General features: G+C 63.8%; 59 protein-coding genes and 2 tRNA genes (2 of these 61 running past the window's edge). 33 read left to right on the top strand and 28 right to left on the bottom strand.

What is annotated here, in order from left to right; translation table 11 throughout:
* The 3 genes in view from B6V76_RS07100 to B6V76_RS07090 are tightly spaced (at most 17 nt apart) and all read left to right on the top strand, a layout consistent with a single transcriptional unit that may run on beyond the window.
* Positions 1-279, top strand: partial view of a DUF2314 domain-containing protein gene (locus B6V76_RS07100; RefSeq protein ID WP_166504561.1) — the 3' portion only. 213 nt of this gene lie to the left of the window's left edge; the window shows 279 of its 492 coding nt (coding positions 214-492); its start codon lies off the left edge, out of view; the stop codon is at positions 277-279.
* Between the two features lie 17 nt (positions 280-296).
* Positions 297-1577, top strand: coding sequence for an ABC transporter permease (locus B6V76_RS07095; RefSeq protein WP_088719110.1), 1281 nt, complete (start codon positions 297-299; stop codon positions 1575-1577).
* 12 nt (positions 1578-1589) lie between these two features.
* Positions 1590-2501 carry an ABC transporter permease gene (locus B6V76_RS07090; RefSeq protein ID WP_075776248.1) on the top strand — a complete coding sequence of 304 codons (912 nt, stop codon included), beginning with the start codon at positions 1590-1592 and terminating at the stop codon, positions 2499-2501.
* Here B6V76_RS07090 and B6V76_RS07085 read toward each other — a convergent pair.
* The 3 genes from B6V76_RS07085 to thyX form a co-directional block, all read right to left on the bottom strand.
* Positions 2490-2903 carry a DUF1810 domain-containing protein gene (locus B6V76_RS07085; RefSeq protein WP_088727040.1) on the bottom strand — a complete coding sequence of 138 codons (414 nt, stop codon included), beginning with the start codon at positions 2901-2903 and terminating at the stop codon, positions 2490-2492. The two genes, B6V76_RS07090 and B6V76_RS07085, sit on opposite strands and share 12 nt — an antisense overlap.
* A gap of 122 nt (positions 2904-3025) precedes the next feature.
* Positions 3026-4132, bottom strand: coding sequence for a hypothetical protein (locus tag B6V76_RS19650; protein WP_141104891.1), 1107 nt, complete (start codon positions 4130-4132; stop codon positions 3026-3028).
* Positions 4129-5043 (bottom strand): FAD-dependent thymidylate synthase, encoded by a 915-nt coding sequence (gene thyX / locus B6V76_RS07080; RefSeq protein ID WP_075776246.1) that lies wholly within the window; start codon positions 5041-5043, stop codon positions 4129-4131. The genes B6V76_RS19650 and thyX overlap by 4 nt, the downstream gene beginning before the upstream one ends.
* 154 nt (positions 5044-5197) lie before the next feature.
* On the opposite strand from thyX, the gene B6V76_RS07075 reads away from it, so the two are divergent.
* Positions 5198-5632 carry a VOC family protein gene (locus B6V76_RS07075; protein WP_088727039.1) on the top strand — a complete coding sequence of 145 codons (435 nt, stop codon included), beginning with the start codon at positions 5198-5200 and terminating at the stop codon, positions 5630-5632.
* Here the strand turns inward: B6V76_RS07075 and pth are convergent, their stop codons facing one another.
* From pth to B6V76_RS07060, 3 genes are all read right to left on the bottom strand, one after another.
* Positions 5633-6331 carry an aminoacyl-tRNA hydrolase gene (gene pth / locus B6V76_RS07070; RefSeq protein ID WP_088727038.1) on the bottom strand — a complete coding sequence of 233 codons (699 nt, stop codon included), beginning with the start codon at positions 6329-6331 and terminating at the stop codon, positions 5633-5635.
* An 87-nt stretch (positions 6332-6418) separates the two neighbouring features.
* Positions 6419-6709 carry a hypothetical protein gene (locus tag B6V76_RS07065; RefSeq protein ID WP_088719106.1) on the bottom strand — a complete coding sequence of 97 codons (291 nt, stop codon included), beginning with the start codon at positions 6707-6709 and terminating at the stop codon, positions 6419-6421.
* 189 nt (positions 6710-6898) lie between these two features.
* Positions 6899-7534: a 50S ribosomal protein L25/general stress protein Ctc gene (locus tag B6V76_RS07060; protein WP_078539807.1), complete on the bottom strand. Its 636-nt coding sequence runs from the start codon at positions 7532-7534 to the stop codon at positions 6899-6901.
* Positions 7535-7737: 203 nt separating this feature from the next.
* Between B6V76_RS07060 and B6V76_RS07055 the strand changes: the two genes are divergently transcribed.
* Positions 7738-8616: a helix-turn-helix domain-containing GNAT family N-acetyltransferase gene (locus B6V76_RS07055; RefSeq protein WP_088727037.1), complete on the top strand. Its 879-nt coding sequence runs from the start codon at positions 7738-7740 to the stop codon at positions 8614-8616.
* On the opposite strand, the gene B6V76_RS07050 is transcribed toward B6V76_RS07055, so the two are convergent.
* Positions 8607-9770, bottom strand: a complete 1164-nt coding sequence (locus B6V76_RS07050) for an alpha-hydroxy acid oxidase (protein ID WP_088719104.1) — start codon at positions 9768-9770, stop codon at positions 8607-8609. The two genes, B6V76_RS07055 and B6V76_RS07050, sit on opposite strands and share 10 nt — an antisense overlap.
* Positions 9771-9924: 154 nt before the next feature.
* Between B6V76_RS07050 and B6V76_RS07045 the strand changes: the two genes are divergently transcribed.
* From B6V76_RS07045 to argF, 3 genes are all read left to right on the top strand, one after another.
* Positions 9925-10671 (top strand): ZIP family metal transporter, encoded by a 747-nt coding sequence (locus tag B6V76_RS07045; RefSeq protein ID WP_088719409.1) that lies wholly within the window; start codon positions 9925-9927, stop codon positions 10669-10671.
* Positions 10672-10893: 222 nt separating this feature from the next.
* The gene (locus tag B6V76_RS07040) at positions 10894-12072 is read left to right on the top strand and encodes an aspartate aminotransferase family protein (protein WP_088727036.1); all 1179 of its coding nucleotides are present in this window, start codon (positions 10894-10896) and stop codon (positions 12070-12072) included.
* Positions 12073-12160: 88 nt separating this feature from the next.
* Positions 12161-13087: an ornithine carbamoyltransferase gene (gene argF, locus B6V76_RS07035; protein ID WP_075776238.1), complete on the top strand. Its 927-nt coding sequence runs from the start codon at positions 12161-12163 to the stop codon at positions 13085-13087.
* 21 nt (positions 13088-13108) lie between these two features.
* On the opposite strand, the gene yihA is transcribed toward argF, so the two are convergent.
* The 8 genes from yihA to rpmH form a co-directional block, all read right to left on the bottom strand.
* Positions 13109-13759, bottom strand: coding sequence for a ribosome biogenesis GTP-binding protein YihA/YsxC (gene yihA / locus B6V76_RS07030; protein WP_088727035.1), 651 nt, complete (start codon positions 13757-13759; stop codon positions 13109-13111).
* Positions 13759-14526: an MOSC domain-containing protein gene (locus tag B6V76_RS07025; protein ID WP_088727034.1), complete on the bottom strand. Its 768-nt coding sequence runs from the start codon at positions 14524-14526 to the stop codon at positions 13759-13761. Before B6V76_RS07025 ends, yihA begins: the two co-directional genes overlap by 1 nt.
* Entirely contained in the window at positions 14523-16370 is a 1848-nt protein-coding gene (gene yidC, locus B6V76_RS07020) for a membrane protein insertase YidC (protein WP_088719100.1), read from the bottom strand. Before yidC ends, B6V76_RS07025 begins: the two co-directional genes overlap by 4 nt.
* Positions 16371-16537: 167 nt before the next feature.
* A complete protein-coding gene (locus B6V76_RS07015) occupies positions 16538-18157 on the bottom strand; it encodes a GGDEF domain-containing protein (protein WP_088727033.1) in 1620 nt (539 codons plus the stop codon).
* Positions 18158-18238: 81 nt separating this feature from the next.
* Positions 18239-19120, bottom strand: coding sequence for a tRNA 2-thiocytidine(32) synthetase TtcA (ttcA, locus tag B6V76_RS07010; protein ID WP_088719098.1), 882 nt, complete (start codon positions 19118-19120; stop codon positions 18239-18241).
* The gene (gene yidD / locus B6V76_RS07005) at positions 19113-19403 is read right to left on the bottom strand and encodes a membrane protein insertion efficiency factor YidD (protein WP_088727032.1); all 291 of its coding nucleotides are present in this window, start codon (positions 19401-19403) and stop codon (positions 19113-19115) included. Before yidD ends, ttcA begins: the two co-directional genes overlap by 8 nt.
* Entirely contained in the window at positions 19400-19828 is a 429-nt protein-coding gene (rnpA, locus tag B6V76_RS07000; protein WP_077701152.1) for a ribonuclease P protein component, read from the bottom strand. Before rnpA ends, yidD begins: the two co-directional genes overlap by 4 nt.
* A gap of 130 nt (positions 19829-19958) precedes the next feature.
* Positions 19959-20093, bottom strand: coding sequence for a 50S ribosomal protein L34 (rpmH, locus tag B6V76_RS06995; protein ID WP_075776231.1), 135 nt, complete (start codon positions 20091-20093; stop codon positions 19959-19961).
* Positions 20094-20398: 305 nt separating this feature from the next.
* Between rpmH and B6V76_RS06990 the strand changes: the two genes are divergently transcribed.
* From B6V76_RS06990 to B6V76_RS06975, 4 genes are all read left to right on the top strand, one after another.
* The gene (locus B6V76_RS06990; protein WP_075776230.1) at positions 20399-21823 is read left to right on the top strand and encodes a HAMP domain-containing sensor histidine kinase; all 1425 of its coding nucleotides are present in this window, start codon (positions 20399-20401) and stop codon (positions 21821-21823) included.
* Positions 21824-21969: 146 nt separating this feature from the next.
* Positions 21970-22046 (top strand) — tRNA-Arg (locus tag B6V76_RS06985).
* 127 nt (positions 22047-22173) lie between these two features.
* Positions 22174-22437: an RpiB/LacA/LacB family sugar-phosphate isomerase gene (locus B6V76_RS20125; RefSeq protein WP_240497816.1), complete on the top strand. Its 264-nt coding sequence runs from the start codon at positions 22174-22176 to the stop codon at positions 22435-22437.
* Positions 22438-22498: 61 nt separating this feature from the next.
* Positions 22499-23467 carry a class 1 fructose-bisphosphatase gene (locus tag B6V76_RS06975; protein WP_088727031.1) on the top strand — a complete coding sequence of 323 codons (969 nt, stop codon included), beginning with the start codon at positions 22499-22501 and terminating at the stop codon, positions 23465-23467.
* Positions 23468-23977: 510 nt separating this feature from the next.
* Here the strand turns inward: B6V76_RS06975 and B6V76_RS06970 are convergent.
* Positions 23978-24053, bottom strand: a tRNA-Ala gene (locus tag B6V76_RS06970).
* A gap of 261 nt (positions 24054-24314) precedes the next feature.
* On the bottom strand, positions 24315-24641 hold the full coding sequence (locus B6V76_RS06965; protein WP_075776207.1) for an FYDLN acid domain-containing protein: 327 nt from the start codon (positions 24639-24641) through the stop codon (positions 24315-24317).
* Between the two features lie 137 nt (positions 24642-24778).
* Between B6V76_RS06965 and B6V76_RS06960 the strand changes: the two genes are divergently transcribed.
* From B6V76_RS06960 to B6V76_RS06940, 5 genes are all read left to right on the top strand, one after another.
* The gene (locus tag B6V76_RS06960; RefSeq protein WP_088719095.1) at positions 24779-25480 is read left to right on the top strand and encodes a SprT family zinc-dependent metalloprotease; all 702 of its coding nucleotides are present in this window, start codon (positions 24779-24781) and stop codon (positions 25478-25480) included.
* A gap of 31 nt (positions 25481-25511) precedes the next feature.
* The gene (locus B6V76_RS06955; protein WP_075776205.1) at positions 25512-26168 is read left to right on the top strand and encodes a GntR family transcriptional regulator; all 657 of its coding nucleotides are present in this window, start codon (positions 25512-25514) and stop codon (positions 26166-26168) included.
* Positions 26169-26350: 182 nt separating this feature from the next.
* On the top strand, positions 26351-26638 hold the full coding sequence (gene rpmB, locus B6V76_RS06950) for a 50S ribosomal protein L28 (RefSeq protein WP_075776204.1): 288 nt from the start codon (positions 26351-26353) through the stop codon (positions 26636-26638).
* Positions 26639-26751: 113 nt separating this feature from the next.
* Positions 26752-27105, top strand: a complete 354-nt coding sequence (locus B6V76_RS06945) for a hypothetical protein (RefSeq protein ID WP_088719094.1) — start codon at positions 26752-26754, stop codon at positions 27103-27105.
* A gap of 39 nt (positions 27106-27144) precedes the next feature.
* Complete coding sequence (locus B6V76_RS06940) at positions 27145-27705, top strand: copper chaperone PCu(A)C (RefSeq protein ID WP_075776202.1); 561 nt, start codon at positions 27145-27147, stop codon at positions 27703-27705.
* Positions 27706-27722: 17 nt separating this feature from the next.
* Here B6V76_RS06940 and meaB read toward each other — a convergent pair whose 3' ends face one another.
* Positions 27723-28709, bottom strand: coding sequence for a methylmalonyl Co-A mutase-associated GTPase MeaB (gene meaB, locus B6V76_RS06935; protein ID WP_088727030.1), 987 nt, complete (start codon positions 28707-28709; stop codon positions 27723-27725).
* A gap of 130 nt (positions 28710-28839) precedes the next feature.
* Between meaB and B6V76_RS06930 the strand changes: the two genes are divergently transcribed.
* The 3 genes from B6V76_RS06930 to B6V76_RS06920 all read left to right on the top strand — a co-directional run bounded on the left by B6V76_RS06930 (position 28840) and on the right by B6V76_RS06920 (position 32626).
* Complete coding sequence (locus B6V76_RS06930) at positions 28840-29592, top strand: DUF3108 domain-containing protein (RefSeq protein WP_088719092.1); 753 nt, start codon at positions 28840-28842, stop codon at positions 29590-29592.
* A gap of 7 nt (positions 29593-29599) precedes the next feature.
* Positions 29600-32050 carry an ATP-dependent helicase HrpB gene (hrpB, locus tag B6V76_RS06925; RefSeq protein ID WP_240497815.1) on the top strand — a complete coding sequence of 817 codons (2451 nt, stop codon included), beginning with the start codon at positions 29600-29602 and terminating at the stop codon, positions 32048-32050.
* A gap of 72 nt (positions 32051-32122) precedes the next feature.
* Complete coding sequence (locus B6V76_RS06920) at positions 32123-32626, top strand: acyl-CoA thioesterase (RefSeq protein WP_075776198.1); 504 nt, start codon at positions 32123-32125, stop codon at positions 32624-32626.
* Between the two features lie 93 nt (positions 32627-32719).
* On the opposite strand, the gene lpdA is transcribed toward B6V76_RS06920, so the two are convergent.
* The 6 genes from lpdA to sucC all read right to left on the bottom strand — a co-directional run bounded on the left by lpdA (position 32720) and on the right by sucC (position 41812).
* Positions 32720-34108 (bottom strand): dihydrolipoyl dehydrogenase, encoded by a 1389-nt coding sequence (lpdA, locus tag B6V76_RS06915; RefSeq protein WP_075776197.1) that lies wholly within the window; start codon positions 34106-34108, stop codon positions 32720-32722.
* A 48-nt stretch (positions 34109-34156) separates the two neighbouring features.
* Positions 34157-34549, bottom strand: a complete 393-nt coding sequence (locus tag B6V76_RS06910) for an MAPEG family protein (protein WP_088727028.1) — start codon at positions 34547-34549, stop codon at positions 34157-34159.
* 107 nt (positions 34550-34656) lie between these two features.
* Positions 34657-36189: a 2-oxoglutarate dehydrogenase complex dihydrolipoyllysine-residue succinyltransferase gene (gene odhB, locus B6V76_RS06905; protein ID WP_088719089.1), complete on the bottom strand. Its 1533-nt coding sequence runs from the start codon at positions 36187-36189 to the stop codon at positions 34657-34659.
* 4 nt (positions 36190-36193) lie between these two features.
* On the bottom strand, positions 36194-39148 hold the full coding sequence (locus tag B6V76_RS06900; RefSeq protein ID WP_088727027.1) for a 2-oxoglutarate dehydrogenase E1 component: 2955 nt from the start codon (positions 39146-39148) through the stop codon (positions 36194-36196).
* A 577-nt stretch (positions 39149-39725) separates the two neighbouring features.
* Positions 39726-40613, bottom strand: a complete 888-nt coding sequence (sucD, locus tag B6V76_RS06895) for a succinate--CoA ligase subunit alpha (protein WP_075776193.1) — start codon at positions 40611-40613, stop codon at positions 39726-39728.
* A gap of 5 nt (positions 40614-40618) precedes the next feature.
* On the bottom strand, positions 40619-41812 hold the full coding sequence (sucC, locus tag B6V76_RS06890) for an ADP-forming succinate--CoA ligase subunit beta (RefSeq protein ID WP_075776192.1): 1194 nt from the start codon (positions 41810-41812) through the stop codon (positions 40619-40621).
* A 235-nt stretch (positions 41813-42047) separates the two neighbouring features.
* Between sucC and B6V76_RS06885 the strand changes: the two genes are divergently transcribed.
* Positions 42048-43112, top strand: coding sequence for a glycosyltransferase family 2 protein (locus tag B6V76_RS06885; RefSeq protein ID WP_088727026.1), 1065 nt, complete (start codon positions 42048-42050; stop codon positions 43110-43112).
* Here B6V76_RS06885 and B6V76_RS06880 read toward each other — a convergent pair.
* Positions 43099-44358, bottom strand: a complete 1260-nt coding sequence (locus tag B6V76_RS06880; RefSeq protein ID WP_088727025.1) for a hypothetical protein — start codon at positions 44356-44358, stop codon at positions 43099-43101. The two genes, B6V76_RS06885 and B6V76_RS06880, sit on opposite strands and share 14 nt — an antisense overlap.
* A 69-nt stretch (positions 44359-44427) precedes the next feature.
* A complete protein-coding gene (gene mdh / locus B6V76_RS06875) occupies positions 44428-45390 on the bottom strand; it encodes a malate dehydrogenase (protein WP_075776189.1) in 963 nt (320 codons plus the stop codon).
* A gap of 237 nt (positions 45391-45627) precedes the next feature.
* On the opposite strand from mdh, the gene B6V76_RS06870 reads away from it, so the two are divergent.
* A complete protein-coding gene (locus tag B6V76_RS06870; protein ID WP_240497814.1) occupies positions 45628-46374 on the top strand; it encodes a sulfite exporter TauE/SafE family protein in 747 nt (248 codons plus the stop codon).
* Between the two features lie 11 nt (positions 46375-46385).
* Here the strand turns inward: B6V76_RS06870 and B6V76_RS06865 are convergent, their stop codons facing one another.
* Positions 46386-46718, bottom strand: coding sequence for a hypothetical protein (locus tag B6V76_RS06865; RefSeq protein ID WP_075776188.1), 333 nt, complete (start codon positions 46716-46718; stop codon positions 46386-46388).
* 164 nt (positions 46719-46882) lie between these two features.
* Here B6V76_RS06865 and B6V76_RS06860 point away from each other — a divergent pair, with 164 nt between their 5' ends.
* The 11 genes from B6V76_RS06860 (at position 46883) to B6V76_RS06815 (ending at position 54850) form a co-directional block, all read left to right on the top strand.
* A complete protein-coding gene (locus B6V76_RS06860; RefSeq protein ID WP_088722180.1) occupies positions 46883-47755 on the top strand; it encodes a CoA ester lyase in 873 nt (290 codons plus the stop codon).
* Positions 47756-47767: 12 nt separating this feature from the next.
* Positions 47768-48319, top strand: a complete 552-nt coding sequence (locus B6V76_RS06855; protein ID WP_088727024.1) for an NnrU family protein — start codon at positions 47768-47770, stop codon at positions 48317-48319.
* 1 nt (position 48320) lies between these two features.
* Positions 48321-48524 carry a DUF1737 domain-containing protein gene (locus B6V76_RS06850; protein ID WP_075776186.1) on the top strand — a complete coding sequence of 68 codons (204 nt, stop codon included), beginning with the start codon at positions 48321-48323 and terminating at the stop codon, positions 48522-48524.
* On the top strand, positions 48524-49558 hold the full coding sequence (locus B6V76_RS06845) for a MaoC family dehydratase (protein WP_088727023.1): 1035 nt from the start codon (positions 48524-48526) through the stop codon (positions 49556-49558). Before B6V76_RS06850 ends, B6V76_RS06845 begins: the two co-directional genes overlap by 1 nt.
* Before the next feature lie 256 nt (positions 49559-49814).
* Entirely contained in the window at positions 49815-50204 is a 390-nt protein-coding gene (sdhC, locus tag B6V76_RS06840) for a succinate dehydrogenase, cytochrome b556 subunit (protein ID WP_075776227.1), read from the top strand.
* Between the two features lie 11 nt (positions 50205-50215).
* Positions 50216-50608, top strand: coding sequence for a succinate dehydrogenase, hydrophobic membrane anchor protein (locus B6V76_RS06835; protein ID WP_075776184.1), 393 nt, complete (start codon positions 50216-50218; stop codon positions 50606-50608).
* A 15-nt stretch (positions 50609-50623) separates the two neighbouring features.
* Positions 50624-52429: a succinate dehydrogenase flavoprotein subunit gene (gene sdhA, locus B6V76_RS06830; protein WP_088719084.1), complete on the top strand. Its 1806-nt coding sequence runs from the start codon at positions 50624-50626 to the stop codon at positions 52427-52429.
* Positions 52429-52716, top strand: coding sequence for a hypothetical protein (locus tag B6V76_RS06825; protein WP_075776182.1), 288 nt, complete (start codon positions 52429-52431; stop codon positions 52714-52716). Before sdhA ends, B6V76_RS06825 begins: the two co-directional genes overlap by 1 nt.
* A 17-nt stretch (positions 52717-52733) precedes the next feature.
* A complete protein-coding gene (locus B6V76_RS06820; protein ID WP_075776181.1) occupies positions 52734-53510 on the top strand; it encodes a succinate dehydrogenase iron-sulfur subunit in 777 nt (258 codons plus the stop codon).
* Between the two features lie 190 nt (positions 53511-53700).
* Positions 53701-53874, top strand: a complete 174-nt coding sequence (locus B6V76_RS19885; RefSeq protein ID WP_166504560.1) for a hypothetical protein — start codon at positions 53701-53703, stop codon at positions 53872-53874.
* 118 nt (positions 53875-53992) lie between these two features.
* On the top strand, positions 53993-54850 hold the full coding sequence (locus B6V76_RS06815) for a DUF1989 domain-containing protein (RefSeq protein WP_088727022.1): 858 nt from the start codon (positions 53993-53995) through the stop codon (positions 54848-54850).
* Here the strand turns inward: B6V76_RS06815 and B6V76_RS06810 are convergent.
* Positions 54847-55348, bottom strand: the 3' portion of a protein-coding gene (locus B6V76_RS06810; protein WP_075776179.1) for an ABC transporter ATP-binding protein. Its footprint extends 431 nt past the window's final position; 502 of the gene's 933 nt are visible here — the last part of the coding sequence; the start codon falls outside the window, past its right edge; the stop codon is at positions 54847-54849. The genes B6V76_RS06815 and B6V76_RS06810 overlap by 4 nt on opposite strands.

Genomic DNA, 55348 nt, shown 5'->3' with positions numbered 1-55348 from the left:
AAGGCAGGGATCGATACCCCCGCCAATGGCCTCGAACATATCTGGATCGCGCCGATTTCGATCTCCGCGCAGAAAATCACCGGCACGTTGATGAACGAGCCCGTGCATTTCAAGGCGCATGCAGGAGACGAGATTACCTTCGCGCCGAACCAGATTTCCGACTGGAGCTTCCGACGCGAAGGCAAGCTCCACGGTAACTATACGACGCGGGTGATGCTGCCCGATATTCCCGCCGAGCAAGCCGCGAAACTGCGCGCGCAGCTCGCCCCGCTGCCCTGAGGGGCCAAGGAGACACGATGAGCGACGCAACGATGGATGCGAGCCTAAACGGCCCTGAACCAACACAGTTGAAGACCGCCGACGGGCTGCCGCTGAAGGTCGCCCTCGCGAAATCGCAGGCCCGCGCGAAACGCCGCGCCTTCCTGCTGGTCGCGCCTCTGTTCCTTTTTGTCCTGATCACCTTCGTGGTCCCGATCGGGCAGATGCTGCTGCAATCGGTCTATAACGACGGCTTCTCGAAGAATGCGCCGGCGCTTGGGCAATGGTTCGACGCGCATCCGCTGGGCTCGCCCATCGACGAGAGCGCCTATGCGGCGCTCGCCTCGGACCTCAAGCAGATGAAGGAAAACCGGACGCAGGGCGAGGCGGGGACGCGGATCAACTATGACGTCGCGGGCACGCGCTCGCTCTTCACCTCGACCGCGCGCAAGATCGAACGTCTCGAGCCGCCATGGAAAGAGGCCATCCTCGGCGTGGACGAGGGGTGGAGCGATCCGAACCTGTGGCGGGCGATGCGCTCTGCCTCGAGCCCCTATACGGTGGATTTCTACCTCGCCGCGATGGATCACAGCCGCGACAAGGACAACAATATCGTGCCGGTCGATCCGCAGCGCGCGATCTACGGCAAGCTGTTCACCCGCACCGCGATCCTGTCTCTGGTGATCACCGTGCTGTGCATGATCCTCGCCTTCCCGATCGCGCATCTTCTGGCCTCGCTGCCGCTGGCGAAATCCAATCTTCTGATGATCTTCGTGCTGCTGCCCTTCTGGACCTCGCTGCTGGTGCGGACGACCTCGTGGATGGTGCTCCTGCAGCAGCAGGGCGTGATCAACGATCTGCTCGTCTGGTCGGGCCTGATCGGCAACGATAACCGGCTGGAGATGATGTATAACCAGACCGGCACGATCGTTGCGATGACCCACATCCTGCTGCCCTTCATGGTGCTGCCGCTCTACTCGGTCATGCGGACCATCCCGCCGAGCTATGTCCGCGCGGCCCGCAGCCTTGGGGCCACCTCGTGGACCGCTTTCCGCCGCATCTACCTGCCGCAGACGCTGCCGGGGATCGGGGCAGGGGCGCTTCTCGTGTTCATCCTCTCGGTCGGCTACTACATCACCCCCGCCCTTGTCGGTGGTGCAGACGGTCAGCTGATCTCGAACATGATCGCCTTCCACATGCAGAAATCGCTCAACTGGTCGCTCGCGGCAGCACTCGCCTCGATGCTGCTGGGCGGCGTCATCATCCTCTACTGGCTCTATGACCGGCTGGTGGGCATCGACAACATGAAGCTGGGCTGAGGAGAAACACAGATGGCCGTTCCCGCATATGCAAGCCCGCTCGAGAGAACCTGGCACTACGCCTATCTCGTGATCTGTGGCCTGATCTTCTTCTTCCTGATCGCGCCGATCGTGGTGATCATTCCGCTGTCCTTCAACGCGGAGCCTTACTTCACCTTCACCGAGAAGATGCTGAGCTTCGACCCCTCCGGCTATTCGATGCGCTGGTATGACATGCTGCTGACCTTCGGGATGCAGGAGCCGCAGGTCGAGCGCAGCTGGTCGTGGTGGATGGATGCCTGGCAGCATTCGACCTGGATCGACGTGGCGAAGAACTCGATCATCATCGGCTTCTTCTCGACGATCCTCGCGACGGTGCTGGGCACGCTGGCCGCCCTCGGCCTGTCGCGCCCCGAGATGCCGTTCCGCCGTGCCATCATGGCGGTGCTGATCTCGCCGATGATCGTGCCGATCATCATCACCGCGACGGGGCTGTTCTTCTTCTACTCGAAGACCGGGCTCGCGCATTCCTATCCGGGCATCATCATGGCCCACGCGACCTTGGGCATTCCCTTCGTGATCATCACCGTGACCGCGACGCTGGTGGGCTTCGATCACTCGCTGACCCGTGCGGCGCAGAACCTCGGTGCCGACCCGCGCACGACCTTCTTCAAGATCGTGATGCCGCTGATCCTGCCGGGCGTGGTCTCGGGCGCGTTGTTCGCCTTCGTCACCTCCTTCGACGAAGTCGTCGTGGTGCTCTTCGTGGCAGGTTACGACCAGCAGACGATCCCGCGCCAGATGTGGAACGGTATCCGCGAGCAGATCAGCCCCGCGATCCTTGCGGTGGCCACGATCCTCGTCTTCGTGTCGATCGCGCTTCTGACCACGGTCGAGCTGCTGCGCCGCCGCTCCGAGCGCCTGCGCGGGATGTCACCCGGCTAAAGCGTCAAGCGTCAGCGGGCAGCGCTCGCCCTCATAAAACGTCTCAAGGAGCCGGGTGAACACCGGCTCCTTTTTCTTTGAGGCGGCCTCGAACAGCGTCGCGCAGGAGCGCAGCTTCAGTGCATCGACCGGCCCCATGATCTCCTCGATGGGTGTGCCTGCATGGGCGAGCACCGCCTCGGAGGCCTCTACCAGCCGCGTCCGCAGCACCGGATCGGCGAGATAGGCCCGCGCCTCGGCGAGATCCGCGATCCCGTATTCCACCGCTCGGGGCGACCGCCCGAGCGAGGCCAATTGCGGGAAGATCCACCAGATCCAATGGCTGCTCTTGCGACCTTGGCGAAGTTCGCGCAGGGCGGTCGGATAGTCGCGGGTTTGGGGGGCGTGGAAGCGTTGGGTCATGGGATGAGCCTAACACGCTCTGGACATCGCGAGGAGGGCCGCGACCGATCCGAGGGTGGGCGCAATCGCGCCCGCCCTGGGGGTGGGTCGGGCGCGGCCCGGCCTAGGGGCCGGGCGAAGGGTTAAACCTTGAAGCGCCTGCGTACTGCAAAGCCAAAGAGGAAGACCAATCCAATGCTAAAATAGCTGACGAAGAACTGGATGAAGGCAACCCACGGTTGGCACGGGACAACTAATCTGCGTGCGGAGAAAAGGGAAAAAGGTGAGAAAATTCCCTCGATAGAACCGACAAGCGCACGAATTGACTGCGCAGCTAGAGAATTTCCGACCATGCTTCCCTGCCATCCAGCATAGCTATTGATGTCACTTCGGAAAAGCGTTGTCCCAGTGGCGAAAAGGAGAGTGGAAAGCAGAAGCAAAGTTAGAAATAGTATGATTAAAGGCCTCCAGAAGCTCAGGCCATAGTCAGACAGTGAAGACCATAAGACGAAGAAAAATTTTTCGGCTCGTTCCGCATCTTCTTTTTCTATGGAAAGCTCATGCCCGCGGGCGAAATGTGCGAGCTTTGAGTTTCCTTTTTTCTCGGCCCAATTGTTCAGCTGGGCGTAGCTTTCTCGGTCTAACCTTAGGCTTTGGAGACGCTCAGGAACTCTTAAGCGTTTGTATCTCTTGGCTGCTTTGGTAGCTATAAGGGTAATGGAACGAAAAGATTCAAGCTGAGCGTCCCAAGAAAGAAGTGTGGTTCTTTCGATCCGCAAGTTGGCCTTTGACGCTGGGTCGGTTGTAGACGTGTGTAATTTTGCAACCTTACTGCCCATTATTAATATATCGCCACTGGCTCTGATGTTGAGTTCAAAAAAGTTCGAGTCGGTGGCGGTAATATTTCTTCCTGTGAAGCTCAACGTACCAATATTTCTCTGCAAAACTTCACACTCGTTTCCAGCGATGTCGATTCTTGCAAAGCTACGATTTGGAAATTCTTCCCATAAAGAATTGATCGCTTGCTGAAGGTTATTGTAGTTGTTCTGGGCGATCGAATAATATGTTGTTTCAGGTTCTGATTTTTCGACTTCTGCTAAAAATTCTTGAAGTTTTGTTGTTGCGAAGTCCCCTTCAGACAAGCTTCCAGCCTCGTGTGTATTTTTAACGAGGCGAATTTTTCGCTTAATGGAAAAGCCAGTGATTTCATTAGGAAAGCAATTAGAAAACTCTGGAGCTCTGGTTTTCACCCCCACACCTCCGTAAACTCCCGCCACTCCCCTTTGCTCATGCCGGACGTCTCCTGTGTGATCTCCTCGCCCGCCAGACGGCGCTTCAGCAGCTCCACCGCCTTGCCCGACAGGTTCACCCCGCCCAGACGGTAATCCTCGAAGGCCGAATAGGCGGCGGGGACCCAGTCACGCACGATGTCGCACATGGTCTCGGCATAGACGCGGATCTCGTATTGCGCGTGGCTGTCGGCGCGCAGGCGCAGGAAGTGGAAGAGGTTGTGCAGGTCCACCTTCCAATACCATTGCGTGTAGATATTGGTCGGCAGGTTCATCCGCGCCAGTTCCCGGGCGAGGCCCTGTTTGCCCGCATCCTCGTCGGGCGTCAGCATGTCCTCGTAATGGTCATAGGCGCGCATCGCGTCGTCGCGCAGGATGTCGAGCACGCGGGCGGCCTCGGCGCCTTCGAGCACCTGACCGCGGCCCTGATGGTTCTGGCTCGATTGCGCGGCGAGCTGGCTGGCCTCGGGGATGTAGAACTCGCGGTCGAGGATCGAGTAGCGCGCGGAGTATTCGTTGACGTTTGCGGTGCGGTGGCGGATCCACTGACGCGCGACGAAGACCGGAAGCTTGACGTGGAACTTGACCTCGCACATCTCGAACGGGGTCGAATGCCAGTGCCGCATCAGGTAGCGGATCAGGCCCGCGTCGCTGTTCACCGTCTTGGTGCCACGGCCATAGGAGACGCGCGCCGCCTGCACGATCGCGTTGTCGTCGCCCATGTAGTCGATGACCCGGACCACCCCGTGATCGAGCACTTCATGGGCGGTATAGAGCCGCTTCTCCATCCCCGGCGAAACCGCCCGCGCGGTCATTTGCGTCTCGGCGCGCTGTGCGTCGATCTCGGCTTGTTGTTCGGGGGTGAGCGCCATGATGTCCTCCGGATGTCTCGAATCGACCTCCACTATATCTGCGATGGGCGGCTCTAGGAACCGCCATATCCTGTGGATAAGCCGGGGTGCTTGCCGCGGCCGCGTCAGGAGCTATCCTCCGGTTAACCGCAATCAGTTCCAAGGAAGCCTGTTCATGAAAATCGAATATCTGCACACGATGGTCCGCGTGCTCGACCTCGAGAAATCGAAAGCCTTCTACGAGCTTCTGGGGCTCAAGGAACGCAACCGCATCGAAAACGAGAAGGGCCGCTTCACGCTGGTCTTCATGTGCCCGCCCGATCAGGACGACGGCACGGCGGATGTCGAGCTGACCTGGAACTGGGACGGCGATAGCGGGCTGCCCTCGGACAGCCGCCATTTCGGCCACCTCGCCTACCGCGTCGAGAACATCTACGAGATGTGCCAGCACCTGATGGACAACGGCGTGACGATCAACCGTCCGCCGCGCGACGGTCACATGGCCTTCGTGCGCTCGCCCGACAATATCTCGGTCGAGCTGCTGCAGATGGGCGAGCCACTGCCGATCCAGGAACCCTGGGCCAGCATGGAGAACACCGGCAGCTGGTGATTACTTGCGAAAGTGATCCTTGAGCTTGTCGAAGGGGCTGCGGGTTTCCGTGGCCTCTTTCTTTTGCGGGGCGTTTTGTGGGGCAGGGGTGTCGGCTTTCGTGGGTGCCTTGGTGCCGGTCGAAGAGCGCGGCGGCGCAACCCGCAGGCTCACCGCATTGAGGAATTTCGAGCCGTCGCCCGCCGCCAGCGCAGGCGCGCCGTCCGAAATCCCGCGTAGCAGATCGTCGAGCATCTCCTGCTCCGCCTTCGGGAAGTCGTTGAGCACATAGCCCGCCACACGGTCCTTATGTCCCGGGTGGCCGATCCCCAGCCGAACCCGCGCGTAGTCGGGCCCCATATGCTGATGGATCGAGCGCAGCCCGTTATGCCCCGCATGGCCGCCGCCCTGCTTTAGGCGGCACTTGCCGGGGGCGAGGTCCAGCTCGTCATGGAAGACGGTGATGTCGGAGACATCGACCTTGTAAAAATCGGCGGCCGCGCGCACGGACTGGCCGGAAAGGTTCATGAAGGTCTCGGGCTTCAGCAGCACGACGCGGGTTGAGCCGAAACGGCCCTCGCTCACCTGACCCTGAAACTTGCCGCGCCACGGGGCGAAGCCGTGATCCTCGGCGATCCGGTCGAGCGCCATGAAGCCGATATTGTGACGGTTGTTCGCGTATTTCGCGCCCGGATTTCCCAGGCCCACCCAGAGTTGCATGCGTCTCCCCTTTCGAACGACGGTGTCGAGGCTCTGCTCACTCCGGGATAAGTGAGCGCGCGCGAAGGGGAAAGGGGGTCGTCGCGTTCAGGCCGCGCGGTGTTCGACGTAGGCCGGGCGTCCCGATGAGCCGACGACGATCGGGCGCTCTTGAGTGTCGGGAAGGGCAAACTCATCGAAGAGGCGTTCGCTGGTCTCTTCGATATTGCACTTCGCGATTTCCTCATACCCGTTGCGCGGGAGTCGTCGGGCCGTAAAGATGCGGAACGGTCGCAGGACCGGACCCAGCACCGTATAGAGGGCGCGGCTAATTGCGTTGAGCATTCTAGGCGGTAGCACCACGAATGCTGCAAGAACGAGTGCGAATAGCTCCAGCATGTGACTAGCCTTTAGGTTGTATTAACTTTGAGGCTATAGCGTTTCGCGCAAAAGGCGAGGAAATTCGAGATCACATAGATGTGAACTTGAGTGGTTGGCGGTTTGCCGCGCATCCGGGGAATCAAGCGCCGCGCAAAGAAAAACGGGGCCCCGAAAGGCCCCGTCTCGAAAATCTCATCGGAAGAAGAATTACTCTTCGGTCGCTTCTTCGCTGGCTTCTTCGCCCTCGTCCTCGTCGGAGGAACCGCCACCGAAGCCTTTCGGCGGGGCGACGTTCGCGATCACGAAGTCACGCTCGATGGTGGGCTTGGCGCCTTTCGGCAGGTCCACGTCGGAGATGTGGATGGTGTCGCCGATCTGCTTGCCTTCGAGGTCGACCACGATCTGCTCGGGGATATCGCCGGCGAGAACGTTGAGTTCGACTTCCGGGCGCACCGCGACGAGGGTGCCGCCGCGCTTCAGGCCGGGCGCCTTCTCGTGGTTGATGAACTCGACATGCACGAAAAGCGAGATGCGCGAGTTGCGGTGGGTGCGCATGAAGTCGACATGGGTCGGCAGGTCCTTCACGACGTCTTTCTGAACGCCGCGGCAGATCACGCGGACGTCTTCCTGGCCTTCCATCTTCAGGTTGAAGAGGGTGGACATGAAGCGGCCTTTGCGCAGGCGGGTGATCAGGCGGTTGTAGTCGAGGTTGATTGCAACCGGGTCCTTGCCGTCGCCATAGACGATACCGGGCACGAGGCCCTCACGACGCGCTTGCCGAGCGGCCCCCTTGCCCGTCCCCGTACGCGCCACGGCTTCGATCGTTTCGATCTCTTTTGCCATAACTGGTCTCCAATTTGTCAAAGTGATGGGCCGCCTCCAAGGGTGTCGGGCCCATGAAGCCGCGCGAATACTCGGGATTGGCCGGGATGGCAAGTGGAAACCGACGACGTTACGGAAACCGGGAGGGGACGGAAACCGGGGTTGCCACAGCCTGGTACCTGACTAAAGTCAGAAAATATTCCGGACTTCAGTCAGGTATTTCCATGGATTCTATCGCACGTATACGCCGGTTCAACCGGGCCGTCACCCGACAGCTCGGGGCGCTCAACTCGTCTTTCCTGGGGCGTGGCCGCCCGCTTGGTTCTGCGCGGGTGCTCAACCTGATCGGGCGCGGGCAGGGGGATGTCGCGAAACTGCGCGAGGTATTGGCCCTCGATTCCGGGCAGATGAGCCGGCTGTTGCGGGGGCTGGAGGGCGAGGGATTGATCGTGATGGAGGACGATCCCGAGGACGGGCGGCGACGCATCGCGCGGCTCACCGACGCGGGTCAGGCGGAATTCGCGGAATATGAACGGCTCTCCGATGCGCAGGCGGCGGATATCCTGTCTCGCCATCCCGATCACGCCGCGTTGCTGGGGGCGATGGACCTGATCGCGACGTCGTTGACGCGCAGCGAGATCGAGATTGTGCCCTGCGACCCACTCGATCCGCGCGCGCAGTCCTGTCTGGCCAAATATTATGCGGAACTCTCTGCCCGGTTCGACGGGGGCTTCGACGTGAGCCTGTCGAAAGACCCCGAGGCCGCCGAGATGCGTCCGCCCCATGGCACGTTCCTGATCGCCTTGTCCGACGGATTGCCGCTGGGCTGCGCAGCCCTGAAGGGCGGGGCGGACTATGCCGAGGTGAAACGCGTCTGGATTGCCCCCGCCGCACGCGGCTTGGGGTTAGCGCGGCAGCTAATGACCGCGCTCGAAGCCTCGGCCCGCGAACTGGGCCACCTGCGCCTGCGGCTCGACACTAATTCAGCGCTGCCCGAAGCGATCGCAATGTACCAGCGCTTCGGCTGGCACGAGATCCCGCGTTACAACAACGATCCCTACCCGGACCGGTTCTTCGAGAAACGCCTGCTCGCTCAGGAATAAGTGTCGAAGAACCCGTTCGGGATCAGCAGATCGTCCCGGCCCAGATCCGCGATCCGGCGCTTGCCACACAGAGCCATCGATGTGTCCAGCTCTTTTTGGATGACCTCGAGCGCCTTGGTTACGCCCGGCTCGCCCATCGCGCCCAGACCGTAGACGTAGGCGCGCCCGATCATCACGCCCTTCGCGCCAAGCGCCAGCGCCTTGAGCACGTCCTGCCCCGAGCGGATACCGCTGTCGAGCCAGACTTCGGTCTTGTCGCCGACTGCGTTGACGATCTTCGGCAGCATCCGGATCGAGCTGAGCGCCCCGTCGAGCTGACGCCCGCCATGGTTCGAGACCACGATCGCATCGGCTCCTGTGGCGGCCGCCATCTCGGCATCTTCTTCGCTCAGGATTCCCTTCAGGATCACCTTGCCGCCCCACATGTCCATGAGCTGCTTGATCCGGTCCCAGTTGAGCGACTGATCGAATTTTTCCGCCGTCCAACTTGCCAGCGAGGCGGGATCGGCGGCGCTCTCCACATGGCCAACGATATTGCCGAAGAAGCGCCGCTTGGTCTGCAGCATCTCGATGCCCCAGCGCCATTTCGTGGCGAGATCGGCCAGCACGGCGGGGGTGAATTTCGGCGGCGCCGTCAGGCCGTTCTTAAGGTCCTTGTGCCGCTGCCCCAGCAGCTGCAGATCGACCGTGATGACCAGCGCGGAGCAGCCCGCGGCCCGTGCCCGATCCAGCACGCGCTTGTTATAGTCGTCGTCGGTCAGCGTATAAATCTGGAACCAGAAGGGCTGGCTGACATTCTCGGCCACGTCCTCGATCGAGCAGATCGACATCGTCGACAGCGTGTAGGGTACGCCGAACTTCTCCGCCGCGCGCGCCGCCTTGATCTCGCCATCCGCGCGCTGCATCCCCGTCATCCCGACCGGCGCGAGCGCCACCGGCATCGCGACGTCCTGGCCCAGCATCGTCGATTTCGTCGAGCGCCCCGTCATGTCCCGCGCGATCCGCTGGTTGAGCCGGATTTGCGCGAAATCCTCGGTATTCTCGCGGAAGGTCTGCTCGGTATACGAGCCGCTTTCCGCGTAATCGTAGAACATCTTCGGCGTGCGGCGCTTATGCAGACGTTTCAGATCGGCGATGGAGGTGATGACGGTCATGGGGGTTCCTCTCTCCGTGGTTAAGTTTCCTTACCAATCGCGCGAAATTTGCGCAATCGCCCATCGCAAGGCTTGCAATCATGCCCGATCCGTTCCCATCTCGCCGGGAGAACACGAAAAGGAGAGCGCCGTGAACGAGGTATGGCTCGGCCTGATGGGCGGCATGGTGGCGGGCGTCGCGACAGCCGCCGGGGCGATCCCGGCGCTCCTGGGTCGCTCGATGAGCCAGCGCACCGCCGATACGATGCTGGGCTTTGCGGCGGGCGTGATGCTCTCGGCGTCGTATTTCTCGCTGATCCTGCCGGGGATCGACGTGGCAGAGACCATGTTCGGCTCTGTCTGGGTCGCCGCCGCCATCGCCGCGATCGGGATCGCCATCGGCGCGGGCTTCGTGGCCTGGCTGAACGCGACCCTGCCGCACGAACACTTCACCTCCGGCCGTGAGGGTGCCGATGCGGCGCAACTGGCGCGGATCTGGCTCTTCGTGATCGCGATCACCATTCACAACTTTCCCGAAGGTCTGTCGATCGGCGTCGCTTTCGGCGCGGGCAACGAGAACGGCTTCTCGGTTATGACTGGCATCTCGCTGCAAGACATCCCGGAAGGCCTCGCCGTGGCCGTCGCGCTGATCGGGCAGGGCTATTCTCGGCGGAAGGCCTTCTTCGTCACCGCGATGACCGGGGCGGTCGAACCCGTGGGCGCGCTGGTCGGCGCAGCTGCCGTGTCGGTCTCCGGCGCACTGCTGCCATGGGGGCTGACCTTTGCGGCGGGTGCCATGCTATACATCATCAGTCACGAGATCCTGCCCGAAACCCACCGCAACGGGCACCAGAACCGCGCGACCGCCGGGCTACTCTTCGGCCTGATCCTGATGATGTTCCTCGACGTGACGCTTGGCTGATCCCTCTTTACTTCCGCGCTGCCCCAGCGTAAGCGCCATGCATGATCGCAAGGACCGCATATATTTCCCGTCCCCGACGTCGCCGCTGAAGCGCCTGACGTCCGATCTGCCGTGGCCTGCCGCCACACCCAATCCCAAATCGCTGACCGAAGGCCCCCGAATGTTGACAGCCCCCCGGGACTGTTGCACGAATTTGCCTTCCCTTACTGGAGCTTGACCCCGATGATCCCCTCCGTCCTGCCGACCTATAATCGCGCACCGCTCGCCTTCGTTAAGGGCGAAGGTTCCTGGCTCGAGACGGCGGATGGGAACCGATATCTCGATATGGGCGCGGGGATCGCTGTGAACGCGCTTGGTCATGCCGCGCCCGAACTGGTAGAAGCGCTGACCGAGCAGGCCGCGAAGCTTTGGCACGTCTCGAATCTCTACCAGATCCCGCAACAGCAGGCGCTGGCCGATGCGCTGGTCGAGAAGACCTTCGCCGATACGGTCTTCTTCACCAATTCCGGCACCGAGGCTGCGGAACTCGCGATCAAGATGGCGCGGAAATACTGGTCCTCGAAAGGCGAGGACCGGGTGGAGATCATCACCTTCGAGGGCGCCTTCCACGGCCGCTCCACCGGTGCGATCTCGGCCACGCCGAAATCGGAAAAGATGGTGAAGGGCTTCGGCCCGCTGCTGCCCGGCTTCACCCAGCTTCCCTGGGGCGATCACGAGGCGCTCAAGGCTGCCGTAACCGACAAGACCGCCGCTATCCTGATCGAGCCGATCCAGGGCGAGGGCGGTATCCGCCCGGTGCCCGATCAGTGTCTGAAGGGACTGCGCGATCTCTGCGACGAGACCGGCGCGCTCCTGATCTTCGACGAGGTGCAATGCGGCGTGGGCCGCTCTGGCCGGCTGTTCGCGCATGAATGGGCAGGCGTCACGCCCGATATCATGATGGTCGCGAAGGGCATCGGCGGGGGCTTCCCGCTGGGTGCTGTTCTGGCCACCGAAGACGCCGCCTCCGGCATGGTCGCGGGCACGCATGGCTCGACCTATGGCGGTAACCCGCTGGGCTGCGCGGTCGGCGCCAAGGTGATGGAGATCGTCTCCGAGGCCGCTTTCCTCGACCAGGTGAACGCCAAGGCAGGTTTCCTGCGCCAGAAGCTCGAAGGGCTGATCGCGGCGCATCCCGACACGTTCGAAAGCGTGCGCGGCACCGGACTGATGCTGGGGCTCAAATGCAAGCGCGCGCCGGCCGATCTCGTGGCCGCCGCCTATGACCAGCACCTGCTGACCGTCCCGGCGGCGGATAACGTGCTGCGCCTGCTGCCCGCGCTGAACATTTCCGAGGCCGATCTGGCCGAGGCGGTGACCCGGCTCGATGCCGCCGCGTCGCAACTCGAAAAGGCCGCCTGACTTCCTCTTGGCGTAAATATCCTCGGGGGCTGCGCGGGAGCGCAGCGGGGCGGACAGCTCCTCAGGCCCCTCCACGAAAGACAAACCGATGAACCATTTCCTCGATATCCACAAAACCGACCCCGCCGCGCTGCGGTCCATGATCGACCAGGGCATCGCGATGAAGCAGGCCCGCAACGGTCGTCCGAAAGGCGCGCCCGATGACGAGCAGCCGCTCGCCGGGCACATGGTCGCTCTGATCTTCGAGAAGCCCTCGACCCGGACCCGCGTCAGCTTCGATGTCGGCGTGCGTCAGATGGGCGGGCAATCGATGGTGCTCTCGGGCGCGGATATGCAGCTGGGCCATGGCGAGACCATTGCCGATACCGCCCGGGTTTTGTCGCGCTACGTCGATCTGATCATGATCCGGACCTTCGAGGAGGAAACACTGCTCGAGATGGCCGAATATGCCTCGGTGCCGGTGATCAACGGCCTGACCGACCGCACTCACCCCTGCCAGATCATGGCCGATGTTATGACCTATGAAGAGAAGCGCGGGCCGATCGCGGGCAAGAAGGTGGTCTGGTCGGGCGACGGCAACAACGTCTTCGCCAGCTTCGCCCATGCCGCGGCGCAGTTCGGCTTCGATCTGACCTTCACCGGGCCGGAAACGCTCGACCCCGAACGTGCGTGGCTCGACTTGGCCGAGAAGGCGGGCCACCCGATCACGATAGAGCGCGATCCGATCAAGGCGGTCGAAGGCGCCGATCTGGTTGTCACCGACACCTGGGTGTCGATGCATGATCCGGAATCCGCGAAGGAGCGTCGCCACAACCAGCTGCGGCCCTACCAGGTCAACGAGGAGCTGATGAGCCACGCCAAGCCCGACGCGCTCTTCATGCATTGCCTGCCCGCGCACCGCAATGACGAGGCGACGAGCGGCGTCATGGACGGCCCAGCCTCGGTGATCTTCGACGAGGCAGAGAACCGTCTGCACGCGCAAAAGGCGGTGATGCGCTACTGCCTCGGCAAGTGAGGACAGAAGCCGGGCAGGGGGTCACTCCAGCCCGGCGATGATCGCGCGCAGCGTCTCGATCCCTTCGCCCTTTTCGGACGAGGTTAGTACGATCTCGGGGAAGGCGGCGGGGTGTTTGGCCAGCGCCTTACGCACCTGACCCAGCACCTTTTCGCAATCTTTCGCGCTGACCTTGTCGGCCTTCGTCATCACGACCTGAAATGGGACGGCGGCGCGGTCAAGCAGCGTCAGGATCTCCTCGTCCACCGCTTTGACGCCGTGGCGCGTGTCGATCAGCACGAAGGCGCGACGCAGCGTCGCGCGGCCCGACAGGTAATCCTTCAGCAACGCCTGCCATTTCGCGACCACCGCGACCGGGGCCTGCGCGAAGCCGTAGCCCGGAAGGTCGACCAGATAGGGTCCGTCCTGCGTGGTGAAATAGTTGATCTCCTGCGTGCGGCCCGGCGTGTTCGATGCGCGCGCGAGGTTGCGGCGGTTCGTGAGCGCGTTGATCAGGCTTGACTTGCCGACATTGGATCGTCCCGCGAAGCAAACCTCAATGCGGTCGGCGGGTGGTAGCCCCTTCATCGCGACGACGCCCTTGAGGAAATCGACGGGGGCGGCGAACAGCTTGCGCCCACGCTCACGCGCGAAATCGTCGGGCTCTTCGGCCAGCGGGAAATTCAACTCCATCAGAGTACCTCGATCTTGTCGCCGCGCGCGATGCGGCCCTGTTTTGTGACGAGGCAGAATACGCCAAGGTCGGTATGCCCATAATGGCGTTCCAGCTCTGCCAGCATGTCGATGTCGCGCTCGCCCGTCTCGATACTGGCGTCCGTCGCGCGACAACGCCCGATACAGGCGCGCAGTTGCAGCTCCGCCTCGCCCACGCGTACCGTTTTCCCGATCAGGTCCATCTCGGCGAAGGGCTCCCAGCCCTCGACCCAGAGATTGGCGCGGAAGCGGCGGCGGTCGATGGGCTTGCCCACGCGCGCCGAGAGATCGTCGAGCGAAGCCTGCCCGATCAGCGAGACATAGGGCAGGGGATCATCGGTGAAAGCCCGGTCGGGGCCGCGTACCAGCGCGGTCGGGCGCGGCGCGCTTTCGGGCCAGAACGGGCGCAGCCATTCCAACAGTTTGCGCTGGTCGAGCTCACGCTCGAGATCGATCTCGAGATGCCATTGCTCGGGGTGCTCCAGCAGAATGTGTCCGTTCTCGAGCATCCGCGACGTCACCCCCATCAGGCCCGCCGCGGAACGTCCGATCACGAAGTTGATCTTCTGGCCCCAGCCATCCGCGCGCCCCTCTGCATCGACACCGATCTTGGAGCGCTCATGCAGCACCGCCCACTCCCGGTCGCAAGGCAAGACGCGCCCCTCTTCAAGGGACGCGTCCTTCAGTTCCTCTACCCCGATCGACTTGATCGGATGTCGGTAGATGCGAGAGAGCGTTGCGCTCATTTCTTCTCTTCGGCGGGTTTCTTCCGCGAGAAGCTCTCTTTGATATTGCCGAACAGGTCCGGCCGCTTCCCGTGCATCGACATGATCGTGTACTGCTGGATGAACGTGATCGTGTTGTTCGTGATCCAGTAAAGCACGAGGCCCGAGGCGAAGCTGCCCAGCATGAACATGAAGACCCACGGCATCCACGCGAAGATCATCGCCTGAGTCTTGTCCGTCGGCGCCGGGTTCAGGCGCTGCTGGAACCACATCGAGACACCCAGCAGGATCGGCAGGATACCGAGCGACAGGATGAAGAGCGGCGAGCCCGGATCGGGCGCTGCGAAGGGCAGCAGGCCGAACAGGTTCAGGATCGAGGTCGGATCGGGGGCCGAAAGGTCGTGGATCCAGCCGATCCACGGCGCGTGATAAAGTTCGATCGTGACGTAGATCACCTTATAGAGCGAGAAGAAGATCGGGATCTGGATCAGAAGCGGCAGACAGCCCGCGGCGGGGTTCACCTTGTGCTTCTTGTAGAGCTCCATCATGCCCTGCTGCATCTTCTGGCGGTCGTCGCCAGCGGCCTCCTTCATCTTCTCCATCTCGGGCTGCAGTTCTTTCATGCGCGCCATCGAGATGTAGGACTTCCGTGCCAGCGGGAAGACGATCAGCTTGATGATGAAGGTCAGCGCGATGATCGCCCAGCCCATGTTGCCGATCGCGCCATGCAGGAAGTGCAGGAGGCGGAACATCGGCTTGGTGAGGAAGTAGAACCAGCCCCAGTCGAGCGAGTCGACGAATTTCGGGATCGGGACATTGTCCTGATAGTCGCGCAGGGTTTCCCATTCCTTCGCACCGGCGAAGAGGTGGGTCTGCGCGTCACCCTTGGCGCCCGGCGCGACGTCGATCACCGGCAGGCGGGTCTCGGTCTGGTAGATGTCGGACTTCTCGCCCGAATATTTCACCACCGAGGTGAAGGGGCCCGAGATCGGCGCCAGAACGGTCTGCCAGTATTTGTCGGTAAAGCCCGTCCAGCCGGCGTCCTTCACCTGCTTGATCTCGGCCTGACCCTCGGCGCCCTTGTTATCGAGCTTGGTGATGTTCTTGTATTTGATCTCTTGGAGATTGCCGTCATCCATCGCCACGAGGCCTTCGTGGAGCACGTAGACGCGGCGCTCCTCGGGGATGCCGTGACGCGCGATGATCCCGTAGGGGGCAAGCTTCACGGCGGCGTCGGTACCGTTCTGCACCGACTGCTTGATCGTGAAGAGATACTTGTCATCGACCGAGATCTCGCGCTGGAAGGTCAGGCCGTGGCCGTTGTCCCACTGAAGCGTCACAGGCGTGTCGGGCGTGAGTTTGCCGTTGCCGACCTGCGTCCAGACCGTATTCGGGCCGGGCACCTGATCGCCCGGCAGACCGCCCGCGGGCAGCCAGCCATATACGACGTAATAGGGCAGGGTCGAATTGTCGGTATTGCCGCTGATGGGCGAGAGGAGACGCACGTCCGGCGAATCTTTCGCCAGCGTTTCCTTGTATTTCTTGAGCGACAGGTCGTCGAAGCGCCCGCCGAGAGTCGAGATCGAACCCTCGACCGCCGGGGTGTCGATCGCGATGCGCGCGGCGCTTTGGGCTTGGGCGCTCGCGGTTTGCGACATGGTCGCCGTATCGACCGGCGCGCCGGTGGTGTCGGCCGCAGACTTCGGTGCGATATCAGTGCTTTCGGGCGTCGCGGCCTGTTGCGTGGTCACCTCGCTCGGCGGGGTCGTCGTGTCCTGCGTGGGCGGGAAGAAATAGGTCCAGACGCCCAGCACGACTGCGGAGAGTACCACCGCGAGAATGAGATTCTTGTTTTGGTTGTCCATGAAACCCTAAGTCCACAAGCCTGTCGAAAACTTGCATGGGTTCAACAGAAGGGGCAGCCAAAGGTCAAGCCATTTTCCCTTGAAACGATCGATCGGGCACGGTTTGCCTCTGCGTGCTTGGTCACGATGCCGGGCGCGCGGCGGCGGAGCGCGGTCTGCGGGGCCGCTCAACGCCGGCCGATTTGCGGCGTCGCGGCGAGCTTGGTGCGGTGCCGTTCTGCCCAATCGAGAAATTCGCTGATCGGCATCGGGGCGGCGATCGCCGGGCCTTGCACCGCTGAGCAGCCCAGCTGGCACAGCATCGCGTGCTCGGCGATACCCGGCACCCCTTCGGCGAGCGTTTTCAGCCCCAGTCCTTCGGCCATCGATACGATCGCGGCGGTCAGGCGCTGGTGTTCGGTGTTGTGGTCGATCTGTGCGGTGAGCGAGCGATGGATGCGCAGCCGCTGCGGTCCGAGCCGGTGGATCGTTTCTGCCGAGACGGGGCCGGAGCCGAACCCCGCCAGTTCGATCAGGCAGCCGAGGCGTTTGATTTCGTGCAGGGTGCGACAGCAAACCGGATCGTCGAGCCGCGCCACCATCGCCTGCGGGACGATCAGCCGCAGCCGGTTCGGGGCGATCTCGAACCGGTCGAATTCCCAGGCCAGCCGCTCGGCCAGTCTCGGGTCGCCCATCTGGCCGTGCAGGAATGGCAGCGAGGCCGGGCCGAAGTCGCTGCCGTCGCGCGAGATGTCGCGCAGCGCACCGAAGGCCGCGTAGAGCATCACCTCGGAGAAGCGCGCGCCGAGCCCTGCAGCTTCGATCGCGGGAAGAATCTCGCTTTCGGTCAGGATCCCGCGCTGCGCGTGAAGCCAGCGCGGGATTGCCTGAAATCCCACGATGTCCCCGGTATCAGTGGATATCTGCGGCAGGAAGAACGCCTTTATATGCCCGGCCTCCAGTGCCTCCCTCACGCTGGCGGATAGCGGGTGCGGGCCCGGCTCTTTCATGACGATCTTGTTGGAACGGGAGGAGCGGATCGCGCCGGGGCCGCTGCGCATCGCGCGCTCGGCGGCGGTTTCGGCGCGCGACAGGGCCGCCTCCGCCTCCGCATGGGCGTGCGCTTCGGCCTTGGCCAGCGTGGCGGCGTCCTCGCGATGGGCAGGAGACGCATCACTCCGGCCCACGAGGTGAAAGCCGATATGCATGGTGATCTGTTCGGTCTGTGCCGCGATCGAGTAAGGCTCGCTTACCGCTTCCTGCAGGCGCCCGCAAAGCTGGATCATGCCCTCGAGCCCGAGGCGTGGCGTCGGGCGCAGCAGGACCGCGAAACGGGCACCCTCCCATCGGGTGACTACGTCGCCGCTGCGCAGCTGCCCCTGAAGCCGCTCGCCGATCCGGCGCAGCAGCAGGTCGAAGTCCCTGGCCGGCAGGCGCCGAAGCGCCTGCTCCGGCGCGTCGAGGCCGAGAATCAGGCAGCCGGTCGGGCGATTGCGCGCCCGCGCGTCCTGCAGGGATGCGGCCATTTCGGAGATCGCGGCATTTGGCGGCGGCAGGCCGGTAGCGGGGTCGCAGCCTTCCTCGTCAGTCTCAAGCGGGACGGGCAGGCGACGGGTCATCCATCCCACTAGAAGCGCGGTAAGGCCGATCAACACCATCGCCTCGGGCCCCACCCAAAGCAGGGCGAGCCCACAGGCCGGTACGAAGGCGATCATCTCGCGGCGGAGCAGAACCGGCCCCGGCTTGCCGTGATATCTTGCGCGCAGCTCTGATTTGCGGGCGGCGCGCTTGCCCCCGTCCTTCCCCATGACACCTACCCCCGTGGCACATGCAGGCCCCTCAGGAGCCCCCTTCGCCGGCGAGGTTAGGCGCAATTGGTATTCAGCCGGTTAATCGCGCTCGCGCAAAACCGGGACGTTTTCGTTAAAATCCGCTTCACTCTCCGCGCGCCGCTCGAGCCCCGCGAAATCGAAGATCGCGGGGTCGCACAGGTGCGAGGGGCGCGCGTTGAGTAGCGCCTTGAACATCTTGTTGCGGCGGCCGGGGGCGTTCTTCTCCCAGCCGTCGAGCATCATCTTCACCTGCTGGCGCTGCAGCCCGTCCTGAGAGCCGCAGAGATCGCAAGGGATGATCGGATAGTCCATCGCGCGGGCGAATTTCTCGCAATCTTCCTCCGCGACGAAGGCGAGCGGTCGATAGACGAAGAGATCGCCTTCCTCATTCAGCAGTTTGGGCGGCATCGTCGCGAGGCGCGAGCCGTGGAACAGGTTCATGAAGAAAGTCTCGAGAATGTCGTCGCGGTGATGACCCAGCACGACGGCCGAGCAGCCTTCCTCGCGCGCGATGCGATAGAGGTTGCCGCGCCGCAGCCGCGAGCAAAGCGCGCAATAGGTGCGGCCCTGCGGGACCTTGTCCATCACGATCGAATAGGTGTCCTGATATTCGATCCGGTGCGGCACGCCCATCTTCTCGAGGAATTCCGGAAGCACGGTCGCGGGGAAGCCCGGCTGGCCCTGATCGAGATTGCAGGCCAGCAGCTCCACCGGCAGCAGCCCGCGCCATTGCAGCTCGTGCAGCACGGCCAGCAGCGTGTAGCTGTCCTTGCCGCCCGACAGGCAGACCAGCCAGCGTTGACCGCGTTCGATCATGCCGTATTTCTCGATCGCCTCGCGGGTTTCGCGCACGATGCGCTTGCGCAGTTTCTTGAACTCGGTCGTCGAGGGTGCGCCCGCGAAAAGCGGATGGATCGGGCTGTCTTCGTCATCAAGCATCTGGAGTGTCCTTCGCGTCATGCGCATGGGCGCAACGATGGGCGGCGTCATGTTCGGGATCGGCGCCAGGCACCGGGTCGTAGCCATGCCCGCCCCAGGGGTGGCAGCTCAGGAGCCGTTTCCCGGCAAGCCATCCCCCCTTCACCGCACCATGCCGTTCGAGCGCTTCGAGCGCATAGGACGAACAGGTCGGCTGGTAGCGGCAGCCGTGCCCCATCCAGGGGCTGAGCAGCAAGCGATAGGCATGAACCGGGAGGGCGAGGATTCGGGCGAGGGGGCTCATTTGCGTTTGCTCCCCTTGGGTTTGCGCGGCCGCGGCGGGGTGATCGGCAAATCGTGAATGATCGTGAGCACGGTCTCGAATTCGGCCAGCATGGCGGCGAAGTCGCGCGTTGCGGTCGCCTCGGGGCGCCCGACCAGAACATAGTCCCAGCCCGGCCGACCCGCCTTGGGCAGAACGGCGCGGGCGATTTCGCGCAGACGCCGTTTCGCGCGATTGCGCGCCACCGCATTGCCGAGCTTCTTCGAGCAGGTGAAACCCACGCGGATCAGATCGGGGGCGACGGGCTCGTCTTCGCGGCGTTTGCGCGCCTGCAGCAGAAAGCCGGGCATCCCCTTACGCTGTGCCGAGGCCGCTTTCAGGAAATCCGCCCGCTGCCGCAGAACCGCGGTCGGGCGAGTCGGATCATCTGAGCGTATGGCGGCCATCAGGGGACCTCCGGCGAATAAACGGCGCGCAAAATAGCGAAGCCGCCGGTCTTTTCACCGATCCGACCCGAGGGCCCGACCTGCGAAAAGCATCCGGCGGCGTCAAAAGCCAGTCGCGGCTGTAACGGCCTTAAGCCGACAGACGCTTACGGCCCTTCGCGCGACGGGCGTTGAGAACCCGGCGTCCACCCTTCGTGGCCATGCGGCTGCGGAAGCCGTGGCGACGGGCGCGAACGAGGTTCGACGGCTGGAACGTGCGTTTCATCGTTTTCACTCCGGTTCGGGCCCAGAAACAGGATTCGAGGGCCAGATAGCATTTCGAAGCCGCTCTTTAGTGACCTCTCCCCGGCAAGTCAATTCGCGAAAGCGGGTTTTTTCCGGCTTTTCCGGTCGCTTCGCATGGATCGTGACCGCTCACGGGGTTTTGCCTTTCGTGCGAGCCACCTATCTTGTGCACAAAGAGCGGCTGACGCGCAGGATGGCATCCTTGCATCCTGACGGGCGGTGCATCAAGAGTGACAGTGAAGGGGACAGGCCGACGCTGCGGGGCGGCTCTGCGTTTGATAGGCGATGAAAGTGAACACTCTTTCAGGACGGTTTCTGATCCTGACCACGGTTTTCGTGGTGCTCGCCGAGGCGTTGATCCTTTTGCCGGGGCTAGCGAATTTCCGTGAGGACTATCTTCTTACGCGACTCGAGCGGGCGCAAATCGCCTCGCTCGCGCTGCTGACCACAGACACCACCATCGCGCCCGATCTGGAAAAGGAACTGCTCTCCAACGCGGGCGTCTTCAACGTCGTGCTGCGCAGAGATGCGGCGCGGCAGCTGGTGTTGTCCTCTCCGATTCCCTCGCCCGTGACCGAAACCTACGATTTGCGCGATTCGACCGAATGGACGCGCATCCGTGACGCGGTGCATGCGCTCTTCGATTCCGAGGATCGCGTAATCCGGGTGCTGGGGCAGCCGGTGCAGAAGGGCGGCATCGTGATCGAGGTGACGCTCGCGACCGAGCCGATGCGGATCGCAATGGTGGAATACGGGCTACGGCTCCTGTCGATCTCGGCGGTCTTCTCCGTGATCACCGCCGTTCTGCTGTTCCTGCTGGTGCGGCGCCTGATGGTCGTGCCGATCAAGCGGCTTGTAGCGCATATGTCATCCTACGCGGACGCGCCCGAAGACGCGCGGCGTATCATAACCCCGCAGGCCAGCGTCGAGGAACTGCGCGTGGCGGAAGAGGCCTTGGCCTCGATGCAGCAGCAGCTCACCGCGTCGCTGCGCCAGAAGGAGCGTCTCGCACAGCTGGGGCAAGCGGTCGCCAAGATCAGCCACGACCTGCGCAACATCCTGACCACGGCGCAGCTCTTCGCCGACCGTATGGAAAGCTCGGACGATCCCGGCGTGAAGCGCGCGGCGCCGAAGCTGACCGGCTCGATCGAGCGCGCGATCAACCTGTGTGAAACGACGCTCGCCTTCGGCAAGGCCAAGGAGCCGCCGCCGACGCTGTCGCGCTTCATGTTCGGCGAGCTGGCGCAGGAAGTTCTGGAAAACGAGGAACACCCGAGCGAAGGCCCGGTCGTCGATTTCGTCACCGACATGCCGCCGAACCTGGTAATCCGTGCCGACCGCGAGCAGCTCTACCGCGTGCTCAACAACCTCGTGCGCAATGCCCGTCAGGCGATCGAGGCCACCGGAAAGAACGGTACGGTAGAGATCGGCGCAGGCGAGAATTCCGAAGGTTGGTGGATTCGCGTGCAGGACAGTGGCCCCGGACTGCCCGAGACCGCCCGCGAACATCTCTTCAAGCCGTTCACCGGGGGCACCCGAGCGGGCGGTACGGGGCTCGGCCTCGCTATTGCCGCGGAGTTGATTCGTGGCCATGGCGGGCGGCTGGACCTCGTTCGGACCGATGGGAGCGGCACCGAGTTTCGCATCTTCCTGCCCTCCGATGTCGCGTTGGATTGTGTCTCCGAGAAGGGCGCCGGCGCAATCTCCTGAGCCCGTGCGGGGTTACGTGCCGGCAGCGATGCACCCATCCGCAGGGCTGCCGCGAGGGCATCCGGGAATTTTGACGGTTTTGCGAAATTGCCGCGAATTTGCTCTTGCATCGTTCCGACGTGGCCGTTACATCGCCCCACATAAGCGGACCCGTAGCTCAGCTGGATAGAGCACTTGACTACGAATCAAGGGGTCGGGCGTTCGAATCGTCCCGGGTCCGCCATTTCTCTCCCTTCCGAAATATAGATGATCAGCACGCCACTGATGCGGTTACGCGCGCGGTGATAGCTGTCAAGCGCTGGCGTGGCTGCAGTCCCAGACGTTGCGCATGACGTATGGCAGAGGCTTAGGTGCGTGGTGTCCAGAGTATCACGCCGCCGGGACCCGGCCTCGCGCTCGACTGTGCGATTTGCGTGGCTTTGCGCGTCGCGACCGACTGCGGCATCTCGAACAACGCGCATATCATCACGATGGGCGCGCGGGTCTTGGGTGCGGAGCTCGCGAAAGACATCGCCGATGCCTTCCTGGCCTCGTCTTTCGATCCCGAGGGGAAATCGGCGGGCAACGTTCAGGCCATTGACGCGGTCGACGCCAAGTATCACACGACCGCCTGAGCGAACTCCCGAAGGTCGGGCGGTTCGCCGCCCGGTCCCAACTCACTGACGGAATTCCCACATGCTGACCTTGCCGAACGACCGTCCCTCGCAGGCGGCGCACCTGCGTGACTGCCTGCCTGCTGGCGGGCTTGGAGAGATCATCGCCGCGCTGGCGAATGCCTTGCCGCCGATCGAGCAGCGGCTCGCGGCGGGCAGGTTGCCCGGCGATCCGGCCGCGCCCTGTGGTCAGAATGAGAGCGGCGATGTGCAGAAGGCGCTCGATGTTGGCGCGCATGACCACATCATTGCGGCGCTTGCCGGGCTGGGTGTGCGGCACATGCTGTCGGAAGAGGCCGACGAGGTCGAACTGCTCGACCCGGCAGGCCGATTCGATCTCGCGATCGATCCGATCGACGGGTCGGGCTCGATCGGTATCGGCGCGCCGCTCGGGATGCTGTTCGCGATCTACCCGACCGGTCCTGCCGATTTCCGGCGTCCGGGCTCGGAGGCGATTGCGGCGGGTTATGCCTCCTTCGGACATTCGCTGGATTTCGGGTTCACGGCCGGGCAGGGGGTGCAGATAGCCACCTATGACGGCGAGGACTTCCGCATGACGGCGCAGGATGTCCGGCTGTCGCCCAAGGCGTCGACCATTGCCTACAACGCCTCTAACGAGCGCCATTGGAGCCCGGGGCTGCAACGCTGGGCCGCCGAGTTGCGCGCCGGGGCAGAGGGCCCGCGCGGGCGCGATTTCAACATGCGCTGGCTGGCGGCGGCGGTCGGTGAATTGCACCGTATCCTGCTGAAAGGCGGCGCATTCCTCTATCCAGCCGACCGACGCGAGGGGTATCGAGGGGGGCGGCTGCGGCTGGCCTACGAGGCGGTGCCGATCGCCTGTCTGATCGAAGCGGCAGGCGGCCGCGCAACCGATGGCACAACGCGCATTCTCGATCTCGTGCCGGAGGCGCCGCACCAGAATGTGCCGCTCGTGTTCGGCGCGGCGGAAGAGGTCGAGATCATCAAGACATATCTTTCGGAGGAGACCTGACCTATGGCCCGCATCACGCTACGCCAGCTGCTGGCGGCGCGCTGAGTGCGTCGCCTGTCGAGGCCAGCCACAAGCGCGGCAACATATTGAGCGATTTTCTCCGTGGCCCCGGAATGCCGCAGAAACCACGCTTTCCGTTCGAAGACGCGCAACGGGCTACGAGCCCCAGCGCGAAGAAGCTATCGTCGCGTCCGCGGCCGGCCGTTCTCCGACGAACAGACCGCGCGCACGAGTGAGTTGGCGGCGCGCAAAGGACGACCTGGATGGACGCTACTCGACGAAGTACAACGCCTGTGTCGGTCGCGTCACGAAGCGCGCGCTGGCACCGAGTGAGGTCGACAAGGCTGCGTTGGCGCGCACTCCACGTCCTCACGGTGTCGTTCGCTGGCGGAAGAAAGCCCTATGCGGGGGAGCCTAAGCGCACGGCGACCGGACCGCGCCGGCGCGCGGCGAACGGCAAACTTCTCACGACAAGCGCGATGTGGCCGGATGCGTTTTCGGAAGTTTGTTTGGTGGAGCCAAGGGGAGTCGAACCCCTGACCTCTTGAATGCCATTCAAGCGCTCTCCCAACTGAGCTATGGCCCCACCGGAGGTCCAGCGGGTCAGCCCCGCTGTGTGGGGAGGCGTATAGGCAAAGCGTCGGGGCGGCGCAAGAGGAATTTGTTGTGAAGGCGGGGGAAATTTTCGTCCGCTGCGTATTCCCGCGCGTCACCTGAGCGGCGCTGGCTTAGAGCGCGCGTCGGGGCAGGGGAGAAGCGGGAAAGGCACGGCCTCACGTCCGGAAAAAGAAAAAGGCGCGACGGTTTCCCGTTGCGCCTTGATCTCTCGTCCGAGCAGCCCAGCCGATCAGTTGTCTTCCTTGTCCTCGGTGCTGACATCCGCGATGTCATCGAGCGAGACATTGTCGTCATCGTCGTCGTCGTCGAGCAGATCGTCGTCGAGATCCACGTCGCCATTATCGTCGTCGAGATCGTCATCGTCGAGATTGACGTCGTCATCTTTCTGCGACGACGTCTTGTCGGTCACGAGCGTGCGACCGCTGCCCGAGGTCAGAGCCTCGAGGGTGAAGGTGTTGTTGCAGACCGGGCAGGTCATCGGGTCGTTATTCAGGTCGTAAAAGCGGCTCGCGCAATGCGGGCACAGACGCTTGACGCCCCATTCCTCTTTCGGCATGGAATTCTCCTGCGCACTTATATCCAGCAGAGTCGCAGCCAACTGCCACATGCCGCGCAGGGTGTCAAAGCCTTTTCGCGCCTTTCTTGTGGGGCTGCGACCCGATGGCCGCGCCTCTTGACCGAACCTGCCGGAGAATGCCCCTGTCCCGCCCACCTCACATTCCCGAACTGCCCGAGGTGGAGTTGGTGATGCGCCGTTCCGGTCGCGCGCGCAGGTTCTCATTGCGGGTGTCGCGGGTCGACGGGCGGGTGGCGCTCACGATCCCGCGGGGCGCGTCCGAGCGAGAGGCGCTGGCATTCGCGCGCTCGCAAACCGAATGGCTGCGCAAGACGCTTGGGGCGATCCCGCCCGCGCAGGCCGTGCGATTCGGACAAGCTGTCCCCTTCCAGGGGCAGATGCTGATGCTCGAACCCGCGTCGCTGCGCAGCCCGAAGATCGACGGCGCGCGCCTCCTCGTGCCCGAAGACCCGGCACGGCTGGGCGTGCGGGTCGAGACTTTCTTCAAACACGCAGCTCGTCAGAGGCTGCATGCGGCGACCGCGCGCTACGCCTCCGAGATCGGGCGTGACTTCGCGAAGATCACGATTCGCGACACCCGCTCGCGCTGGGGGTCCTGCAGCTCGACCGGAGCGCTCTCCTATAGCTGGCGGTTGATCATGGCGCCGCCGGACGTGCTGGATTATGTCGCGGCCCATGAGGTCGCGCATCTGGAGGAGATGAATCACTCGCCCGCCTTCTGGCGCGTCGTCGAATCCCTGCGGCCGAGCTTCAAGGCAGAGCGCGCATGGCTCAAGCGCGAAGGCTCCGCGCTCCATGCGATCCGGTTTCGCGATTGACCCGCGGCGGCAACGTGATCACAAAAAGCGAATGACAACGATTTCCACACGCCCCATCGAGACCGCCGCCCATGATCGGCTGTACCGCACTTTGCGCCAGCAGATCATGGTGGGGGAGTTGCTGCCGGGCACTGCGCTGACGTTGCGGGGGTTGGGCAAGCAATACGGTGTCTCCATGACCCCCGCGCGCGAGGCGCTGCGGCGGCTGGTTGCGGAAGGCGCGCTGACGCTGTCGAGTTCGGGGCGGGTAACCACGCCGGAGCTGTCCAACGAACGGATCGAGGAACTGGCCGCGCTGCGGGCGCTGATCGAGCCGGAACTGTCGGCCCGTGCCCTGCCGCGCGCCCACCTCGCGCTGATCGACCGTCTCGGTGCGATCAACGTCGCCAATGCCGAGGCCGTCGCGAAACAGGATGCGGTCGGCTACATCCGCACCAACCTCGAATTCCACCGCACGCTCTATCTGCGCGCGCAGGCGCCCGCGATGCTCGCGGTGATCGAGACCGTCTGGCTGCAGCTGGGGCCGACGATGCGCGCGGTCTATACCAAGCTGCAGCGCAACGAGCCGCCGCGCCATCACCGGATGATTCTCTCCGCTCTGCGGGCGGGCGACGAACCGGCGCTGAGATTGGCCGTGCGCACCGATGTGACCCAGGGTTTGCGCCATCTGGCTCAGCGCGGGTGGTGAAACCGCCCCTGAAGCGGTGGGGAAGGTGTATAAAATCGGCCTGGGCGACTTGACGCGAGGCCCCATTGGCCGTATTCCGCGCCAACAGATTTTCGGGCGCTGCCAAGCGGCGCCTTTTCATGTTGGGGCCGGGCGCGCGATTCGCGTAACTTCGGCCAGGTAAGAAACGAAGGAAGAATGCCATGTCGCGCGTTTGCGAACTGACCGGCAAGGGCCCCACGACGGGCAACAAAGTGAGCCACGCGAACAACAAGTCGCGTCGTCGCTTCCTGCCGAACCTGAACGATGTTTCCCTGATCTCGGATACTCTGGGCCAGAGCTTCAAGCTGCGCGTTTCCGCAGCCGGCATGCGCTCGGTGGACCATCGCGGCGGTCTCGACGCGTTCCTCGCCAAGGCGAAGGATGCGGACCTCTCGGTGAACGCTCTGAAGATCAAGAAAGCGATCGCGAAAGCTCAGGCTGCCGCCTGATCCCTTTCCGGATCGGAATTTTCGAGAACCCCGCGCCGAGGCGCGGGGTTTTTGCTTTGTTCGGCTGAACTGTCGCATTCCCATCGTCACATCCTCACGCTAGTGTGAGCGCCATGTGGAGGACGCGCTTCAAGCTACTGATCGGGATCGTCGCGGCGCTCGTGCTGGCCATGACCAGCATGACGATGGCGGTTGCGCGCGGGCAGGCGCGTGTCGCGGGCGAGGTGGTGATCTGCACCGGCTATGGCGTGACCACGATCAGCGTCGATGCCGAGGGCAACCCGACTGGCCCCGTGCATCTCTGTCCCGACATGGTGCTGGCGATGATGGCCGCCGTCGCGGTCGCGCCGGCCCTGCCGACTCCGCCGCAGGGCGAGGGGCGCAGGCTCGAGACGGTCGAGCTCGAGAGCGCGCAGGCGCAGGCCTTCGTGGTGCCGCGCGCCCGTGGTCCGCCTGCAGCCGTCTGATCCCCAGCCTTCAGACGAATACACCCTCAGGAGACATGAATGATCCGCAAATACCTGATGAGCGCGGCGCTGATCGCCGTCGCTCTCCCCGCCTTCGCCGCTGACCAGATCCAGATCATCGACCCTTATGTCCGGGTCTCGACCCCGATGTCGAAATCGGCGGCGGCCTTCATGGAGATCAAGAACATCTCCGATCTCGACGACCGGCTCGTCTCGGTCAGCTCGAACGTTGCCGCGCGTGTCGAACTGCATACGCACAAGCAGGGGCCGAACGGCGCGATGCAGATGCTCGAAGTCAAGGAAGGCTTCGAGGTTCCCGCCAAGGGCGAGCATGTCCTGCAGCGCGGCGGCGATCACGTCATGTTCATGGGGCTGAAGCAGTCGCTCCATCAGGGTGACATGGTCACGCTCAATCTGCGTTTCGAGAAAACCGGACTGATGGTCGTCGACGTCCCGGTCGATCTGAGCCGCGATCAGCCGACCGAGACTGCGCAGGATCCCGCGCCTGTCTCCACACCGGAGATTTCACATGAAGACGTGACCCACGGCGAGCCGGAACATACCGAGCCCACCATGGATAAGAAAGAAGGCGATATGTAAGCCGGGCAGGGCGGCGCTCAGCCGCCCAACTGCTCCAGCATCACGGCCGCAGCTGCAGAGGCCGCGCTTTCACCGCTGGCCACCGCGTCGCCCAATTCGCGCATTTTCGCCCGGATCTCCGGATCCTGGCGCAACCGCGCGAGGAGCCCTTCGCGGACCTCAGCCTCGAACCAGTGCCGCGCCTGCTCGGCGCGGCGCTGATCGAAATGCCCGTTCGCGCGGCGCCATTCGGCTAGCGCGGTCATTTCTTCCCATGCTTTCTCCAGCCCGTTCTCCTCCATGGCCGAGACCGGCAGCGCCTTCGGGAAACCCTCGGGGTCCTGCGGGCGCTTGCGCAGCAGCCGCAGCGCGCCCGAGTAATCCGAGACCGTCCGCATGGCGGCCGGTTTCAGATCGCCATCCGCCTTGTTCACCAAGATCAGGTCGGCCATCTCCATGATGCCGCGCTTGACGCCCTGCAGCTCATCGCCGCCAGCCGGGGCCATCAGCAGAACGAACAGGTCGACCATCTCGGCTACCAGCGTCTCGGACTGGCCGACGCCCACGGTCTCTATCAGCACGACGTCGAAGCCCGCCGCCTCGCAGAGGCTCACCGCTTCGCGGGTGCGTCGCGCGACGCCGCCGAGATGCGCTTGTGAGGGCGAGGGGCGGATGAAGGCGTTGGGATCGCGCGACAGACGTTCCATACGGGTCTTGTCACCGAGGATCGAGCCGCCGGAGCGGGCCGAGGACGGATCGACCGCCAGCACGGCGACCTTCAACCCCTTGCCGGTCAGCATCATCCCGAAGGCTTCGATGAAAGTCGATTTGCCCACTCCCGGCGTGCCCGAAAGCCCGATCCGCAGCGCCTGACGCCCTTCACCTGCGAGCGTATCGAGCAGTTCGACCGCTTGCGCGCGATGCTCCGCCCGTCCGGATTCCACCAGCGTGATCGCACGCGCCAGGGCGCGACGATCGGAGGCGAGAATGCGCGGAGCTAGGTCGGCGGGGCTTTGATCGGTCATCGGCGGGCTTTCGCTGATTTTGGGTATTCGTGTCAAAAATGACATCAGACGTGAAGACTTATCGGTTACTTGCCTGCACCCTGCGACCTATGTCCAGAGCGAATGGGAAATTCCTGACAAGAGGATGCCAATGAGATTTCTATCGAGCCTTGCGTCGCGCCCGGTGGCTGCGATGCTGAGCGCCGCGTTGCTAGTCGCGCCCTTGGGCGCGGCGCCGGCGCGCGCCGATCAGAGCGACAAGATCGTCTTCGACGTGGTGCTCAAGGGCATCCGCGCGGGTGAGCTGGCGATCAACGGCAAGATCACCGACGGTGCCTATGGCGCGAACGGCGTGTTGCAGACGGCGGGCCTCGTGGGGCTGCTGCGGAAAATCAAGTTTTCGGCCAGTGTCTCCGGCCTCTATGACGGTCAGAAGTTCACCCCGATGAAATATTCAGAGGTCGACGACGCACCGGGACGCAAGTCCAAGCACCAGATCATCTACAATAACGGCACGCCGGTTTCCGTCAGTCAGCAGCCACCGCGCAAGCCCTCGCCCCGGGATGTCGATCCCGCGAAACAGGGCGGCACGGTCGACCCGCTGACGGCGCTCTATGCGGTGCTGCGCGACGTGCCGCGCGACGAGGCCTGCAAGCTCGACGTGAAGATGTATGACGGCGCGCGGCGCTCGCAGGTGCGGCTCTTCGAGCCCAAGCCCGATGGCAAGAACATCGTCTGTTCGGGCGAATATCGCCGCCTCGCGGGCTTCTCCGAGAAGGACATGAAGGAAAAGTCCCGCTTCGCCTTCACCCTCTATTACGAGCCGAGCCCGAATGGCGGTTTGCAGGTCGACAAGATCGAGACCGACACGCTCTATGGAAAAGGCCGCCTCACTCGGCAATAAGGGTCGGGTGAACACAGACCGCTTTTCTCTTCCGATCGACGTGGTGCTGCCCGATCTGCGGGCGGCGCTGTCATCGCATGGCCGCGCGGTGCTGATGGCGCCGCCGGGCGCGGGCAAGACGACCCGCGTGCCCCTCGCGCTGCTCGACCAGATCGAGGGCCGGATCGTCATGCTGGAGCCGCGCCGTCTGGCCGCGCGCGCTGCCGCCGAGCGTATGGCGGACACTTTGGGCGAAAAGGTCGGCGAGACGGTCGGCTACCGCATCCGGGGCGAGGCGAAGGTCTCGAAATCCACGCGGATAGAGGTCGTTACTGAAGGCATCCTGACGCGCGTGCTGCAATCTGACCCGGAATTGACCGGCATCGGTTGCGTGATCTTCGACGAATTCCATGAACGCTCGCTGAACGCAGACTTGGGGCTGGCGCTGACATGGGAGGTGCGCGGCGCGCTCAGGCCCGATCTGGCGCTGGTGGTGATGTCGGCCACGCTCGATGCAGAGCCGGTGGCGGCATTGCTCGACGACGCGCCGATCGTGGTGTCGGAGGGGCGGGCCTTTCCGGTCGAGACGCGCTGGCTGGACCGTCCGGTGGATAGTTCGATGCGGTTCGAGGCCGCGATGGCTGGGCTGATCACCGAGGCCGCGGAGGCCACCGACGGGAGCCTTCTGGCCTTCCTGCCGGGCGAGGGTGAAATACGCCGCGTCGAAGGGCTGCTGAAGGGCCGCTTGGCCGATGACATCGCGATCCGTCCGCTGTTCGGCGCGATGGAATTCGCCGCCCAACGCGCCGCCATCGCGCCCGCGCCTTCGGGCCGCAAACTGGTGCTCGCCACAGCCATAGCGGAAACCTCTCTGACGATCGAAGACATCCGCGTCGTGATCGACGGCGGCCGCGCACGTCGGGCGCGGTTCGACCCGGGCTCCGGCATGGCGAGGCTGGTCACCGAACCCGTCTCCCGCGCCGAGGCCGAGCAGCGCCGGGGCCGCGCGGGCCGCGTGGCCGAAGGTATCTGCTACCGGCTATGGACCAAGGGCGCGGAGGGCGCGCTGCCCGCCTTCGCCCCGCCCGAGATCGAGATCGCCGACCTGACCGGACTTGCGCTGGAACTCGCTGTCTGGGGCACAGATGGTGGCGATCTGGCTTTCCTGACGCCGCCGCCTGCACCTGCGATGGCCGAGGCGCGCGCTTTGCTGGAAGAACTCGGCGCGCTGAAATCGGGGCTGATCACGGAACACGGGCGCAAGCTCGCCAAACTGCCGCTGCACCCGCGCCTCGGGCACATGCTGCTGACCGCGGGCCCCGAGGCGGCACCGCTTGCTGCCCTTCTGGCCGAACGCGATCCGCTGCGTGTCGCGCCCGCTGACCTGACGCTGCGCCTCAGCGCAATTCGCGACCCGAAGCGCTTCGAGGCGCACCACCCCTATACGCCCCATCGCGGCACAATCGAGCGTATCCGATCCGAGGCGAAGCGGCTGGCCCGCCTCGCCACTGCAGCGCCCGAGACCTATTCCTCCGCCGAGCAACTCGCGCTCGCTTACCCTGACCGTGTGGGGCTTCGCCGCAAGGGGGATGCGCCGCGCTACGTGCTCTCGGGCGGCAAAGGGGCGGTGGTGGCCGAAGGGGATCCGCTGGGCGCGCAACGCCTCATCGTGGTGAGCGATCTAGACGGCGATCCGCGCGAGGCGAAAGTGCGCCAAGGCATCGCGATCTCCGAGGCCGAGCTTCGTCGCCTCTACGCGGATCAGATCGCATGGCAGGATGTCTGCGACTGGTCCAAGCGAGAGGGCCGCGTGATCGCGCGCAAGCAGGAGCGGTTCGGCGCGCTGGTCCTCGACGATCGCGTGTGGAAAGACGCCCCGCGCGAGGCGGTGGCACAAGGCGCGCTGGCAGGATTGCGCCAGATCGGCCTGCCGATGGGCGCGGCGGCGCGCCGGCTGAAGGCGCGGGTGGAGCTGCTGCGCGGGCAGGGGGCCGATCTGCCCGATTTCTCCGATGAGGGGCTTTTGGCCTCCGCCGAGAACTGGCTTCTGCCCTATCTCGGCAAGGCAAGGACCGAGGCCGACCTGCGCAAGCTCGACCTCACCGATCCGCTGCGCGCAGCGCTCGACTGGGAGCAGATGCAGCTGGTGGACCGTCTTGCCCCCGCGCATTTCGAAACTCCGCTCGGCCGTCGTGTGCCCATTGACTACGCTGGCGAGGCGCCGGGCATCGAGATCCGTCTGCAGGAGATGTTCGGCGTCACCACCCATCCGACGGTCGGCCCGAAACGCCTGCCGCTCAGGATCACGCTGCTGTCACCCGGCCACAAACCCATTCAGGTCACGATGGACCTGCCCGGGTTCTGGGAGGGCTCTTACGCCGATGTGCGCAAGGATATGCGAGGGCGCTACCCCAAACACCCGTGGCCCGAGGACCCGCGCGAGGCCGATCCGACGCTGCGGGCGAAGCCGCGCAAGTGAGCCATGCGCATCGCGCGGATTGACCCTACGAGAGGCTTTCGCGCATATGGCGCGAGGCAATGAGGGAAAACCATGACCGAAACACTGACCTTCGAGGACCGCAAGCGCCTCGAGATGACCGTGCTGATGACGCCCGATCAGGCGAATTTTTCGGGCAAGGTGCATGGCGGCGCGCTGCTGAACTGGCTCGACCGGGTCGCGTTCTCGCTCGCCTCACGCTACTCGCAGCGCTACGCGGTGACGCTGTCGGTCGACCAGGTGACCTTCCAGCAACCGATCAACGTGGGCGAGCTGGTAACGTTTCGCGCCAGCGTGAACCATACGGGCCGCACCTCGATGGAGATCGGCATCCGCGTCGAAGCCGAGAACATCACCGCGGGCACGCGGCGACACACGAACAGCTGCTATTTCACGATGGTCGCGGTGGATGAAAACGGAAAACCCGCAGAGGTGCCGACGCTGAAGCCCGACACGGACGAGGAACGCCACCGCTGGCGCGCCGCCGAACTCCGCCGGGAACTGCGCCGTGAATTCGCCGCGAAGATGGATGCGGCTGCGGATCACGGCGAGGGCTAAGCCTGAGCGCGAGACCGGAGTTCGGGCCACCGCGCCAAACGAAAAGGGCGCCCCGCGGGGCGCCCTTTCGCGTTTCTCTCGACCCTTGGCCGATCAGGCGTGGATCGCGCCGTCGCCGCAGGCCAGGGCGGCTTCGCGAACGGCCTCGGAGAAGGTCGGGTGAGCGTGGCAGGTCAGCGCCACGTCCTGTGCCGAGGCGCCGAATTCCATCGCCACGCAGATTTCGTGGATCAGGTCGCCCGCGCCGGGGCCGATGATGTGGCAGCCGAGGATGCGGTCGGTTTCCTTGTCCGCGATCAGCTTCACGAAGCCGTCCGACTGGAACACGGCCTTGGCGCGGCCATTGCCCATGAAGGAGAACTTGCCGACCTTGTAGGCGCGACCGTCCTGCTTGAGCGCCTCTTCGGTCTGACCGACCGAGGCGACTTCCGGGCTGGTGTAGATCACGCTCGGGATCACTTCGTAGTTCACGTGACCATGCTTGCCCGCGATGACTTCGGCAACAGCCATGCCTTCGTCCTCGGCCTTGTGGGCGAGCATCGGGCCGGTGACCGCGTCACCGATCGCGTAGATGCCCTTGGCGGTGGTCTGCCAGTGCGCGTCAGTCTTCACCTGACCGCGCGGCAGCATCTCCACACCCACGCCCTCAAGCCCCAGACCGTCGGTATAGGGCTTGCGGCCGGTCGCGACGAGGACGGTCTCGGCCTCGATCGACGCGTTGCTCTCATCCTTGCGCAGCTGGTAGTTCACCGTGGCCTTGCCGTTCTTCACGTCGACGCTCTGGACGGCGGCGCCCATGACGAATTTCAGTCCCTGCTTGGTCAGGATCTTCTGGAAGTTCTTCGAGACCTCGCCGTCCATGCCGGGGGTGATTGCGTCGAGATATTCCACGACGGTGACATCCGCGCCGAGACGAGCATAGACCGAGCCCATTTCCAGACCGATGACGCCCGCGCCGATCACGACCATCGACTTCGGGATCTTGTTCAACGACAGCGCGCCGGTCGAGGTCACGACGGTTTTCTCGTCGATCTCGATGCCCGGCAGCGACGACGGCTCGGAGCCGGTGGCGATCACGATCGACTTGGCGTTATGGACGTCGTCGCCCACTTTCACCTTGCCGGCCTCGGGGATCGAACCCCAGCCCTTGATCCAGTCGATCTTGTTCTTCTTGAACAGGAACTCGATGCCCTTGGTGTTGCCGTCGATGACTTCCTGCTTGTAGGTCAGCATCTGCTTCCAATCGACCGAAGGCGATTTGCCCTTCAGGCCCATCTTGGCGAAGTTATGCTCGGCTTCGTGCAGCTCGTGGGTGGCGTGCAGCAGTGCCTTGGACGGGATGCAGCCCACGTTGAGGCAGGTGCCGCCGAGGCTTTCGCGGCCTTCGACACAGGCGGTCTTCAGGCCCAGCTGGGCGCAGCGGATGGCGCAGACATAGCCGCCCGGGCCGCCGCCGATCACGATCACATCATAGTCAGCCATTGTTCTTGCTCCTTGGGTTGGGGCGCGAGGAGGCCTCGCGCCGGGAGGTCAGATCAGCGCGGCAATCGCCAGCGCCAGAATTGCGAAGAAGGAAAAGCCCCAGATGAGCGAGCGCCACGGCACCCAGCCCAGCAGATAGGACGGAATGTAGAGGAGCCGCGCGATCAGGAAGATCCAGGCGAAGGCCACGGTGGCGGCGCTCGATTGTCCGGTCAGTCCGATGACCAGTGCGACGGGGGCGAAGAGGATGAGACCCTCGAAGGAGTTGTTCATCGCGCGCTGCAGCCGTCCGAGCAGGGTCGAGATCGGCGGCGGCGCCTTGTCGCGCGGGGAAACGGGGTATTTTGTGCCGAGCTCGGTATTGGCCTTCACCGAATACGCCACCATCAGCCCCAGATGGAGCAGGATCGCGAGTATGAGCACGGTCAGTTCGGGGGTCATCGGTCGCTCCCGGAGGTGAGGGAGGACCGGGGGCTGTCTGCCCCCCGGACCCCCCGAGGATATTTAGCAAGAGCGAAGGGGCAGGGGATGCCGCCTTCGTTCCGGTCTTACAGATCCATCAGCAGGCGGCGCGGGTCTTCCAGCGCTTCCTTGACGCGCACGAGGAAGGTCACGGCGCCTTTGCCGTCGACGATGCGGTGGTCGTAGCTGAGTGCGAGATACATCATCGGCTTGATGACGATCTGGCCGTTCTCGACCATCGGACGTTCCTGGATCTTGTGCATGCCGAGGATGCCCGATTGCGGCGGGTTGAGGATCGGCGAGGACATCAGCGAGCCATAGACGCCGCCGTTCGAGATGGTGAAGGAACCGCCCTGCATCTCGGCCATCGAGAGCTTGCCGTCACGGGCGCGGGTGCCCATCTCGGCGATCGTCTTCTCGATCGAGGCGAAGCCCATCTGGTCGGCGTCGCGCACGACCGGCACGACGAGGCCGTTCGGGGTGCCCACGGCCACGCCCATGTGGACGTAGTTCTTGTAGACGATCTCGTTGCCGTCGATCTCGGCGTTCACTTCCGGGACTTCTTTCAGCGCGTGGCAGCAGGCCTTCACGAAGAAGGACATGAAGCCGAGCTTCACGCCGTGCTTCTTGAGGAACAGGTCCTTGTACTCGTTGCGCAGGTTCATGACGCCCGACATGTCCACCTCGTTATAGGTGGTCAGCATCGCGGCCGTGTTCTGCGAGTCCTTGAGGCGCTTGGCGATGGTCGCACGCAGGCGGGTCATCTTCACGCGCTCTTCGCGCGACGCGTCATCGGCATTGACCGGACCGCGCGGCGCCTGCGAGGGCGTCGAGGCGACGGAAACCGAGGCCTGCTTCGGCGCGCTTTCGGCCTTGGCCACGTCTTCCTTCATGATTCGGCCATCCTTGCCCGAACCCTGAACGGAAGCCGGGTCGATGCCCTTCTCCGCCATCAGCTTCTTGGCGGACGGCGCATCCTCGACATCCTTGCCGCCCTTGCCGCCGGCGGCGGGGGCTTCGGATTTGGTTTCTTCCTTGGCGGGCGCGCTGGCGGCGGTTCCACCGCTTTCGCCCTCGGCGATCACGGCCAGCTTGGCCGAAGCGTCGACGGTCGTGCCTTCTTCGGCGACGATCTCTTTGAGAACGCCAGCAGCGGGCGACGGCACTTCGACCGAGACCTTGTCGGTTTCCAGCTCGCAGAGCATCTCGTCGGCCGCGACCGTGTCTCCGACCTTCTTGAACCACGTCGACACAGTTGCCTCGGTGACCGATTCACCAAGGCTGGGCACCATCACGTCGGTCATCTTTCCCTCGTTCGATTGGGGCTGTTGGGCGGGTTTTTCCGCCGGTTTGTCTTCTTTCTTCGGCGCGGGGCTGGCGCCAGCCTCTTCGATCGTCGCGAGAAGCGCATCGACGCCGACGGTCTCGCCTTCGGCGGCGACGATCTCGCCGAGCGTGCCGGCTGCGGGGCTCGGCACTTCGACGGTCACCTTGTCGGTTTCGAGCTCGCAGAGCATCTCGTCGGCGGCCACGGTGTCGCCGGGCTTCTTGAACCAGGTGGCGACGGTGGCTTCCGTGACGCTCTCGCCGAGCGTGGGAACGCGGACTTCAGTGGACATCTATTCAACCCTCCAGTGCATCGTTGACGAGCGCGTCTTGCTCGGCCTTGTGGCGGCTTGCCAGACCCGTCGCGGGCGAGGCGGACGCCGCGCGGCCGGCATAGCGCGCACGGGCATGTTTCGCGTCGATCTTGGCGAGGACCCATTCGATATAGGGTTCGACGAAGAACCAGGCGCCCTGGTTTTTCGGCTCCTCTTGGCACCAGACGATCTCGGCATTCTTGAAGCGGGTCAGCTCTTTGGTGACCGCCTGCGCGGGGAACGGGTAGAACTGTTCCAGACGCAGCAGGTAGACATCGTCGAGCCCACGCTCGTCGCGCTGCGCGAGCAGGTCGTAATAGACCTTGCCCGAGCACATCACGACGCGCTTGATCTTGTCGTCGGCCTTCAGCTCCAGATCCGAATTGCCGCGCTCTGCATCGTCCCACAGGACGCGGTGGAAGCTCGAGCCGGTGGTGAACTCCTCCGCCGTGGAGACGGCCTTCGGGTGACGCAGCAGCGATTTCGGCGTCATCAGGATCAGGGGCTTGCGGAAGTCGCGGTGAATCTGGCGGCGCAGGATGTGGAAGTAGTTCGCCGGCGTCGTGCAGTTCGCGACGATCCAGTTATCTTCCGCCGACAGTTGCAGGAAGCGCTCCAGACGGGCCGAGCTGTGCTCGGGGCCCTGACCTTCGAAGCCGTGCGGCAGCAGGCAGACGAGGCCCGACATGCGCAGCCATTTCCGCTCGCCCGAGTTGATGAACTGGTCGAACATGATCTGCGCGCCGTTGGCGAAATCGCCGAACTGGGCTTCCCAGAGCGTCAGCGCCTTCGGTTCCGCCAGAGAGTAGCCGTATTCGAACCCGAGCACCGCGTATTCGCTGAGCATCGAGTCGATCACCTCGTAGCGGGCCTGACCCTCACGGATGTGGTTGAGCGGGTAATAGCGGTCCTCGTTCTCCTGGTTCACGAAGGCCGAGTGGCGCTGCGAGAAGGTACCACGGGTGGCGTCCTGACCCGACAGGCGGACAGGGTAGCCCTCGGTCACGAGCGAGCCGAAGGCCAGCGCCTCGGCGGTCGCCCAGTCGAAGCCCTTGCCGGTCTCGAACATCTGCTTCTTGTTATCGAGCAGACGCTGCACCGTCTTGTGCAGGGCAAAGCCCTCGGGCGCGGTCACGAGCGCCTTGCCGACCTCCTCGAGCGTGTCGGGCGAAATCGCGGTGGTGCCACGCTCGTATTCGCTCTTTTCCCGCTCCATGCCGGACCAGCGACCGTCGAGCCAGTCGGCCTTGTTCGGTTTGAAGACCTTGCCGGCCTCGAACTCCTCGTTGAGATGCGACTGGAACGAGGCTTTCATATCCTCGATCTCGCCCTCGGGGATCAGGCCATCGGCCACCAGACGCTCGGTGTAGAGTTGCAGCGTGGTCTTGTGGGTCTTGATCGACTTGTACATCACCGGGTTGGTGAACATCGGTTCGTCGCCTTCGTTGTGACCGAAGCGGCGGTAGCAGAAGATGTCGATCACGACGTCCTTGTGGAACTTCTGACGGAACTCGGTCGCGACGCGGGCGGCGTGCACGACGGCCTCGGGATCGTCGCCGTTCACGTGGAAGATCGGGGCTTCCACCATCAGCGCGAGATCGGTCGGGTAGGGCGAGGTGCGCGAGAAATGCGGCGCGGTCGTGAAGCCGATCTGGTTGTTGACGACGAGGTGGATCGTGCCGCCGGTGCGGTGACCGCGAATGCCCGAGAGCTGGAAGCACTCGGCCACGACGCCTTGACCGGCGAAGGCTGCATCACCGTGCAGCAGCACCGAGACGACCTTAGAGCGGTCCGAACGGTCGGCCAGCTGATCTTGCTTTGCGCGGACCTTGCCGAGTGCGACCGGGTTCACCGCCTCGAGGTGCGAGGGGTTCGCGGTCAGCGACAGGTGGACCTTGTTGCCGTCGAACTCACGGTCGGCGGAGGCGCCGAGGTGGTATTTCACGTCGCCGGAGCCGTCCACGTCCTCGGGCTTGAACGAGCCGCCCTGGAATTCGTGGAAGATCGCGCGGTAGGGTTTTTGCAGGACGTTCGCGAGGACCGAGAGGCGACCGCGGTGGGGCATGCCGACCACGACCTCTTTCAGGCCGAGCTGGCCGCCCCGCTTGATGATCTGCTCCATCGCGGGGATCAGCGCTTCGCCACCGTCGAGGCCGAACCGCTTGGTGCCCATGTACTTGACGTGCAGGAACTTCTCGAAGCCTTCGGCCTCGACGAGCTTGTTGAGGATCGCGCGGCGGCCGGTCTTGGTGAAGGTGATTTCCTTGCCGTAGCCTTCGATACGCTCTTTCAGCCAGGCCGATTGCTCGGGATCGGAGATGTGCATGTATTGCAGCGCGAAAGTGCCGCAATAGGTGCGCTTCACGATATCCATGATCTGGCGCATCGAGGCGATCTCGAGGCCGAGCACGTTGTCGATGAAGATCGGACGATCCATGTCGGCATCGGTGAAGCCGTAGCTCTTCGGATCGAGCTCCGGATGCTGGCCGGTGTCGCGCATCCCCAGCGGGTCGAGATCGGCGGCGAGGTGACCGCGGATACGGTAGGCGCGGATGATCATCAGCGCGCGGATCGAGTCCAGCACGGCGCGTTTGACCGCCGCCTCGTCGACCGCGACGCCGGCCTCGGCAGCCTTCTTCTTGATCTTGTCGCCAGCGGCCTTGCCCTCGGCGGGGGCGGGCCATTCGCCGGTCAGCGCCGCAGTCAGATCGTCGGCTGCCATCGGCGGCCAGTCGCGACGCTCCCAGCTTGCGCCTTCGGCGGATTTTCTCACGTCCTGATCGGGATCACCGAGCGAGGCGAAGAAGGCAGCCCAGGCGGTATCGACCGAAGACGGATCTTCGGCAAACTTCGCATAAAGCTGCTCGACATATTCGGCATTCGCGCCCTGCAGGAACTGCGAGGCATTGAACTGGTCGTTGGGGGATTGGTCGGTCATTTTCCTCACCTTCGGTCGGTGAAACAGGGATCTGCGGGAACTCGAACGTTTATCGCCGGCCCGTTGAAGAGCGCGCTAGGCGCTGGGCACGCGAGGCGGTGGCGGGGCCGCGCGGAGCGCAGAGGCCCTCGCGACGGATACGGGGGTGGAACGGCACATGATGCTGGGTCCTTTCCTTCGCGCGCGGGGCCCTCACAGATACGTCGAAACCGGCACCTGCTTGCCCGGGCATATTGCCTTCTGGCTCAGTGATGTAGGTGCTGATTTCGGGACTTCCATGCAGGGCAGGGATGCGCGCGGGGTCGGAGGTGCCCGACGAGCGGGGAGCCGGGACCGGAACGGGCCCGCCATGAGCGGAGGTTCCGGCGAATTCCGTGGCGAGCCATGCGCCGCTCGCGACGCGCTCTGCCGCAGAAGAAGACCGGCCCCCGTCGCTGCTTTCGAGCAGGGCGCATGCGACCGTCCCCGAAACGGGGAGGGAGGCGCGCCGTGCGATCCGCAGCGACATGGGTCCGGTCCTTTCCTTGGTCTGGATGCAGGGCCGCGTGCGCCGCGACCCTGCCAGTTTCGAGAGGGCTTATTCGCCCTTGATCGCTTTCATCACCGCTTCGCCCAGCGTGGCAGGGCTGTCAGCGACGACGATACCGGCCGACTTCATAGCCTCGATCTTCGATTCCGCATCGCCTTTGCCGCCCGCGACGATCGCGCCGGCGTGGCCCATGCGGCGGCCGGGAGGGGCCGTGCGGCCGGCGATGAAGCCAGCGGTCGGCTTCCAACGGCCTTTTTTCTTCTGCTCGGCGAGGAATTCCGCGGCTTCTTCTTCCGCCGAACCACCGATCTCACCGATCATGATGATCGATTCCGTTTCCGGATCGTCGAGGAACATGTCGAGCACGTCGATATGCTCGGTGCCCTTGATCGGGTCACCGCCGATGCCGACGGCCGAGGACTGGCCCAGACCCATATCGGTGGTCTGCTTGACCGCCTCGTAGGTCAGCGTGCCCGAGCGCGACACGACGCCGACCGAACCACGCTTGTGGATGTGGCCGGGCATGATGCCGATCTTGCAGGCGTCGGGGGTGATGACACCGGGGCAGTTCGGGCCGATCAGACGCGACTTGGAGTCGATCAGCGCGCGCTTGACCTTCATCATGTCGAGGACCGGGATCCCCTCGGTGATGCAGACGATCAGTTCCATTTCCGCGTCGATCGCTTCGAGGATCGAGTCAGCCGCGAAGGGCGGCGGAACGTAGATCACCGAGGCGTTCGCTTCGGTCTTGGCTTTCGCCTCGTGGACCGAGTTGAAGACCGGCAGGCCCAGATGCTCCTGGCCGCCTTTGCCGGGGGTCACGCCGCCGACCATCTTGGTGCCGTACGCGATTGCCTGCTCGGAGTGGAAGGTGCCCTGCGAGCCGGTGAAGCCCTGGCAAATGACCTTGGTGTTTTCGTTGACGAGAACTGCCATGATTCTTAGCCTTTCACCGCTTTGACGATTTTCTCTGCGCCATCCGACAGGTTGTCGGCGGCGATGACGTTCAGGCCGGAATTCGCGATGATTTCCTTGCCTTTTTCGACGTTGGTGCCCTCGAGGCGGACGACCAGCGGCACTTCGAGGCCGACTTCCTTCACCGCAGCGATCACGCCTTCGGCGATGATGTCGCAGCGCATGATGCCGCCGAAGATGTTCACGAGGATACCTTTGACGTTCTTGTCCGAGGTGATGATCTTGAACGCTTCGGTCACTTTCTCTTTCGTGGCGCCACCGCCGACGTCGAGGAAGTTCGCCGGTTCCGCACCGTAGAGCTTGATGATGTCCATCGTGGCCATTGCGAGGCCAGCGCCGTTCACCATGCAGCCGATCTCACCGTCGAGCGCGATGTAGTTGAGGTCGTATTTCGACGCTTCGAGCTCTTTGCTGTCTTCTTCGGTCTCGTCGCGCAGGGCGGCGATGTCCGAGTGGCGGTAGACGGCGTTGCCGTCGAAGCCGAGCTTGGCGTCGAGCACCTTGAGGTTGCCGTCGGTCATGACGATCAGCGGGTTGATCTCGAGCATCTCCATGTCCTTCTCGATGAAGGCTTGGTAGAGCTTGCCGAGAAGGCCGACCATCTGCTTCACCTGCGGGCCTTCGAGGCCGAGCGAGAAGGCGACGCGGCGGCCGTGGAACGGCTGGTAGCCGGTCGCCGGGTCGATCGAGAAGCTGAGGATCTTGTCGGGGGTGTTCGCCGCGACTTCCTCGATGTCCATGCCGCCTTCGGTGGAGGCCACGATCGAGACGCGCGAGGTCACGCGGTCGACGAGCAGCGCGAGATACAGTTCGCGCTCGATGTCGGAGCCGTCTTCGATGTAGATGCGGTTGACCTGCTTGCCCGCCGGGCCGGTCTGGTGCGTCACGAGCGTCTTGCCGAGCATCTGCTTGGCGAGCGTTTCAGCCTCTTCGACCGATTTGGCCAGGCGGACACCGCCCTTTTCGCCGGCTTCGGCTTCCTTGAAGTGGCCCTTGCCGCGGCCACCGGCGTGGATCTGCGCCTTGACGACCCAGAGCGGACCATCGAGTTCGCTGGCTGCGGTCTTCGCTTCTTCGGCCTTGAGGACGACACGGCCGTCCGAGACCGGTGCGCCATAGCTCTTGAGAAGCTGTTTGGCCTGATATTCGTGGATATTCATCCTTGGATACCCCATGCTGGTGCGATTTGAGGGGGTTCTAGGCGCTTAAGCCGGGGGGACAAACCGAAATCGCGACAATCTGCCCCACTCGCCCGGAAAAAGCGACATACGTGATCACAGGGCGGAAAGGTGTGATCACAAATCGGAAAATGCTGCGCTGTGGCATGGGTGCACTGGCACGACTCGGTTAATTGAACCTATCTGCGCTGAGCGCATTGGCAGGGATCGAATTTAGATGACGCAAGGGCAAGATATGCCGCGCTGGGGCGTGGTGGCGACGGTGGACGAACCGGCTGCGCTGGTGGCCGCCTATGTCGCGCATCATCTGAGCATCGGCGCCAGCGAGGTCCACGTCTTCTTCGACCGCCCGAACCCGGAGGCCGAGGCGCTGCTCGCGCCGGTTGAAGGCGCCTTCATCCACCATTCCGGCGATGACGATTGGGAGCGTAGCTGGCGCCGGAAACGTCCCGCACGCCATCAGGGCCGCCAGAAATACAACGCGACCCGCGCGCTGACCGAGACCGAGCTCGATTGGATGATCCATTGCGACGCGGATGAGTTCGTGAGCCTCGTGCGCCCGCTCGAATGGGAACTGGCGAAAACAGGCGAACAGAAAGCGTGGCTGCGTCTCGAAGTCGACGAGCGCTGCTATCTCGACCGCAAACCCGGCCCGGATATTTTCAGCGGCGTGTTCCGGCGGCGCTGGGACGGGTTTCAGGATGACGGGCTGATGTTCTACGGCTTCCGCGCGCGCTTTCTGAAGAAAGGTCTCGCGGGTCATGTCGCAGGGAAGCCCGTCGTGCGCGCCGGGCGGGGCTATGCGATCGGGGTGCACTACCCGCTGAAAGACTGGGACAGTAAGGAAAACGATTTGCCTTACAGGCCCAGCTATAATGGGCGGTTGATGCATTTCGATGGGCTGACGCCATTGCACTTCATCCTCAAGATGCTGCGCCGCGCCACGACCAAGGTGAAGGGGCAACCCGTGCCCTATGTCGGGTCCCGCAAGGCGCAGTTCGCCGAAGCCGCTGAGCGCGCCGCCGATCCCGCCGAGCTGAAGGCGCTCTGGTGGGAGGTGCAGGGGATGCGCGACTACGAGGCAGCCGAGTTGGAGGCCCACGAGCTGCTGATCCGCCCGGACGTGAAGATCGCGGCCGAAACGCGCGCGCTTTTTGGCGACAGGGTGGACCTTTCGCCCGCGTCGTTCGACCATGCGCTGCTTCTCCATGAGGCCGAGCTGATCGCTCGCCTAAAGGACGAATTCGGCTTCGATCCGGAGCCGCTCGTCAGTTCAGCATGAACATCATCAAGCCTGTCCGACTGCCGACCAACCGCGAAAAGCGCGTCCAGTTCTCGGGCGTCAGCATCGGAGCGTCGGTGAAATAGGGATCGAGCGCCCAGCCCTGAACGACCCCGGTCAACGGCAACGGCGCGGGGTCTTCGAGCCACGCGCCCAGATCGACCCCGATCGGCACGCGCCAGAAGGGGAAGGACTTTTCGCTCGTCAGGAGCGCCTCGCCATCGCTCAGCACGCCCCGCCATGTCTCGCCAAGACGGTCGGGAAACTCGACGTCAAGCGCCTGATCCTGCGCGTCGCTCGGAATCCACTCCGCCTGATTGTCGGTCTCGGCTTCGGCAAGGTCCCAGAACTGCCGGTTATCCGCAATCATTGCCAGCCAATGATCCCGCGCGGCGCGGGTGTGTTGCGGGTCGGGTTGCTGGTGGAGCATGTCGAGAAGCGCAGCCGCCGGGTCGACGAAGCTGAAAATCCTCAGCCCGTCCATCGAACTGTATTGACCCGCGCTGGCGGCTTTCTCCTGCGCTTCAACGAGTTTCGCGTAGGTTTCCAACACCCGCGCGATCGCCGGCTCAGGATCGAAGGCGAGGGTCAACTCGCCGGCGCCCGAGATCAGATGGGTATAGGCGGAAAGCCAAGCCGCATCCGCATTGTCGAAGCGCACGATCCGAGCCTCCGCGGCTTCGGTCTCCGGTGCGCGCGGCATGAAGACGCCGCGCAGAATTGTCACCGCCGACTCGCCGTCATCGCGCGCGCCATTGCCATCCAGATCGAACCAGAGGTCGTTCAGGTCGATCGCAAGACCGAACTCCGGCCCATCGGCCACACCGTCGAGCGCGGATCTCGCCCGATCCATCTCGGCGATCAGGGCCTCGCTTTCGCGCGTGACCGCATCGGCGGTAAAGGTTTCGCGCGGCGCGGCGCTGTCGCCGGGGACGTTGCCGATTAAGGGCATCAGCACACGGGCGGCGCCGGCCTCCATCTGCCATCGCGTTGCGGCTTCGAGACTTGCGAGGAACTCCAGCCCCGCCAGCGCGAAGCGATCCTTCGGCGCGAGCGCGTCCCGCGATTTCAGATCGTCCAGCACAGCCTTGATCCCCTCCGCCCCGATCCTTGCCGAGATCGGATCGACGGCAGGCGCATCGCTGCGCGTGATCTTGGCGGTGACCGGCCCGTCCTGCGCATGGGCGGCAATCGGTGAAGCGGCGAGCAAGGCGGCGAAACACGTGACGAGACGGGCGGAACACATGGCACTCTCCAAAACAAAGGGCGCGCCGACAAAGGCGCGCCCCAAGATTGGATCACTCCTGTATTTCGATCAAGCGAGCGTGCTGTCGATACCCTTGCAGGCTTCCACGAGACCTTTCACCGCGTCGACCGACTTGTCGAACATAGCCTGCTCGTCCTTGTTGAGCTTGATGTCGATGACCTTCTCGATGCCCTTGGCGCCGATCACGGTCGGCACGCCGACATAGAGACCGTCGAGGCCGAGCGCGCCTTTGACGTAAGCGGCGCAGGGCAGGACGCGCTTCTGGTCTTTCAGGTAGGCTTCCGCCATCTCGATCGCCGAGGTGGCCGGGGCGTAGAAGGCCGAACCGGTCTTCAGGAGGCCCACGATTTCGGCGCCGCCGTCACGGGTGCGCTGAATGATCGCGTCGAGTTTCTCCTGCGTGGTCCAGCCCATCTGCACGAGGTCGGGCAGCGGGATGCCACCAACGGTCGAGTAACGGGCGAGCGGCACCATCGTGTCGCCGTGGCCGCCGAGCACGAACGCGTTCACGTCGCGCATCGAGACGCCGAATTCCAGCGACAGGAAGTGACGGAAACGTGCCGAGTCCAGAACGCCCGCCATGCCGACGACCTTCTGTGCCGGCAGGCCGGAGAATTGCTGCAGCGCCCAGACCATCGCGTCGAGCGGGTTGGTGATGCAGATGACGAAGGCGTCGGGCGCGTGGGCTGCAATGCCCTCGCCGACCGATTTCATCACCTTGAGGTTGATGCCGAGCAGATCGTCGCGGCTCATGCCCGGCTTGCGCGGAACGCCAGCGGTCACGATGCAGACATCCGCGCCCGCGATATCGGCGTAATCGTTGGTGCCCTTGAAGGAGCCGTCGAAGCCTTCCGCCGGGCCCGACTCCGCGATGTCGAGCGCTTTGCCCTGCGGCGTACCTTCGGCGATATCGAACAGAACGACGTCACCGAGTTCCTTGATGGCGGCGAGATGGGCGAGCGTGCCGCCGATCTGGCCGGCGCCGATAAGGGCGATCTTGGGTCTGGCCATTTGGTCCTCCGGGTGGATGGATTGGAAAATAGATCGCGGGTGGAGTAGCTCTTTGGCTCGCAAAGGGCAAGGGTGCTGCGCTGCGGCGAGGCTGTTTGTATGCACTCGTATGCAGAAACTGCCCCACCCGCGGCGCGCATCCGCCTGCGCGAGGTTCCGTTTCCCGGCGCGCCATGCCAGCAAGAGGACCGACCGGGGCAGGGCGATTCTCTGCGCCCGCGGGAAGAGGGGCAAGCGATGATGGATTTGGGAGCGCTCGGCTGGGCCTTGGCGGTCTTCGCCGCCGTCATGGTGGGCCTGTCGAAGGGTGGCGTTCCTATGGCAACCTCGATCTCGGTCCCGGTGCTGGCGATCGTGATGGACCCGATCGCGGCCGCGGGCCTGTTGCTGCCTGTTTATATCATCGCGGACATGTTCGGCCTCTGGGCATATCGCAAGCATTACGACCGGCGTGTGCTGGCGATCCTGATCCCGTCGGCGACCTTCGGTATCGGTATCGGCTGGGCCACCGCAGAGATCGTGCCCGAACGCTGGGTGACCTTGATGGTCGGCGTGATCGGCGCAGTTTTCGCGGTGAACGCGCTGTTCCGGCATCGGCATGGTGCGCGGCAGGAAGCGCGGGTCGCGCCGGGCCTGTTCTGGGGTACGATCGCGGGCATCACCAGTTTCGTCAGCCATTCCGGCGCGCCGCCCTACCAAGCCTACACGATCCCGCTGAACCTGCCAAAGCAGGTATTCGCGGGGACGGCGACGATCCTGTTCTCCTATGTCAATCTCGCGAAGCTTGGGCCTTATATCGCGCTTGGCGAAGTAAGCTGGGACAGCATCGGCACCGCGTTGATCCTGGCGATACCGGCCTCGGCTTCGGTGTTCCTCGGCGTCTGGTTGGTCAAGCGGATGCCCACTGAAATCTTCTTCAAGGTCGTGATCTGGGCACTCCTGCTAATCTCGCTGAAGCTGATCCAGCAAGCGCTCATGAACTGAGGGGGCGGCGTTTAAAGCGCCGCGTCCTTCTGCGGAAGTTTCCCGTCGAGTTCCTCGAATGCCTCGCCCGAGGCGATCAGGCAGCTCACGCCATCCGCCGGGGTGACGATGATCGTCCAGTTGCCCGCCTCCGCCGCGAAAATTTCCAGCACGGAGTTATTTGCGGAGAGCGCCACCATGCGGCGGCTCTCGTGATATTTCGCTTCGAGATTGGCCACGATCTCGTCTCGCTTGCCACAGGCGCGAGACGGATCAGACGGGTCCCGCGTCTCACCGAAAGCAGCCTGAGCGAAGCCGATCGCTGCGGCCAGGCCGAGCGTGAGCACATAAGTTTTGTTCAGCATTTTGATCCCTCTGAAAGCATCATCCGAGAGTGACGGTCCAGCTGTCAAGAAAGCTTTACGATGGCGCTGCGCGATGTCGGCAGTTGTGATTTTTCTGCGATGCGGCAAATCCGGCCTTGCCGATTCTGTCCCATTCGTGCGATCTGGCGAAAGAAAATTGCGAGATGGAGAATCAAATGGCCCGCCCGACCCGTTCCGTGCTCTACATTCCCGGCTCGAAACAGCGTGCGCTGGAAAAGGCCACCGGGCTTGCCTGTGACGCGATCATCTTCGACCTCGAAGACGCCGTGGCGATCGACGAGAAGGTCAATGCGCGCGCGCTCCTTGCGAAGACGCTGACCGAGGTCGATTATGGCCCGCGCATGAAGATCGTGCGGGTCAACGGGCTCGACACCGAATGGGGGCGCGAGGATGTGCTGGCCTTTGCCGACGCGATCCGCGCAGGCGCCAAGGTCGATGCGATCCTGATCCCGAAAGTCTCCACGCCCGCCGATCTTATCGCGGTGGCCGATCTCATTCAGAGCGTGCCGCTCTGGGCGATGATGGAGACCGCGCTGGGGATGCTCAACGCGGGCGATATCGCGGCGCATCCGCGGCTCGAAGGCATGGTGATGGGCACCAACGATCTAGCGAAGGAACTCGGGAGCCGCTTCCGCGCCGATCGCCTGCCGATGCAGACGGGGCTGGGCCTGTGCCTTCTCGCCGCGAAAGCGCATGGCAAGATCATCGTCGACGGCGTCTATAACGCCTTCAGGGATGACGAGGGCCTCAAGGCCGAATGCGAACAGGGGCGCGACATGGGCTTCGACGGCAAGACGCTGATCCACCCCGCGCAACTCGAGGTCTGCAATGCGGCCTTCGCCCCTTCCGAGGCCGAGATCGACCTCGCCCGACGCCAGATCGCTGCCTTTGAGAAAGCCGAAGAAGCGGGGCAGGGTGTCGCGGTCGTGGATGGAAAGATCGTCGAAAATCTGCATATCGTCACGGCGCGGCAAGTCCTCGCCAAAGCGGAGGCGATTGCCGCGCTTGGCAGCTAAGAGGCAATCGCAATGACATTACTCATCCTCGGCGTCCTGATCTGGTCGCTCGCACATCTGGCAAAACGGACCTTTCCGGGCTTCCGGCGCGCGCTCAAAGGGGCCGAGCGTCCGATGGTCGCCGCTCTCGTCCTGATCAGCCTCGTTCTGATGTTCGTCGGCTGGCGCGCAAGCGATCCGGTCTTCTACCTCTGGACGCCGAACGCGGCGCTCAAGGGGATCAACAACCTGCTGATGCTCTTCGCGGTCTACCTGTTCGCGGTCTCGGGCATGAAGCTCTGGCTCAGCGGCAAGATTCGCCACCCGCAGCTGACTGCGGTGAAGACCTGGGCCCTGGCGCACCTGCTGGTCAACCCGACCCTGCCGGGGATCATCCTGTTTGGCGGTCTGCTCGCCTGGGCCGTGGTGGAGGTCATCCTGATCAACAAGAAGTCGAAGCCCGCGAAAGTCATGCCCGAGGTGAAAGTCGGCAAGGAGATCGGCGGCATCGTCGGCACGGTCGTCGTCTTCGGCCTGATCGCGATGATCCACATCTGGTTCGGTCACAACCCGTTCGGAGCCTGACATGAAAATCTACCGCCTTCTGACCGAGGAAGACACCTCGGCCTTCTGTCACAAGGTCAGCCTTGCGCTGTCCAAGGGCTGGGTGCTGCATGGCGATCCGCAATATGCCTACGATCATGCGAATGGCGTGATGCGCTGTGCCCAAGCCGTGACCAAGGAGATCGAGGGTGAGTATCACCCCGACATGAAGCTGGGAGAGCAATAATGGGCAAAACCAATCCGGGCCGTTTCTTCGAGGACTACAAGCTGGGCGACGTGATCCGTCACGCCGTCCCGCGCACCGTCGCGGAAGGGGAGCGTGCACTGTATCACGCGCTCTACCCGGCGCGGCATGCGCTCTATTCCTCGGACGAATTCGCGGCGGCCTGCGGATTGGATGGCTCGCCTCTCGACGATCTGATCGCCTTCCACGTCGTCTTCGGCAAGACGGTGCCGGACGTGTCGCTCAACGCGGTGGCCAATCTCGGCTATGCGGAAGGGCGCTGGCTGAAGCCGGTCTATCCGGGCGACACGCTGCGCTCGGAATCCGAGGTGATCGGGGTCAAGCAGAACTCCAACGGCAAGTCAGGCGTGGTCTATGTCCGCACCCGCGGTCTGAACCAGGCGGGTGAGGTTGTGCTGGAATATGTCCGTTGGGTGATGGTGCGCAAAGGCGATCTGGACGCGCCCGCGCCCGAGACCGTGCTGCCCGATCTGGCATCGGTCGTGGCGCCGGAGAATCTGGTGATCCCCGAGGGGCTGAGCTTCGAGGATTATGATTTCGATCTGGCGGGCGAGCCGCATCGTTGGGGCGATTACGAGATCGGCGAAAAAATCGACCATGTGGACGGGGTGACCATCGAGGAAGCCGAGCACATGATCGCCACGCGCCTGTGGCAGAACACCGCCAAGGTGCATTTCGACGCGACCTTCCGTGCCGATGGCCGGCGCCTGATCTATGGCGGGCATGTCATCTCCATGGCGCGCGCGCTGTCCTTCAACGGACTGGCGAACGCCCAGTTGATCGTGGCGCTCAATGCCGGGGCGCATGCCAACCCGTGCTTCTCGGGCGATACGGTGAAAGCGTGGTCGGAAGTGCTCGACAAGGCCGAGACAGGCGCGCCTGGCGTCGGCGCGATCCGTCTGCGTCTGGTCGCCGTGAAACAGGACGCGCCGGAGTTCGGCTATAAGGGAGAAGACGGCAAATATCTCCCCGAGGTGCTGCTCGACCTCGACTACTGGGCTCTGATGCCGATCTGATCGCCGCCCGAGAGACTCACTCCCCGGGGGCAGGGCGTCCGGGAGCGTTAACATGTGATCACGCACAGAATTTATGTGATCACAAAGCGAATTTTTCGCCGCTCTTTACGCGCAAATGACATGTTTTCAACCTTGCCCCCCGTGACTTGGGAGAAAATTACGCTAGTAAAAGAGCCAATTCCGGCCAGCTCCGCGCCAGCGCGTGCCTCCGATCGAGGCCGACGAGAGCGCCGAGCCCAGCGAAAAGGGACCGATCATGGCTGAAGCGAAACAGGTTGAGCGTCCGCTTTCCCCGCACCTTCAAATCTACCGTCCGCAGATGACCTCCTTCTCGTCGATCATGACGCGGATCACGGGCAACGGCATCATCGTGGGCGTTCTGCTGCTCGTCTGGTGGCTCCTCGCCGCCGCGACCAGCCCCGATTACTTCAATTTCGTGAACGCGATCGCGACCTCGTGGTTTGGCGATCTCGTCTTCACACTGTCGCTGCTGGGCGTCTGGTATCACTACCTCGCCGGCATCCGGCACCTGATCTTCGATGCGGGCAAATACATGGATATCAAATCCGCCGAGATGCTCGGCTGGATCTGCACCATCGGTTCGGTCGTGCTGACCGTGCTGACCCTCATCATCATCCAATTCTGACGGAGGCCCTCATGCGTTACCTCACCGACCGCAAGCGCGCCGTGGGCAAGGGCGCCTCGGGCACCGGCCCCGAGCATCACTGGTGGATGTCGGCCTCGGCCGTTGCTCTCGCCTTCATGATCCCGACCTGGCTCTACATCGTAGGTACCACTCTGGGTGCGGACCAGCAGACCGTGATCACCACGTTCTCGAAGCCCTTCCCGGCCATCCTGACCGCGCTGGTCGTGATCGTCGGGATGCGCCACTTCGCGAAGGGCACCGAGATCTGGATCGAGGACTACATCCACGGCACCGCCGCGAAGGCCACCAAGATCGCGATGCATTCGCTGGCTTACGTGATCATGGCGACCGCACTCTATGCACTCGGCAAGATGGTCTTCATCGGCCTTCTGCTGGGCAACTGATAACGGGACGAGATAATGGCTGCTTACGAATACGAAACGCATAATTACGACGTGGTCGTGGTCGGCGCCGGTGGCTCGGGTCTGCGCGCCACGCTCGGCATGGCCGAACAGGGCCTGCGCACCGCCTGCGTGACCAAGGTCTTCCCGACCCGCTCGCACACGGTCGCCGCACAGGGCGGCATCGCCGCCAGCTTGGGCAACATGGGCCCGGACAGCTGGCAGTGGCATATGTACGACACGATCAAGGGCTCGGACTGGCTCGGCGATAACGACGCGATGGAATATCTCGCGCGTCACGCCCCCAAGGCCGTCTACGAGCTCGAGCACTACGGCGTGCCGTTCTCGCGCACCGAAGAGGGCAAGATCTACCAGCGTCCCTTCGGCGGCCACACCACCGAATACGGTGAAGGCCCGCCCGTGCAGCGCACCTGTGCCGCCGCGGACCGCACCGGTCACGCGATCCTGCACACGCTCTACGGTCAGTCGCTGAAGAACAACGCAGAGTTCTACATCGAGTATTTCGCGATCGACCTGATCATGTCCGATGACGGGCAGTGTCAGGGCGTCGTCTGCTGGAAGCTCGACGACGGCACAATGCACGTCTTCAACGCGAAGATGGTGGTGCTGGCGACCGGCGGTTACGGTCGCGCCTATTTCTCGGCGACCTCGGCCCATACCTGCACCGGCGACGGTGGCGGCATGGTCGCGCGGGCCGGTCTCGCGCTGCAGGACATGGAATTCGTGCAGTTCCACCCGACCGGCATCTACGGTTCGGGCTGCCTGATCACCGAAGGCGCCCGCGGCGAGGGTGGTTACCTGACCAACTCCGAAGGCGAGCGCTTCATGGAGCGTTACGCGCCGACCTACAAGGATCTGGCGTCGCGCGACGTGGTGTCGCGCTGCATGACCATGGAGATCCGCGAAGGCCGCGGCGTGGGTGAGCACAAGGACCACATCTTCCTCAACCTCAGCCACCTTCCGCCGGAAGCTCTGGCCGAGCGCCTGCCGGGTATCTCGGAATCGGCGAAGATCTTCGCCGGCGTCGACGTCACGAAAGAGCCGATCCCGGTTCTGCCGACCGTGCACTACAACATGGGCGGTATTCCGACGAACTACCACGGCGAGGTCATCAACCCGAAAGAGGGCGATCCCGATGCGATCGTGCCCGGCCTGATGGCCGTGGGCGAGGCGGGTTCGGCCTCTGTGCACGGTGCGAACCGCCTGGGCTCCAACTCGCTGATCGACCTCGTGGTCTTCGGTCGTGCCGCCGCGATCCGCGCCGGCGAGGTCGTCGATCCCAACGCGTCGAACCCGGACATCCCGAAAGCCAAGATCGACGCCATCTTCGAGCGCTTCGACAAGGTGCGCTACGCCGATGGCGGCACGCCCACCGCGGCGCTGCGCGACGAGATGCAGCGCACGATGCAGGCGGATGCGGCGGTGTTCCGGACCGACAAGACGCTGGCCGAGGGGGTCGAGAAGATGAAGGCGGTCGCCGCCAAGCTCGACGATCTCAAGGTCACGGACCGGTCGCTGATCTGGAACTCGGACCTGATGGAAACGCTGGAACTCGAGAACCTGATGCCGAACGCGCTGGCGACCATCGTGGGCGCCGAGGCACGCAAGGAATCCCGTGGTGCACATGCTCACGAGGATTATCCCGATCGCGACGACACCAACTGGCGCAAGCACTCGATCATGCATGTCGACGGCGCGAACGTCGATCTGACCTTCCGCCCGGTCCACATGGACCCGCTGACCCCCGAGGATCAGGGCGGGATCGAGATCAAGAAGATCGCGCCGAAGAAGCGGGTCTATTGATGCGTCACGCGCCGGCATATGGGCTTCTTGCGGCAGGGCTTGGCCTTGCCGCCTGCGCCCCTATCCCGGTCGAGCAGGCCGAGCGCCAGTGCTATGCCCAGTTCGCGCCCAAGCCGCCCATCACGGGCGAGGCGGGCATGGGCGTCACCAATAGCGGCTTCAGCTCGAAGATGAAGGTCGAGATGAATATCGGCGCCTCGGTGCAGGGCGACCCGTCCGCGGCCTACGACTCCTGCGTTTACAGAAAATCCGGCCGAATGCCCACGCGGCCGCTCTATTCGTACTGACGGAAAGGGGACCAACCATGGTTCAGTTCACGCTTCCGAAGAATTCCAAGATCCGCGTCGGCAAGACCTGGCCGAAGCCGGATGGCAAGAATATCCGCAAGTTCCAGATCTATCGCTGGGACCCGGATACCGGGGAGAACCCGCGTCTTGACACGTATTTCATCGACATGGACAAGTGCGGGCCGATGGTTCTCGACGCGCTCTTGAAGATCAAGAACGAGATCGACCCGACGCTGACCTTCCGCCGCTCCTGCCGCGAAGGCATCTGCGGTTCCTGTGCGATGAACATCGACGGGATCAATACGCTGGCCTGTATCTACGGTCTCGACGAGATCAAGGGCGACGTGAAGATCTACCCGCTGCCGCATATGCCGGTGGTGAAAGACCTGATCCCCGACCTGACCATGTTCTACGCCCAGCACGCGTCGATCATGCCCTGGCTCGAGACCAAGACGAACCGTCCCGAGAAGGAATGGCGCCAGTCGATCGAAGACCGCAAGAAGCTGGACGGTCTGTATGAGTGCGTCATGTGCGCCTCGTGCTCGACCTCGTGCCCGAGCTACTGGTGGAACGGCGACAAGTATCTCGGCCCGGCAGCGCTGCTGCACGCCTATCGCTGGATCATCGACTCGCGCGACGAAGCGACGGCAGAGCGCCTCGATCAGCTCGAAGACCCCTTCAAGCTCTATCGTTGCCACACGATCATGAACTGCACCAAGACCTGCCCGAAAGGTCTGAACCCGGCGAAAGCGATCGCCGAGATCAAGCGGATGCAGGTCAACCGGGTCGTCTGATCCGACGCATATATTGGGGCCGGCCTCTGGCTCACCCCCAGCAGATAGTAGAAAGGGCGGCGCGAGCCGCCCTTTTTGCTGCGTTGCGGCAAATGCATATCGCGGTTGCAGCATTTTGGGTTTGAATCCCCGCGAAAATCCCTAAATCGGGTGGCAGGGAGGAACTCGAAACGTGACTGGAGAGAGTTCCATGGTCGACATCGTCAAATTCCCCAAAGGGGCGCAACCGGTTCAAGTGGCCGAAGAGCATCTGGCCTACTACACCCCGGAGAAATCCGCCCCTGATTTCACCCCGGCCGCGAAAGCTGAGACCACCGGTCTCGAAGCGGTCGAGCTGATGTACGAGTATTACACCGCGGCTTGAGCGGTGACCTCCCGAATAGTTCCGTCGTGACTGCCCCGGCTCTTCGCCGGGGTTTTTCTTTGCGCCTTTCGCTCCTGGGCGGGGCAGGGCAGAGTGGGCGCGACAAGGAGGGAGCCCCATGCATCCGACGCCCGAGCACGCCGCGCCCGAAGACGCCCAAACCCGCCGCGATATTGCGCCGGTGATCTGTTACCCGACGGACGCGCTGCCCGCGCCGGACCTGCCCGCCTATCGCGCCGCGCGCGGGGACTGGGAGAAGATCGCCGACCTGCGAGTGCCCCCGCGCGAGGCGCTGGCCTTCGACGTGCCCGCCGGACATTTCTTCCGCATCGCTTCGGTCGAGGGGCCGCAGGTGGGCGATCTGAATTTGTTCTCGGCGGACCTGTCCGAGCGGTTCTATTCCGGCAAGACACGCGCGCTGCATGGCACGCATCTGAGCCGCGGCGACCGGCTGTGGTCCGGCTTTCCGACGATGCGCCCGCTGGCGACGATTACCGAGGATACGCTCGACTGGTATGGCATCGACGCATTCGGTGGCTCGGTCCATGACGTGATCGGCACGCGCTGCGATCCTTATACGCATTGCCTGCTGTCCGATGGCGGACAGTATCACCATTGCTGCCATTCGAACCTGACCCGTGCGCTGGCCGCGGTCCGTGATCTGCCTCTGCAAGAGGCGGAGGCGCTGGTGCATGACGTGCTCAACGTCTTCATGTGCACCGGCTTCACCCGCGACACCGGGCAGTATTTCATGAAGGCGAGCCCGGTCCGGCCCGGTGATTATCTCGAATTCTTCGCAGAGACCGATTTGCTGGGCGTTCTGTCGGCGTGCCCGGGCGGGGATTGTTCAGCCGAGCACAGCTCAGACACGGCTGCATGTTACCCGCTGGGCGTGGAAATCTACCGCCCGAAATCAGCGCCCGAAGGCTGGGCGCCGCCCGCGCCCAACGCCTACGACCGCAGCCACGGGCTTTAACGGTTCGAGGTCAGCGAGACGAAGACTTCCTCGAGGCCCGGCTGTTCGCTCGCGATGTCGCGAATCTCGACCCCGGCGACGCGCAGCGCGTCGAGGATATCCTCTGCCGAGGTCTCGTTGCGCGAGTAGGAAAACGCCATCTGTCCGCCCGCGCGGGTCTCAAGCGTGACGCCTTCGGGAAGCCGAATCTCTTTCGTGACTTCGTTGCGCGGCTCCACCACCAGCGCCTTGCGGTCCATCCGCTTGAGAAGGTTCGGCGTGGTGTCGCGCACGATCAGTTCGCCGTTGTTGATGATCGCGATCTCGTCGCACATTTCCTCGGCTTCTTCGAGGTAGTGCGTGGTCAGGATGATCGTCATGCCCTGCTCATTGAGCTTGCGGACATTGCGCCAGAGCATCGCGCGCAGCTCGATATCGACGCCTGCGGTCGGCTCGTCCAGCACGAGGATCTGCGGGCGATGTACCAGCGCTTTGGCAAGCAGCAGACGCCGCTTCATC

The organism is Thioclava sp. IC9, assembly GCF_002213225.1.
GTDB classification, from domain to species: Bacteria; Pseudomonadota; Alphaproteobacteria; order Rhodobacterales; family Rhodobacteraceae; genus Thioclava; species Thioclava nitratireducens.
This window is presented reverse-complemented; position numbering and strand designations above follow the sequence as displayed.

Bases quoted from the DNA above. Each gene is read 5' to 3' on its own strand.
- B6V76_RS07095 (WP_088719110.1), top strand. From the start codon at position 297: ATGAGCGACGCAACGATGGATGCGAGCCTAAACGGCCCTGAACCAACA.
- B6V76_RS07090 (WP_075776248.1), top strand. From the start codon at position 1,590: ATGGCCGTTCCCGCATATGCAAGCCCGCTCGAGAGAACCTGGCACTAC.
- B6V76_RS07085 (WP_088727040.1), bottom strand. From the start codon at position 2,903: ATGACCCAACGCTTCCACGCCCCCCAAACCCGCGACTATCCGACCGCC.
- thyX (WP_075776246.1), bottom strand. From the start codon at position 5,043: ATGGCGCTCACCCCCGAACAACAAGCCGAGATCGACGCACAGCGCGCC.
- B6V76_RS07075 (WP_088727039.1), top strand. From the start codon at position 5,198: ATGAAAATCGAATATCTGCACACGATGGTCCGCGTGCTCGACCTCGAG.
- pth (WP_088727038.1), bottom strand. From the start codon at position 6,331: ATGCAACTCTGGGTGGGCCTGGGAAATCCGGGCGCGAAATACGCGAAC.
- B6V76_RS07065 (WP_088719106.1), bottom strand. From the start codon at position 6,709: ATGCTGGAGCTATTCGCACTCGTTCTTGCAGCATTCGTGGTGCTACCG.
- B6V76_RS07060 (WP_078539807.1), bottom strand. From the start codon at position 7,534: ATGGCAAAAGAGATCGAAACGATCGAAGCCGTGGCGCGTACGGGGACG.
- B6V76_RS07055 (WP_088727037.1), top strand. From the start codon at position 7,738: ATGGATTCTATCGCACGTATACGCCGGTTCAACCGGGCCGTCACCCGA.
- B6V76_RS07050 (WP_088719104.1), bottom strand. From the start codon at position 9,770: ATGACCGTCATCACCTCCATCGCCGATCTGAAACGTCTGCATAAGCGC.
- B6V76_RS07045 (WP_088719409.1), top strand. From the start codon at position 9,925: ATGGGCGGCATGGTGGCGGGCGTCGCGACAGCCGCCGGGGCGATCCCG.
- B6V76_RS07040 (WP_088727036.1), top strand. From the start codon at position 10,894: ATGATCCCCTCCGTCCTGCCGACCTATAATCGCGCACCGCTCGCCTTC.
- argF (WP_075776238.1), top strand. From the start codon at position 12,161: ATGAACCATTTCCTCGATATCCACAAAACCGACCCCGCCGCGCTGCGG.
- yihA (WP_088727035.1), bottom strand. From the start codon at position 13,759: ATGGAGTTGAATTTCCCGCTGGCCGAAGAGCCCGACGATTTCGCGCGT.
- B6V76_RS07025 (WP_088727034.1), bottom strand. From the start codon at position 14,526: ATGAGCGCAACGCTCTCTCGCATCTACCGACATCCGATCAAGTCGATC.
- yidC (WP_088719100.1), bottom strand. From the start codon at position 16,370: ATGGACAACCAAAACAAGAATCTCATTCTCGCGGTGGTACTCTCCGCA.
- B6V76_RS07015 (WP_088727033.1), bottom strand. From the start codon at position 18,157: ATGGGGAAGGACGGGGGCAAGCGCGCCGCCCGCAAATCAGAGCTGCGC.
- ttcA (WP_088719098.1), bottom strand. From the start codon at position 19,120: ATGCTTGATGACGAAGACAGCCCGATCCATCCGCTTTTCGCGGGCGCA.
- yidD (WP_088727032.1), bottom strand. From the start codon at position 19,403: ATGAGCCCCCTCGCCCGAATCCTCGCCCTCCCGGTTCATGCCTATCGC.
- rnpA (WP_077701152.1), bottom strand. From the start codon at position 19,828: ATGGCCGCCATACGCTCAGATGATCCGACTCGCCCGACCGCGGTTCTG.
- rpmH (WP_075776231.1), bottom strand. From the start codon at position 20,093: ATGAAACGCACGTTCCAGCCGTCGAACCTCGTTCGCGCCCGTCGCCAC.
- B6V76_RS06990 (WP_075776230.1), top strand. From the start codon at position 20,399: ATGAAAGTGAACACTCTTTCAGGACGGTTTCTGATCCTGACCACGGTT.
- B6V76_RS06975 (WP_088727031.1), top strand. From the start codon at position 22,499: ATGCTGACCTTGCCGAACGACCGTCCCTCGCAGGCGGCGCACCTGCGT.
- B6V76_RS06965 (WP_075776207.1), bottom strand. From the start codon at position 24,641: ATGCCGAAAGAGGAATGGGGCGTCAAGCGTCTGTGCCCGCATTGCGCG.
- B6V76_RS06960 (WP_088719095.1), top strand. From the start codon at position 24,779: ATGCCCCTGTCCCGCCCACCTCACATTCCCGAACTGCCCGAGGTGGAG.
- B6V76_RS06955 (WP_075776205.1), top strand. From the start codon at position 25,512: ATGACAACGATTTCCACACGCCCCATCGAGACCGCCGCCCATGATCGG.
- rpmB (WP_075776204.1), top strand. From the start codon at position 26,351: ATGTCGCGCGTTTGCGAACTGACCGGCAAGGGCCCCACGACGGGCAAC.
- B6V76_RS06945 (WP_088719094.1), top strand. From the start codon at position 26,752: ATGTGGAGGACGCGCTTCAAGCTACTGATCGGGATCGTCGCGGCGCTC.
- B6V76_RS06940 (WP_075776202.1), top strand. From the start codon at position 27,145: ATGATCCGCAAATACCTGATGAGCGCGGCGCTGATCGCCGTCGCTCTC.
- meaB (WP_088727030.1), bottom strand. From the start codon at position 28,709: ATGACCGATCAAAGCCCCGCCGACCTAGCTCCGCGCATTCTCGCCTCC.
- B6V76_RS06930 (WP_088719092.1), top strand. From the start codon at position 28,840: ATGAGATTTCTATCGAGCCTTGCGTCGCGCCCGGTGGCTGCGATGCTG.
- B6V76_RS06920 (WP_075776198.1), top strand. From the start codon at position 32,123: ATGACCGAAACACTGACCTTCGAGGACCGCAAGCGCCTCGAGATGACC.
- lpdA (WP_075776197.1), bottom strand. From the start codon at position 34,108: ATGGCTGACTATGATGTGATCGTGATCGGCGGCGGCCCGGGCGGCTAT.
- B6V76_RS06910 (WP_088727028.1), bottom strand. From the start codon at position 34,549: ATGACCCCCGAACTGACCGTGCTCATACTCGCGATCCTGCTCCATCTG.
- odhB (WP_088719089.1), bottom strand. From the start codon at position 36,189: ATGTCCACTGAAGTCCGCGTTCCCACGCTCGGCGAGAGCGTCACGGAA.
- B6V76_RS06900 (WP_088727027.1), bottom strand. From the start codon at position 39,148: ATGACCGACCAATCCCCCAACGACCAGTTCAATGCCTCGCAGTTCCTG.
- sucD (WP_075776193.1), bottom strand. From the start codon at position 40,613: ATGGCAGTTCTCGTCAACGAAAACACCAAGGTCATTTGCCAGGGCTTC.
- sucC (WP_075776192.1), bottom strand. From the start codon at position 41,812: ATGAATATCCACGAATATCAGGCCAAACAGCTTCTCAAGAGCTATGGC.
- B6V76_RS06885 (WP_088727026.1), top strand. From the start codon at position 42,048: ATGACGCAAGGGCAAGATATGCCGCGCTGGGGCGTGGTGGCGACGGTG.
- B6V76_RS06880 (WP_088727025.1), bottom strand. From the start codon at position 44,358: ATGTGTTCCGCCCGTCTCGTCACGTGTTTCGCCGCCTTGCTCGCCGCT.
- mdh (WP_075776189.1), bottom strand. From the start codon at position 45,390: ATGGCCAGACCCAAGATCGCCCTTATCGGCGCCGGCCAGATCGGCGGC.
- B6V76_RS06870 (WP_240497814.1), top strand. From the start codon at position 45,628: ATGATGGATTTGGGAGCGCTCGGCTGGGCCTTGGCGGTCTTCGCCGCC.
- B6V76_RS06865 (WP_075776188.1), bottom strand. From the start codon at position 46,718: ATGCTGAACAAAACTTATGTGCTCACGCTCGGCCTGGCCGCAGCGATC.
- B6V76_RS06860 (WP_088722180.1), top strand. From the start codon at position 46,883: ATGGAGAATCAAATGGCCCGCCCGACCCGTTCCGTGCTCTACATTCCC.
- B6V76_RS06855 (WP_088727024.1), top strand. From the start codon at position 47,768: ATGACATTACTCATCCTCGGCGTCCTGATCTGGTCGCTCGCACATCTG.
- B6V76_RS06850 (WP_075776186.1), top strand. From the start codon at position 48,321: ATGAAAATCTACCGCCTTCTGACCGAGGAAGACACCTCGGCCTTCTGT.
- B6V76_RS06845 (WP_088727023.1), top strand. From the start codon at position 48,524: ATGGGCAAAACCAATCCGGGCCGTTTCTTCGAGGACTACAAGCTGGGC.
- sdhC (WP_075776227.1), top strand. From the start codon at position 49,815: ATGGCTGAAGCGAAACAGGTTGAGCGTCCGCTTTCCCCGCACCTTCAA.
- B6V76_RS06835 (WP_075776184.1), top strand. From the start codon at position 50,216: ATGCGTTACCTCACCGACCGCAAGCGCGCCGTGGGCAAGGGCGCCTCG.
- sdhA (WP_088719084.1), top strand. From the start codon at position 50,624: ATGGCTGCTTACGAATACGAAACGCATAATTACGACGTGGTCGTGGTC.
- B6V76_RS06825 (WP_075776182.1), top strand. From the start codon at position 52,429: ATGCGTCACGCGCCGGCATATGGGCTTCTTGCGGCAGGGCTTGGCCTT.
- B6V76_RS06820 (WP_075776181.1), top strand. From the start codon at position 52,734: ATGGTTCAGTTCACGCTTCCGAAGAATTCCAAGATCCGCGTCGGCAAG.
- B6V76_RS19885 (WP_166504560.1), top strand. From the start codon at position 53,701: ATGGTCGACATCGTCAAATTCCCCAAAGGGGCGCAACCGGTTCAAGTG.
- B6V76_RS06815 (WP_088727022.1), top strand. From the start codon at position 53,993: ATGCATCCGACGCCCGAGCACGCCGCGCCCGAAGACGCCCAAACCCGC.